Source organism: Burkholderia sp. B10 (genome assembly GCF_004368385.1).
Lineage (GTDB): Bacteria > Pseudomonadota > Gammaproteobacteria > Burkholderiales > Burkholderiaceae > Burkholderia > Burkholderia vietnamiensis.
This window is the reverse complement of record NZ_PQMX01000016.1, coordinates 55,872-104,914: the sequence shown is the minus strand read 5'-3', so window position 1 is coordinate 104,914 and position 49,043 is coordinate 55,872. Positions and strand designations below refer to the sequence as shown.

The window sequence follows — 49,043 nt, the reverse complement described above, 5'->3', positions numbered from 1 at the left end:
CGACCGGCATCGGCGGGGGGGGCGGCGGTTTCACCGGCTCGATGATGCGGGTTTCGATTGGATGCTGGATCACCTGCACGACTTTCGTCGCGAGGCCGTTGAGCAATGCGTAGATCAGCACTGCGTGCAACAGGAGAACGACTGCGATGCCGCCGAAACGGCGCACCGGATTCTGCTGCTTCTTGCCGAATTCCCGCGGACGCCCGAGCGTGGCAAGCCCGCTGTTCGAAGCAATCAGATGCTTTTCGACTTTCATGCCCACTATCCATCCCCCAAGCGAATCGCCCAGTTTCACGATGATGGCCGGCCCAGGAACCGGGTCGGTTCCGTCGCCGCCTCAACGCGAAATCTAATTTTTAATGCAATTTGCAATCCGAATCGAAAGCATCGATTTCGGATCCGAATTCATTCAATTTCAAGGAATCGTTTCAACCGCCACGGGATAGCCGCCTTATCCGGCATCCACCCCGCACCAGCGTTCAGGCAATTGTCAGCTGCGTCGACACAGGCACGTTCGCGCATGACGATCGGACCGTCGCTACACCCCGATGGCAGCGTGGCCGTGCGTCTTGGGTGCAGACGATAGCAAGGAAAAAATCTGGCCGTCAAACTTTTTTTGATGCCCGAATACAAAGTTTGGAGGACTTGCTCGAATAACGAGTCAGGAGGCTTCACGAAACATTTTTTATTGATTTTGTAATTTATTTGTATGGTTATCGCACTCATTCGGTGCTTATGACAATAATCACCAATTTAGTGCGATGCACCGAATCGACGCGGATTTAATGAAGCGTTATCGGATGCGTCTCATTGTCTCCTGCATGGATGGAAGCCTATCGACCGTTGTTATGCGGGGCTACGGATTTTCAAAACAATACTCGGACGAATCCAATTAACTTATTCGTAATTGACTACAAATCAAAATAGTGACATTCAAGATGCCTATCAAATAGGCACGATGATCTGCATGCCGAATCTATTTTATGATTCCGGGCACGACTGCGTCTACGAGAACTCGTTGGCCGACTGTCTGCGCGTACGGGCGTCTCTTACTTCACGGAGCGATGTGAACGCTCCATCAACGCGCATTCGGCGTCGCTGCTCACGTCCCAATCCTGGAACAAGCGATTACGGACAAATCCGGCGGGGGAAGCACCAAGCGGTGCTCGAGGCGATGCCGCAGAGACCGGACCGCCAGTTCGGTGCCATGACGACGATGCACAGTCGAACACGGGTTCGGCGCACGCAAACACCCGATGGGTGCGATTCACTTCCACACACTCAGGCGTTGCCGCGGCGCGACAGAAATGTGCATGCACGTACGGGCATACACGTCCCCAAGCGCGTCATCAGGATCGTGAGGTTGAGCGAGGCGATGTGAGCAATCGGATACCCGCTCGACCGTGCCGAGCGCAACGGGGATCATGCGACCATGATCGCGAGCTCATCCGCATACGCATTCAACCGATCCCCTACCTGCACCTTCAGGACATCGATGAACCGTTTGATTTTCGCGTCGACGAATTGACGGGACGAGTACACCGCATATACGTTGCGCTGCGCGGTGTGAAATTCCGGCAGGACGCGAACGAGCGATCCTTTGCGCAGATCGTCGATTGCCGAGAAGGCAGCGATCAATCCAATTCCCGCGCCCTCCCGCAGTACCGTGGACATCGCATCCATGTCATTCACACTGAAGTGCGATCCCGTTGGACGATACACCGCCTCGCCTGCTCTGCCTTGCAGATGCCATTCGTCCGGCGCGTAATCGACCGTGCTCAGAAGCACACATGTGTGACCGACGAGGTCTTCCACACACTCGGGAGCCGGATGCCGTGCCAGATAGTCGGGCGACGCCGCGAGAATGCAATGACTGGTTCCGATCTTCTGGCTCACGTACGCCGAGTCGGGCAGCGTGCGCGCGATCACGATCGCCACGTCGAGTTGCTCTTCGAGCAGATTCGGCATCCGCTGCGACAGCATGAGATCGACCGATACTTCCGGATATGCGCTCCGATAGGCAAGCACGGCTTGCGAAACGAGTTGGCGCCCCAATCCCGGCACCGCATGCACGCGTAATAGACCACGCGGCTCCAGCAGCGCATCGCGTGCTTCCGCTTCCGCCCGTTCGATGTCCGAGAGGATCGCAACACTGCGTTCGTAAAAACGTCGCCCCGCGTCGGTAACGACGAGCCGTCGCGTCGAGCGCTGTAGCAACCGCGTGTTGAGATTGTCTTCGAGGACAGATACCGCTCGAGAAATGTTGCCGACCGTCGTATCGAGGTGGTTTGCGACAGCCGTGAAACTGCCCATCTCGACCACTTTCACAAACACCGACATGGTGTGCACCTTGTCCATTAGTCACCCTCGCTTTGAATTTTTCGTCGAATCGCTGCGTTTCGGCCCGCGCGAGTCTGTGATCATAGGTTCCGCACCTGTTTCGTGCAGTCAGCGAGCAGCGTCGTGTCGTTTTTTTTGCATCCTTTCATTCATCTTTCATTTTGGCGGCGGATTTTCCCTCCAGAGACAAGATTCATTCTTGCCGGGCCATCTAAGTTGCCGCCTGCTTCACGCCTAGACTTGGTCCCGAAGTCAGGCAGTCGGAACGTAGACGTTTCAATCCTGAGCTCCGTCCGCCATGGTCGATGATCCAGACACGGCGTAGCGCAGGCTCCCTATCCGGCTCTAGACGAACCCGCATCAAATCGCAATCCTAACCATAAAGGCTAAACCATGGACATCACATACGACGCGCTTCATCTCTTCATCAATGGGGAATGGATCGGCGCGAGCGAACGCGAAACGGCGCCCGTGATCAATCCCGCCACGCAAATCCAGATCGGGCGCGTTCCACTGGCGACGGCAGCGGACCTCGATCGCGCCCTCCAGGCTGCGGTACCGGCGTTCGATGTCTGGCGCAACACCGTGCCGGCCGAACGTGCGCGCATTCTGAAGCGCGCGGCGGAACTAATGCGCGAGCGCGCCGAGCACATTGCTACCGTGATGACGCTGGAGGAAGGGAAACCGCTGGCAGAAAGCCGCGACGAAGTCCTGCGCGCCGCCGACTATTTCGAATGGTTCGCCGAAGAGGCGCGTCGCATCGACGGCCGCGTGGTGCCATCCAACCGTCCGGGCGTGCAACAGCTCGTGAAGAAACAGGCGATCGGGCCCGTCGCCGCATTCACGCCGTGGAATTTTCCGGCGATCACCCCGGCGCGCAAGCTCTCCGCCGCACTCGCCGCCGGATGCAGTGTCATCATCAAACCCGGCGAGGAAAGCCCCGCAACGGCGCTCGCGTTGGCACGCGCACTGGACGACGCCGGCTTGCCGAAGGGCGTGCTTCAAGTCGTGTTCGGCGTGCCCGACCAGGTGTCGACGCAACTGATCGCTTCCCCGGTAATCCGGAAGGTCACGTTCACGGGCTCGGTGCCGATCGGCCGTCTGCTGTCGGCGCGCGCAGCCGAAGGCGTCAAACCCATCACGCTTGAGCTGGGCGGCCACGGGCCCGTCCTCGTATTCAACGATGCCGACGTCGAAAAGGCTGCGGTCGAAGGCGCGGCGAATCGCTTTCGCGGCACCGGCCAGGTCTGCATCTCGTCGACGCGCTTCCTGATCCAACGCGAAGTCTACGACGAGTTCGTCGGTCACTTCGTACGTGCGACGAGCGCGCTCAAGGTCGGGAACGGCATGGATGCCGGCACGCAGGTCGGGCCGCTGGCGAACCCGCGCCAGCTTGCCAAGATGGAGGAACTCATCGCCGATGCGGTCGAGCGTGGCGCAACGATTCTGGCCGGCGGAAAGCGCATCGAAGGTGAAGGGTATTTCTTCGAGCCGACGGTCCTCGCAGACGTACCGAAGGACGCGCGCGTGATGCACGAAGAGCCGTTCGGCCCGATCGCGGTGCTGATGCGCTTCGATGCCCTGGCCGACGGCCTCGCCGAAGCGAACCGGTTGCCGTACGGGCTCTCTGCCTATGCGTTCACAAGCAGTGCGCGGACGGCCATCGATGTAGCGGACGGTCTCGAAGCCGGCATGATCGGCATCAACCAGTACCGCATCGTCTCGACCGAACTGCCGTTCGGCGGCATGAAGGAAAGCGGCCACGGCTCGGAAGGCGGCACCGAGGGCATCGAGTACTACCTCACACACAAGTTCATCAGCCAGGCTTGAAAGGAGATCGCCATGTCCGATACGCATTTCGATAGTCCGCGCGAAGCCGCGCGTGCGTTCACGCCGACGCTTTCGGCATTCGTCGACGACACGCTCTATCCGCGGATCTGGAGCGATCCGACGCTCTCGCCGCGCGACCGCAGCCTCGTGACTGTTGCCGCGCTGATCGCGGGGGGCCATCTCGACGAGTTGCCGGCGCACCTGCGCCGCGCGTTGACGAACGGCGTAACCCGTGAAGAGTTGTCAGCGGCAATCACTCACCTCGCGTTCTATGCCGGGTTTCCCGCCGCAATCTCCGCATCCGCCACGGCGCAGGCAACGCTCGGCGCCCATCCTCAGCCCGACGATCTCGCCGGCAATGCATCTACGACGCAGGAAGGTTTGAAATGAAAGCCATCACATTCAAGGAATTCGGCGATGCCGAGGTGCTCCAACTGGCCGAGGTCGCGGCTCCTGAGGTTCGGCCCGACGATCTACTGGTACGCGTCCATGCCGCGGGTGTGAATCGCGCCGATCTGACCCATCGGCGTGGCGGATACGGCCGGCCGAACTTCGGCGACTCGACGATCATGGGGCTCGAAATCGCCGGCGAGGTGATCGAGACAGGCCCTTCCGTGCAGGGTTACAAGGTCGGTGATCGTGTCATGGGCGTCGTGGGCGGCGGCGCCTACGCAGAACGGGCGCGCATTGACTGGAGAATGGCGATGCCCATTCCCGCAACGCTCGACTATGTGCATGCGGCCGCCATACCGGAAGTGTTCGTCACTGCGCACGAAGCGTTGTTGCATCTGGGCCGCTTGCAGCGCGGCGATGCGGTGCTGATCCACGCAGCGGCGGGCGGGGTGGGTTCCGCAGCGGTCCAGCTGGCCTATGCAACCGGCGCGACGATTTTCGCAACGGCCGAAGCCTCAAAGCTGGAACGGATCGTTCAACTGGGTGTGGACCATGCGATCGACTACAAGACGCAGGACTTTTCGGAAGTCGTCGCAAGCAGGACGGGCAAACGTGGTGTCGATGTGGCCATCGACTTCGTGGGCGCACCGTATTTTTCCCGGAACGTCGCGTCATTGGCAAACGGCGGCCGGCTGGTGCAGGTCGGCATACTCGGCGGCGGCGGTGACGTCAGCGTGAGCCTCGAACAGATCCTGTACCGTCATCTGCAAATCATCGGCACGGTGATGAAGTCGCGCGACCAGAGCGAGAAACACGCGATGGTTCGGCGGTTTCGCGAACATTGGCTGGACCGCTTTGCGGGAGGCGCGGGTCTGGAGCCGGTCGTCGACAGCGTGTTTCCGCTCGCAGACGCCGCGGCCGCCCATCGACGGATGGAGTCTGCTGTAAACGTAGGAAAGATCATCCTGACGATGAGCGAAGATAGCTGACGTAGGGCCGATTCGCGTCGCGGCCCATGTACGAAGCTGGTTGATGGCAGTCAGGCGGACGGGAGCGCGTTGCTCATGGCCGGAAATAAAACCATTCGCGACGACGGGCCGGCAGCGCCGATGGTGCATGTCGCGGCTTCCCGCACCCGAATCGAACGTCCCGCACGTACCGGAACGGTATCGCTCCCTCGCAGCTTTCCGGCACGACGCTCAGAACAACACGCTCGAGGCGGTATCCGGATCCTCCGGCGTGAAGACTACCCCACCGTCGCCGGATTCGTCGCGCATCCGGCGAGGTTCGGTCTCGTCGAGCAGAGGCACCCCGCCGCACTCATGGAATTCCGCGTGCGGAGACGCCGTCTCGATCGGCAAATCCGGCCGCCGCCGGGCCATTCTGATTTTCGAAGTCATGACATCCTCCGTACATCGGCAATCGTATCGTCGCGCGACCTCGCTCACGCGCGATCGGCGGCCTCGGGCAGCGGTTCCGCGCCCTCGCACACCTCGTCCGCAGGCTGCGGCGCATCGACCCGCTTGCGAAACAATCGGGACGTCACCCACAGCACCCACGCGCCCGGACCGCTGAGCATCACGGCCATGAACAACAGGATGTGCTGGATGCCTAGCACCGGCCCCACGCTCGCGGTCAACACGCCCGCGAGCGGATACGAGAGCCCGTTGATCAGATAGAACGGCCCGATCACTTTGCCGAGGTGCTCGCGCTCGATCGCACGTACGCGCAATGTCCGGTTGAACACGTTGTACCAAGCAGCCCCCGCCATCGCGCCGAGAAACGCGATCACATAAACCCAGACACCCTGCGCCAATCCCATGCATACGAGCCCGGTGCACATCAGCGCGAAGCCGCCTGCACCGAGCCGATAGATGCTCCAACTGCGGGTCAGCTTCGGAATCAGCAACAGGTTCAGCAGCCCGAGCACGCCCGCGCCAGTGTTCATCAAGCCGAATACACTGTCGGATGCGCGGAACACGCCCGTGACGAGATATGCGTTCGCGCTCGCCGCGATCGCAAACGCGAGGTTGATGGCGAAGTTCACCAACGCAAGCAACACAACCGGCCGGTTCGCGATCAGCAATCGCCATCCCAGAACCAGGTCGTGCCGGACCCGACCGTGAGCGGTGCCGCGCGGGCTCGCCGGAAGTTCGCGCCAGCACCACGCGGCCAGCGCGAATCCGGCCGCCGCGACGAGCAGGAGCGGGAGCTTACCCAGCCATTGCGCCAGCCCCGCCGCAAGGGCTGGACCGAGGGCCATCGCGAGCAATTCGACGTTCTGCACCAACGACTGCAAATCCGACAGCTTGCCGCCGTCCGCTAGCATCGGCACCGTCTTTTCCACCGACATCCGCACCGGCGCGATCAGCAGCGACAGGAAGACGCTGTTGACCATCAGCGCAATGATCGTGGCCGACGGCATCGCGAAGCAGGCTGCCACGGCAATCGTCAGGCAGGTCATCCGGACGCGATTTGCATACCGGAACAACCGGCGGCCGCCGAGCCGGTCCGCGAACAAGCCGGCGAACGGATAAGCGATCAACGCCGGCACCCATTCGACTGCATATGCAATGCCCGAATACGCGAGGCTTCCGGTCCGCTGATAAATGAGAAGCGGCACCGCAAACAGCACCGTCTGCTCGGCGATCAATCCAAGCATCAGTCCCGACGCGAACCAGCGCAGCGAAGCGGAGCGCGATTCACCGATCAATCGCCACCTCCATGCTCGAGGCGCTCACGTCGCGACGGAACCCTGGCCGCCGTCCTGACCGATGAACACCACACGTTTCACTCGCCTCTGATCCATCATTTCGTATCACTTATCTATATCCTTGATTTTAGATTCCTGACCGGCTTTCCGATCTGGTGCGGCCGAGCCGCGCCAGTCGCGCAACATCGTGTGATCATCAGATGACGAGCGCTGCCTTGTCTTCGCTCCCGGCCGTCCGCGCTTCATACTGGCGAATCAGGGGCAGCACGTGGTGACAGAATCGCCGCATCTCTCCACGCGTCGGCCAGCCGGACAGGATGAATTCGCTGACACCGGCCTGCTTGTATTCGAGCAGATACCGTGCGACCTCGTCGTAGCTGCCCACCACACACAGGGCCGGGCCTCCGCGATAGGCGACGGCGCCCGTCCACAGCATCGGTGACAACCAGCCACCGGACGCCTGCTCGGCAAGATCGAACGACTTTTTCACCGCCTCCGAATCGCACGTCTTCACGAATGCCTGAACCTGCTGACGATGGGCTTCATCCGAGTTCGCCATCATGGCGGCCACTTCTGCATGTGCCTCTTCCCGCGTTTCGCGAGCCAGCACGTGCATGCGGATGCCGACGCTGCGCCCGGCCTCCAGGGGCTCACGAGCAGCGACCGCGATGCCCTCCGGCGTGTCGCCGTAACGCAGCCAGCAGTCCCCCGATTCGATGGTGATGCGCTTGGCCAACGCGGACGCGCCGCTCAGATAGATTCGCGGTCGCTCGCCGTCCTTGAATGGCAGGCCGAGGCGCGCGCCGTCGAACCGGTAGTGGGTGCCTTCATGCGACACCGGCGTCTCGCCGCGCCAGAACCGATGCAGCACACCGAGATATTCGGACGTGCGCTCGTAGCGCGCGTCGTGCGCCAGATAGTCGCCGTAGTACGCCTGTTCCTCCGGAGAAATGCCGGCGACGATGTTCAGCGAGATCCGTTTGTTCGACATCCACGACAGCGTATTGACTGCCTGCGCGAATAGCGTCGGCGGCAGCAGTCCCGGGCGATAGGCCAGCATGAACGACAGTCTGCGCGTCTCGCGCGCGAGTGCGCCGATCAGCGGCAACGGCTCCGGCAGATGAAAACCGATTCCCATCAGCAGCGTATCGATCTGCATGTCCTCCGCTTCCTGCGCAAAGTCCACCAGACCGTCGAGATCGAGTTCATTCGCGAGGTCCCGCTCGGACGCCTTAGTATTGCCCGCTCCGCGCGGCGCGCACCAATGAATCTTCAGGGGTTGAAATACCCGCATCGTCGCCTCTCCCGATAGTCGAATCCGGCCTGTTGCCGTAGTGACCTTCAGCTTAGGAGTCGAGCAACGAATCGAGCAAGCCCGCACCGCGCCGACGAAGAAACTTTGACGGCACACCAATTTTTTGATCCATCGCTGACATTTACCGGCCGCAATAAGTTCTCACGAATGCGCTGCGATCCGTCGCGCTCGCCTACTCTCGTCAACACGTCGAGGCCGATATCGAAGACGTATCGCGATTCCGCACGAATATGCGCCGGCCGACATTCCCGTGTGTCATTGCTGTTGCATCCGTTCTCGCATCACCGCCCTCCGGCGCGACACGACGCGGCCGGCGACGGTCACGAATGTTCATCGAAGAAATGGAGCCACGCTGATGTTGAACCTGAGAAACAAACGCGTCGTCGTCTTCGCCGAGGGCTGCTTCGGCCCTGTGACAAGCAAGGTGGCGACCTCTTACCTGCGCTATCGCCACAGCGAATGCGTCGCCGTCGTCGACAGCCGTTGTGCCGGAAAGGACGTGGGCGAGGTACTCGGATACGGCCACGGCATCCCGGTGCTCGACTCGCTGGAATCGGCATTGCAGTTCGATCCGGACATTTTCCTGATCGGTGTGGGCCTGTTCTCCAACGCATTGCCCGATGCATGGCGCGCGCAGATAGCGCTCGCACTCGCCCGCGGGCTCGACGTCGTCAGCGGTCTGCATTTCCGGATTGCGACCGATCCTGATTTCGCCGCACTTGCGTCGGAATCCGGCGCACGGATCTGGGATACGAAAGAGCCGCCCGATACGCTCGCGACCAGTGAAGGCAAGCTCGACGCGCTCGATCGCTTCATCGTCCATACCGTCGGCACCGATTGCCGGGTTGGCAAGAAAACCACCGCCATCGAGATCGCGGAAGCTGCACGACGACGAGGCATCAACGCAGGTTTCGTCGCTACCGGCCAGAGCGGTATCTATATTAGCGGCGCCGGTGTCGCGATCGATGCCGTCCCGTCCGACTTCGTCGCGGGTGTCACCGAATCGCTCGTACTCGAATCGGCGCGTCACCACGACTGGATCGTCGTCGAGGGACAGGGATCGATTTCCCATCCCGCCTACAGCGGCGTCACGCTGGGCCTGCTTCACGGTGCCATGCCGCAGGCCCTCGTGCTGTGCCACGAGGCGGGCCTTGCACATCACAAGGGCTGGGCGCATGCGCCGCTGCGTCCGCTACCCGAACTCGTCACGCTGTATGAACAGCTTGGCTCGTTTCTGCGACCGGCGAAGGTGGTCGGCGTCAGCGTCCATACAGGTGCGCTTCCAGCCGAGCAAGCCGCGCGCGCCATCGAGGAGATCGAATGGGAAACGGGCCTGCCTGCCGTCGACGTCATCCGCTCGGGTGCTGACCGACTCGTGGACGCACTGAGCGTCCACGACCGGACCCTTCAACGCCTGGCGGCCTGACCGGCCGCCGGCTTTCGTCGTCCCGCCTGCATCGTCGCGCCATCGTCAAACACAGGAAGCGATTCAAATGACCGAACAGTCCAGCCTGCTCCATGTCGAACCCATCCACTCGCTCAAGGGTTACGCCGTCACCCCTTCGTCCAAGCCCGAGACCCAGCGCGCGATACTCGCCGCGACTCTCGCCGACGGCACGTCGATCGTCCACAACGATCTGCGCTGTGTCGAGACCAGCGCGATGAAGCAAGCATGCCGCGCACTCGGCGCGCGCATCGACGAACACGCCGGATACCTCGAGATCCGCGGTGTCGGCCGCGCGCTGCATCTGGGCCAGCGCGTCGTCGACGCGATCGGCTCGGGGCTCGTGTTTCGCACGTTCACCGCGTTGACGAGTTTCGCCGACTCGCCTGCCATCATTACCGGCGACACCATTCTGCGCACGCGGGTGATGAAGCCGTTGTTCGACGCACTCGAGGAACTCGGCGCGCGTATCGAATGCATCGGCGAGGCCGGCAAGGCGCCGGTCGTCAACTGGGGAGGCGGGTTGCGCGGCGGACGCTGCACGGTCCCTGGCAACGTAAGTTCGCAGTTCATCACCGCAATCCTGTTCGCCGCGCCGCTCGCCGACAAGCCGGTCGAAATCGCGATCGAAGGCGAATTGCTGTCGATTTCCTACATCCGCCAGACGATCGCGACGTTGCGCCATTCGGGAATCCAGGTTGACGTTACCGACGACTTCTCGCTGATCCGCGTCCAGCCGGGCAACTATCAAGCCGCGGAGTACCGGATCGGCGGGGACTACACATCGTCGTCGTACCTGATCGGCGCCGCCGCGCTGTTCCCCGGCACCTTCGTGCTGGGCAACCTCGGCAGCGAGAGCCTGCAGGGCGAGCGCGCAATCATCGATGTCGTACAGGCGCTCGGCCTCTCCGTCCATTTCGACGACACGCGCAATGAGCTGACGCTCGTCAATTCCCACTCCCAGCTCACCGGCGACTACGAATTCGACGCCAGCGATTTCCCGAACATCGTACCGACGCTCGCCGCGATCGGCGCCTACGTGAAAGGAACGTTCCGCGTGGTCGGCGGCTCGATCACGCGGCTGCACAAGTCGCCTCGCATCAAGGCGATGGTTAGCGAGCTGGGCAAGATGGGCGTCGACATCAAGGGCCTCTTCAAGGACGGCGTCTACGACGGCTTCGAGATCCGCGGCACCGGCGAGCCGTATCCGGGCGGCGTCGACCTGTCGAGCTGGGGCGACCACCGGATCTTCATGTCGCTGTTCATCGCATCGCTGCGTGCGCGCCAGCCAAACCGGCTCGAGGGTTACCGCGACGTGAACTGCTCGTTCCCCGACTTCTTCACGCAGTTCGAGCATCTCGGTGCCGCCTATCGCGAAGTCGGGACCGGCGCGTCGCACGACGACGAGCGTTCGCTACTGCAGGCGGTCTGATCCCAACGGAGAATTGTCATGCTTACCAACCAGCAACTGGCGTTCTATGCGGAACATGGTTATCTCGTGATCGAAAAACTCTTCGATACCGACGAGGTTGTTCGCTCGCTCGCCGCGATCGACACGCTGCTGTCGCCCGCCAATCCCGAGAAGCCGTATGAATTCGAACCCGAGGACGGCGCAACCGTGCGCCGGATCTGGTCGCCGACGCAAAAGCATCCCGCATTCAAGGACATGGCGACTGCCCCGCGCCTGCTCGACTGCATCGAAGGGCTGATTGGCAAGAACGTGCTGTTCCACTACAGCAAGCTCAACATGAAGGGACCGAAAGTCGGCAGTGTCGTCGAATGGCACCAGGACTTCTCCTACTATCCGCACACCAACGCCGATCTCGTCACCGCGCTGATCTTTCTCGACGATGCAAGCGAAGCGAACGGCTGCCTGCGCGTCGTACCCGGGTCGCACCGGCGCGGCCTGCTGTCACACGAGGTCGATGGATTCTTCCGCGGCAAGGTCCACGACGTCGATGAAGCTCGGGCGGTCAGCATCGAGGTGCCAGCCGGCAGCGTCCTGTTCCTGCACTGCCTGACGCTCCATGCATCGGCGCGCAACGTATCGCAGCTGCCGCGCCGCACGTTCCTGCCCGCCTATCGGGCGGCCGATGCATTCCCGATTTACTTCGGACCGCACGCCGCACACAACGAACCGGGTGTCGAACTGTTGCGTGGACAACGTTCGAAAGTCGCGCGGGTCGACCAGGGCACGCATTTGCTGCCGCTCGCCGAACGCGAATTCGGGTCCCTGTACGAGGTGCAGGAAGGTTCTCACCTGCGCAAGGCACTGACGACCATGAAAACGTCCGGCTACGCAGTGACGGCAGCCTCGGGACGCTGAACACGGGAGATCCGATGGACTGGAACGCCTTTTTGGTTCCGGCGCTGCGCGGGCTTGCTCCGTACCGGCCGGGCATCACCGAGGAAAAACTGCGAGCAGAGCGAGGCTTGCACGATATCCACAAGTTCTCGAGCAACGAGTCGCCGTTCCCGCCGCCGCCCGGAGTGCTCGCCGCGATGCAACGCGCGCTCGAGCAATCGAACCGCTATCCGGACAGCGGCGCGCTGCTCGACAAGCTTGCCCGGCACCAGCGGGTTCCGGCCGACATGCTGGCGCTCGGAAACGGCTCGATCGACGTCATCGCATCGCTGGTCCAGGCGTTCGTTCCGGCCGACCGCAACGTCGTGCTGTCCGAGTACGGCTACTGTGCGTATCCGCCGTTCGTCACCACCCAGAGCGCTGCGCTGCGCATCGCGGCAAGCGGGCCGGATTTCGGTCACGACGTCGATCGACTACTCGAACAGGTCGACTCGAACACGCGCATGCTGATCGTTGACAGTCCGACCAACCTATCCGGCCGCTCGCTCACGGCCGCGCAACTTGAGCATCTGATCGCACAGCTCCCGTCCAACGTGCTGCTCGTGCTCGACGAGGCCTACGCGGAATTCGCGGACGACGACGCGCCGCGCGATACCGGGCAGTTGCCGCTATCGCATCCGAACGTCGTCGTCACGCGCACATTCTCGAAAGCATACGGTCTCGCGGGGTTGCGCATCGGATACGCAATCGCCGCTGCGGGCCTGATCGACGCACTGTCGCGGATCCGACCGCCCTTTCCGGTCAGCCGCGTCGCGTTGGCGGGCGCCACGGCGGCGCTCGACGACGAAGCGCATCTGGCCCGTGTGGTCGAGACGACCGCGCGAGGCCGGGCACGTCTCGCTGCTGACCTGCGCACGCTCGGCGCGACGGTCGTCGACAGTTCCGCCAATTTCGTGCTCGCCGACTTCGGTCCGCACGCGGCGCATATCTACGATGCGCTGCTGTCGCACGGCTTCATCACGCGGCAGATGTCTGCCTATCGACTGCCGACGCATCTGCGCATCGCGATCGGCACGCCGGACGAGATCGACCGGCTGGTCGATCTCGTGCGTCGACTCGTCGGGGCACGGACCGGATCGGACGCCAATGGAGTACTCGCATGAACATTCTCATCATCAACAATCTCGCGCAATTCCCGGGCACCGGGCGGTGGGATTTCGACCTGGTGCGCTACGACGAATTCGTCGATCACAGGCAGCATCGGGTCAGCTATCTCGTCAACCGTCGCGGCCGCTCCGCCGTGACCGCCTCTGCCGACAGCTACCGGCTCTATGAGCTCGACCGGCTGGACGACATCGCCGCCTACCGCACGGTCATCGCCGAAATCGTCGGCGCGAGCGGCCCGATCGACCGACTCATCGTCTTTTCGGAGTCGCTTCAGGATCTGGCCGCGCAATTGCGCGCCGAGTTCGATATTCCAGGCAAGAAGCCGGATGAGAACCGGCTGGGACGCGACAAGCTATTGATGAAGCAGAAGGTTCAGGAAGCCGGGCTGCGCACGCCGCGCTACCGGTCCGTGACGTCGACGGAGGTGAGCAGCGCACTCACGTTTGCCGAACATACGGGCTACCCGCTGATCCTGAAGCCGATCGACGGCCAGTCGAGCCACGGTGTGCAGAAAATCTGCGATGCGGTGCAACTGCGCACCGCGATCGCCAACCTGCCGTCCGGCGGCGAGTGGGATCTTGAGGAGTTCGTGGCCGGTACGTTGATGCACGTCGACGGACTCGTCGATCGAAACGGTAACGTAACGCTCGTCGTACCGTCTCGCTACGTCAACACCTGCCTCGATTTCACGGCCGGCGCACCGCTCGGCGCGATCATGCTGGAGCCCGGCACCGCGCTGCACGCCTACGTATCGAAGTTCGCGACTCAATGCGTGACGGCGATCGGACTGCGCGCGTGCCCGTTCCACCTGGAACTCTTCCATACCACCGACGACGAGCTGGTTTTTCTGGAGGTCGGTGCCCGCGTCGGCGGTGCCGACGTGCCGTCGATGATTCACCGCGCGACCGGCATCAACCTGTTTCGTGAGTGGGTCAACATGAGTCTCGACCAACCGGCACAGCTGTATGCACCGACCGGCTCGGTGGGGGCGTGGCTGATGTTCCCGCGGCCGACCTGCCTGCCGCAGCGCGTGCGATCCGTCACGCGGTTCGACGGGCGGCTCGACAGTCTGTATCGGCAACTGGTGCCGAGCGACGGACAGCTGATCGAGCACGAGGATGGCTACTGCTCGCTCCAGTCCGGCCGCTTTCTGTTCGACTCGCCCTCCGGCACGCAGGTCGCGCGCGATGTCGCGCACGTGCTCGAAGCCTTCCGCATCGAAACCACCCAACCGTGAGCTCCGGATCATGAGTACGCCCGCCCTGCTTCTTTTCGCGCATCAGGCCCGCTCTTACGCAGCGCTGGTTCGCACATATACGGAGCGCCTGGGCATCGCGCTCGTCATCCTCAGTTCGCGCGCTCGCGATCCGCGCGACCTCGAACAGATTTCCGCCGTGGGCGCCGCCCGGCTCTGGCACGTCGACGACGACTATCTGAACGACGCGCACGTCGAGGAGACGATGGCGGAGGCACGGGCGGAGAGCTTCGCGATCGTCGCGACGCTCGCCACATTCGAAGGCTACCGATTACTGATGGCGCGCGCCAATCGCCTGCTGGGCGCCACGGACGCCGATCCCGACGCGCTGCGGGTCTGTATGGACAAATTGCAGTGCCGCACGCAGCTCAACGCGCTCAACCTGAGCGGAGCACGCGCTACGCTGCTCGACCACGCGACGCTCCCCGCGCTGCTTGCGAGCGATCGATCATTGTTCGTCAAACCACGTCGCGGCGCCGGTTCGTTCGCCTGCTTCCGGCTCGATGCCGGCTTGACGCTTGCTCGCCTCGACGCGCTGCGCGAGCAGATGCGTGCCGACCTCGCGTTTCGGGCGATCTTCGACGGGCAGTTCGATTTCATCGCCGAAGACTACATCGGCGGCGACGAGTATAGCTTCGAAGTCGTCGCGACCGATGCCCGCAGCTACGTCATCGGCGTACACGCGAAATACCTCGACGACGCTACCGGTACGACGCTCGAGATGGGCAACTCGCTGCCGGCACCCGCCCTGTCCGACGCGCAGCAGCGCGAAGGCGAGCAGTTCATCGAGCAATGCCTCGCCGCGCTGCGCCTCACCGACGGGTGCTACCACATCGAGACCCGCTTCGACGGGCGCGCCGGCCGATGGGACATCATCGAGATCAACGCTCGCATGGGCGGCGCCCTGATCAATCAGAGCGTCGGCGTGTTCACCGGCGGCATCTCGATGCTGGAGCTTTGGGTGCAAGCACTCTGTACCGAACGAACCGCCGCCGGCGCGTGGCACCGGCGCCTGGACGCGCTGCGCGAAAGCACGCGGCGGCGGGCGGGCACGCTCAGCGACGGCACCGTGTTCTTCAGCCGATACGGCGAACGCAATCGCACGCTCGAAGTGCTGTCGATCGACCGGCTGACGCCCGCGCCGGACATCGTCGACATGCCGGTCCGGCCTCACACCCGTCTACCCGATTCCGAACGCGGCATCTTCATCCTGAACGCGCTTTGGAAGGTGCCCGTGTCCGACATCGCGACCCAGGTGCGCGCGCTCTCGGCGATGCTCGACGCGCAGCTCGTCGTTCGCTATTCCGACTCAGCAGTTACCGATGCAGAACCCACACCCCAGGAGAAATCATGAATCGCGTCCAGCATTGCGGCATCGACCATCCGATTCCCTTCTACTCGCTCGCAGACGGCGAAGCTGTCCGTAATCGACTCGATCGCTATCTCGACAAGAAAATGGCCGAATGGGCGGCAACCGTCCCCTACGCGAGCCATCTCGAAGGCAGCAAGCTCGATAGCCAGTGGTATCGCCGTCATACCATCGAGCACGTCTGGCGCATTCGTCTCAGCCGCTCCGCGCACGCCAAGGCTCTCCACGCGATCACGAAGATCTCTCCCGAGGCCGCGCAGCTGTATGCGGAATACCAGGCCGAGGAAATGAATCACGACACGCTGTTCAGGCAAGACTGCAAGGCACTCGGCGTAACCGACGAGGAGTTGTACGCGACCGAGCCATTCCTCGCGACGAGGCTGCTGCAGGGGTTTTTCTACTTCATCGCCGAACACGAGCATCCGATCGGCGTGGTCGCGTCCAGCTACCTGGTCGAATACACGACCGCGAAGCTCACGCCCCGCCAGATCAAGTCGATGAAGGAGACGCTCGGTGAGGACAAGATCAAGGGGCAACTCGCGCACATCAATACGGACGTCGGAGACGATCACGCGGGCGAGATGTGGCGCATCCTGCGCTACCTGATTCGCGAGGAGGCGGACGTCGACAAAGTGCTGCGCTATTTCGACGACATCCAGACCATTCTCGCGCTGTATTTCCGCGAGCTCTTCGAGGCCACAGTCGGCCACCGCGCGGCAGCCTGAGCCACTTTCGACGGAGCGGACATGCATACAGTCATCATCAGCACGACCGGCGAATCGTTCGCGCTGCCGCACGACGCGTATCTGTCGGACGCGGCGGAGCTTCAACTGGGCGGACTGACCTTCGGATGCCGCGCGGGAATGTGCGGCATTTGCGTGATCGAGGTACTGGCGGGCATGGACAATCTTTCGCATCCCGAAGACAAGGAAAGCACGTTTCTCGAATGGCTCGGTCACGACCACGGCGACAAGCGTCTTGCATGCCAGTGCCGGCTGCGCGGCGACGTAACGATTCGACAGTGTTGAGGTCTTGATCGCCATGTTCGATATCGTGATGCTGTCGGGCAGTCCCACCGAGCCGTCGCGCAGTCGGCACCTCCTCCGCATTGCGTCGGAGCGGCTGACTGCGCGCGGCCACCGGGTGCAGTGCATCGACATCCGGCATCTGCCGGCTGGTGCTCTGCTTCATGCCGACTGGAACGATCCCGCCATTCAGGCGGCGCTCGAGGCCGTGCAGCACGCGGCCGCCGTCATCGTCGCGACGCCGCTCTACAAAGCGTCCTATTCCGGTTTATTCAAGGCCTTCCTCGACCTGCTGCCGCAGGCGGCTTTCGCAAACAAGCCGGTGCTGCCGTTCGCGACCGGCGGCAGTCTCGCCCATCTGCTTGCACTCGACTATGCACTCAAACCGGTGCTCACCGCGCTCGGCGCGCGGCACGTGCTCGACAACGTGTTCGCCACCGAAGCCGACATCGCGCGCGTCGACGGCGAATACCGGATCGCAGCGCCGCTCGCGCAGCGCTTGCACGGCGCGGTGGAATCGCTGATGCACGTGCTCGACGAACGTGCGGCGCTTACCCGTCTCGGCACTCTCGCGGCGAGCGAACGAACGGAGATAGCCGTCAACCCGTAGCGGCGCAGTCGACGGATTCGCACATGCGAGCCGGTGTTACCGCTTCATGCACGTGCTCGCTCATCCCGACTCGCTCGCGGTCGTCCGCGGCCAGAACCTCGCGCGCGCGATTGACCAGTTCCTCGGACAGCGTCTCGCAGACCGGGGGGGCCGCGCGCCATCGATGCCAGTACAACGGCACAGGAAGCGGCATGTCGTGTCGCACGTCGACGAGCCGGCCGTCTTCGAGAAACGGCAGCACCGTCTGCTCCGGCAGCATGCCGTATCCCAGGCCGGACTGGATCGTCTTGAGCTGCGACGCGATCGACGGCAGCAAGTTTCTTCGATAGCGGCCGACGCTCACGCCGAATGCCGCCTCGAAATACCGTTCGAGCAGCGCCGTGCGTCTGCCGACCTCGACCGCCGGAGCCAACGATGCAGCGTGGAGATTGAAGCCTTTCTCGAAATGGCGCTCGATGAAGGCCGAACTCGCGACACATCGATAGATCATTGCGCCGAGCGGTACGGCAATGCAGCCCTGGACTGGCCTCGACACCGTCGACACGCTGCCGATGATTTCACCACGCGCCAGCGCCGGAAAGGCCGGGTCCGCATCGTCGACAACGACTTCCAGTTCGAGCACGTTGCGCTCGATAATCCGGTGCGCGACCCGGCCGAACCATGCATCGATTGAATACGCATCGACGCCGACCGCGAGTTGCATGCCGCCCCGATTGCCACGACGGTCGATCTGGCTGAACGTATCGGCTTCGAGCAGACGCACCGCCGTGGTGTGCTTGAACAGAACTTCGCCCACCGGCGTCAGTGCCAGCGGCTTGCTGCGGACCAGCAGGGCCGCCGCCAATGCATCCTCCAGCGCCTTGATGCGTTGCGAGATGGCGGCCCTCGTAATATTCAGCCGTTCCGCCGCACGCTCGAAACTCCTCGTTTCGACGACGACGGCAAAAGCTTCGAGTTGTTGTCGATCTAGCACTGAAATCCCCTACCAAACTTCAAGCAAGTGATCCGTCCGCTCAACAGCGCGCGCGGGACGAAGGATTGCCCTCTCGTATCGCGCACGAAGAGGGGTTGAGTACCGCGCACTTGCCGTTTCGCCGCGATGCGGCACGACGACCCGTCATGCCGGGGATTAATCCAGCGGACTCTCCGTTTACCGAGGACGATCTCCGGCGATTCGACAAGGAGGCGGTAAGCCAACCTCAAATGGGATTAAGAATATTTATTTGATGAGTAACCTGCATAATTTCAAGTCACGGAGCCCATCTTACGTCTTTTTAAAAATCGTATTCACTGGCAGTTTTAACAGCTCGCTCGAAGGCTAATGCCAAAGCAGGTTATATCCAGAATGAAGATGTTTCAATCGCACGACAACCGATTTCCGCTTTAATTGGAAACAATGCTCAATCCACGCGCCGCCAGACGGAAATCGGCACATCGCCATTCGGTCGCGGCGTTACGCGATAACTCAATTCATTCCCTTTCAATTCGTAATTCCTTTTCTGTTCCTGTCCTACCCAATTCGGGAACGACGAGTTTTTGATGTGAAACGTCAGCGTGCCCTCTGCCGGATCGATCGTGATTGAACCGTAATGCGTGCTTGATCCCAGCACTGCATCTCGATACTCGTCGGGCGTGCCCTTGCTTTTGTCATTCGACGAAAAGCGCGGCCGTTCCGATTTGAAGATCTGCAGCGAATAATTTCCGCTCGTGTCGATCAACAGCAAGCCCTTCGGATCGGCACCATAGTCGCGGCCACGCGTCCCATCGGGATGTTGAACGTCGGCGGCGACGAGTGTCCAGGTACCTGCGAGCGACGGCGCAGCGGACGCGCCGGCCGGAATGATCGATGCGGCCAGTAGCAAGCCAGGGATACCTTGTCTGAGTATCGAACCGATGTTCATGGTCACTCCTTAGATGAAAGATTTGAAAGACACACCGCCTATATCGGCAACGGAATCCGCATCCATCCCGGTCGGGGGAGATGGTCGAGTTGATGGTAGCTGCGAAAATGTGCGATAAATACGATAATTCGAAACGGACCCATAAGAGAAACGACATCATGACCGTTCCTAATCTCGACATGGACGCGCTGCGCACACTGCTCGCTGCCGACCGGCTCGGCAGCCTCAATCGCGCCGCGGACCGGATCGGCCGCTCGCAATCCGCGGTCAGCCAGCAGATGCGCAAGCTCGAAACGCAGATCGGCCAGCCGCTATTTCGTCGCCAGGGGCGCGGCCTCGTCCCGACGGAGGCGGGTGATCTGATGTTGTCGTATGCACGCCGCATCCTGGAATTGAATGACGAGGCCGTGCAAGCGATCCGCGGCTCGGCGATCGAAGGCGCGGTTCGCTTTGGTCTGCCCGGAGACTTCGCCGAATCGTGGCTGCCCACCGCGCTCGGCCAGTTCAAACGCACACATCCTGCGGTGCGCGTGGAAATCGTGGTCGAACGCAACGGACAATTGCTCGAGCGGCTCGACGCAGGCGAACTTGACGTCGTGCTCGCGATGGGTGCCGAAAGCCGTGCCGACGCCGAGCACCTGATCACCCTGCCGATGGCGTGGATCGGGCCGGCCGGCCTCGACATCCGTCCGCCATCCGGCAAGCCGCTCGATCTTGCGCTGTACAAGTCGCCCTGCATGTTCCGCAAGGCCGGCACGAGCGCGCTGGACAACGCAGGTATCCCGTGGCGACTTGCCTATACGACAGGCAGCCTGCAAAGCCTGTGGGCGGGCGTCGCGGGCGGGCTGGGGATCACGCTGAGGACGATGGCCGGCGTCCCGCCGACGCTACGCCGGCTGGGCGAACGGGACGGCCTGCCGCCGCTGCCGTCGGTCGAGCTGTGCATCCACTCGGGCGATCTCGACGCGTCGGCGGCGCTCGTCAGTCTGAAGCGCGTCGTGGTCGACAATCTGATCGCGAATCTTGCCGATGCACGACGTGCCGCGTAGCGCGATCGCAACCCTAGCCCACAAAACCGTGCCACTTGGACCAGTAGGTCATGTCATGAAGCGGCTCAGTCGCGGCGCGGCACCAACAACCTGTCGCACCGCGACTGCAACCACCGCCCATAAGGCGCGCAGCAGCCCCGTTCCACGCTCCGCCCCAGCGACTCCCCAACAGCCTATCGCTTGTTTTCGCCGAATACAGGCTACGATTTGTATCTTGCAAATACATTCGATAGACTGTATTTACCCATTACAAGCGATCGCCTGTCATTCCGCGGAGAGCCCATGGCATTCCCTGTCCAGACCTTGCCCCAATTGCGCCCGATCCTCGTCGGCTTCCGAAAGGCAGCTGGGCTCACGCAGGCGCAACTCGCGGCCCGCCTCGGCGTCACGCAGCAGTCGTACGCGCAGCTCGAGGCCAATCCCTCGGCAGTCAGCATGGAACGGCTTTTCAAGGTGCTGAATGTGCTCGGCGTGCGCGTGACGCTCGAGCCCGGCGACGCTGCGGCGCCCGCACCTTCCGCGTCCGCGCCCGAGCCGACATCGCCGCCGTCTGGGCGGCGCTCGTCCGGCTCGTCAAACCGGTCCGCTCAGCCCGCCCCGGCGCCGGCCGCCGCGAAAGCCACGCGTGCGGCCACGCGCAAGCAGCCTGCCGCGGCCGCACCGCGCAAAGCGCGTGACGCCGGCCGCGAGGACTGGTGACGATGGTTCGCCGCCCCCGCCACGACCGCCTCGACCTATGGATGAACGGCATTCCGGTCGGTTACTGGGAAATTCGACGCGGCGTCGAACGCCTCGTCTACCTGCCAACCTGGATCGACGATCCGCAGGGCCGGCCGTTGTCCCTGTCGCTGCCATTCACGCCGGGCAACCAGCCGCATCAGGGCGCGACCGTCGCCGACTACTTCGACAACCTGCTGCCCGACAGCCAGCCGATCCGCCGCCGCATCGCGCAGCGTTATCGGCTGGCGTCCACGGCGCCGTTCGAACTGCTCGCGTCGATCGGCCGTGACTGCGTCGGCGCGCTGCAATTGCTGCCGCCCGGCGAGACGCCGCTGGACCTCGAATCGATCGACGGCACGGTGCTCGACGAAGCGGCCGTGGCCGGCGTACTGCGCGACGCGACCGCCGCACCGCTGCCGGGCCATGCCGAATCGGGCGGCGAATTGCGCCTGTCGATCGCCGGCGCGCAGGAAAAGACCGCGCTGCTGCGTCAAGGCAACCGCTGGATGCTGCCGTCGGGCAGCACGCCCACCACTCATATCTTCAAGCTGCCGCTGGGCCGCGTCGGCAACATGCAGGCCGACATGCGGACGTCGGTCGAAAATGAATGGCTGTGCTCGAAGATCGTCGCCGCTTACGGCTTGCCGGTGGCCGCCTGCGACATCGGCCGGTTCGACGATCAGAAGGCGCTGGTGGTCGAGCGCTTCGATCGCAGACCGTCCCGCAACCGCACATGGATCCTGCGGCTGCCGCAAGAGGACATGTGCCAGGCTACCGGCACGCCGTCGGGCATGAAATACGAATCCGACGGCGGTCCGGGCATCGCGGCGATCATGGGCATCCTCGCGAATTCCGCCGCCGCGCAGGACCGGATGAACTTCTTCGTCACGCAGCTGGTGTTCTGGGTACTCGCGGCCATCGACGGCCACGCGAAGAACTTCAGCATCGCGCACTTGCCGGGGAACACGTATCGCAGCACGCCGCTGTATGACGTGTTGTCCGCGCATCCGATCATCGGGACGCGCCGCAACCAGCTGTCGCCGCGGCGCGCACGGCTCGCGATGGCCGTGTGCGGGAAGAATCGTCATTACGTGATCGGCGACATCCGGCCGCGTCACTGGATCGCGCAAGGCAGCCGCGTCGGGCTGACCGAGGACGACGTGCGCGCAGCCATGGCCGACGTGGCGGCACGCACGGAAGCGGTGATCGCCGACGTCGCGTCGCACATTCCGGCGGATTTCCCGATGGATGTGGCCGACGCGATCTTCGACGGGATGCGCGCTCAGGCGCGCAAGCTGCAGGCGGCCGACTAGGCCGCCTGCACACCACGCAGCGTGCGCAGAATACGTCCGCACCCGTGGTCCGCACGATGGTCGCCGCCGTGCTCATGCAGCTGCGTGCCCGGCACGGAGCCCGTCGTACTCGATCCTGCGCTCGGCCGAGCGGCGATCGGGACCACGGCCGCTACTGCGCAACCGCACGACTGGCGCCTGATCAATGCAATGCGCAAACGGCGCGAAGCGGCATGCCGCCGCGTACTCGCGTCCGCCGCTCCCTGAAAGCACCGCCGCGGCTGCCGCCCTGCTTGCGGCGGCCGCGCCTAAGCAATCCGCCGTACCGCTCAGCCGGCGTCGCGGGCGCGCGCCAGCGCGGCGAGGTTTCCTTCGCCGAACCCGTGATGCCCCTGACGCTGCACGATCTCGAAGAAGATCTCGCCGGGCCGGCGTTTGACGAAGGTCTGGAAGAACAGGCGCGGCACGCCGTCGGCGCCGATTTCGCCATCGACCAGCACCGCGCAGCGGCGCAACGCGTCGAGATCGACGCCGTGCCCCGGCAGTCGCGCATCGACTTCGTCGTAATAGCGCGCAGGCGGCTCGACGAAGTCGACGCCGTTCGCGCGCAGCGCATCGACGCTCGCGACGATATCGTCGGTCGCGAGCGCGATGTGCTGCACGCCCTCACCGGGATGATCGGGCAGATACGCGTGCATCAGCTCGGTGCGGCGCGTGCCCTCCTCGTAGACCGGAATCCGCACCGCGCCGCAGGGCGACACCATCACGCGCGATTCCTCCGACACGTGCCAGTGCGCGTCGATCTCGTGGATTTCGCGAAAGTGGAGCAGGTCGTGGTAGAAGTCGAGCCACTCGCGCATGCGCCCCGCGCCGACCGTCTGCGTGAAGTGGTCGACCTGTTGCAGCCCGGTGCCCTCGCAGTGGAGATCGGCGTGCGCGGTCGCGATGTCGATCGGCCGGAAATCGATGTCGAAGATCGAGATGTCGCCGACGCCGCCGCGCTGACCGTCGCGCCCGCGCCAGCGATCGACGAAGTACAGGTGCGAATCGCCGATGCCCTGGATCGCCGGAATCTTCAGTTCGCCGACGCCGACCCGCTCGCCCTCGAACGCCCACGCCCCCAGCTCGATCGCACGCTCGAACGCACGCCGGGCGCTTGCCACGCGCAGCCCGATCGCGCACACGCCCATCCCGTACTCCTCCGCATAGCGAGCGGCGAATGAATCGGGCTCCGCATTGATCAGGAACTGCATCTGTCCTTGCCGGTACAGTGTGACGTTCTTGCTGACATGGCGCGCGACAGCCTTGAACCCGAGTTGCTCGAAGCGCTGCGCGAGCGCGTCCGGCACCGGCGCCGCGAACTCGACGAATTCGAGTCCGGCCATCCCGAGCGGATTGGCGGCCGGATCGGCAACGGGCGGCGTATCGCTGGACAGTGGGTGAGAATTGCCGGGCATTCCAGTCTCCGGAGGCATGCGGTCGGTGAGTACGCCCGACCTGCGCGGCGCCCGCCGGCCGATGCGACGGCCGAGGTCCGCCCGAGTCGGGCAAGGTTTCGATGGTCGAGATTTTAACCAGATCGTTCACGGCGGCACACCCCGGCCGTTCGGCCAGCCGGTGGCGCGTCTAGTGCAAACCCGCAAAGCGTCCGATAATCGCACATCGAAGAACGATAATCGCGCAAATCTCCCGATCGGCCAATTGCCGCCGTGTGGCGCGCGCCCTATTCTCGGTTCACCCAATCATCTCAATGCAGCATCGGACGCGGCGCCGCCGCGAATCACGATGCGCGATGCCAGGAGACACCGTCGTGACCCCAACTTTCGACACCCTCGACACCGCTGCCGGCGAGCGCGCCCGCAGCCAGGCCCGCAAGGCGGCGATCGGCAGCTTTGTCGGCGCCGTCGTCGACTGGTACGACTTCCTGCTGTATGGAATCGTCGCCGCGCTGGTCTTCAATTCCGCGTTCTTCCCGAAGGTCAGCCCGACGATGGGCACGCTCGCGGCGTTTGCGACCTTCGGCGTCGGCTTCCTGTTCCGTCCGCTCGGCGGCGTCGTGTTCGGCCATTACGGCGACCGGCTCGGCCGCAAGCGGATGCTGGTGCTCACCGTGATGCTGATGGGGCTGTCGACCGTCGCGATCGGCCTCCTGCCCGGCTTCGCGACGATCGGCTGGTGGGCGCCGGTGCTGCTCGTGACGATGCGCGCGATCCAGGGCTTCGCGGTCGGCGGCGAATGGGGCGGCGCGGCGCTGATGGCCGTCGAAAGCGCGCCGAAGCAGAAGAAGGCGTTCTACAGCAGCGGCGTGCAGGTCGGCTACGGCGTCGGGCTGGTGCTGGCCACGGGCATCGTGTCGATCCTGAGCCACACGCTCGGCGACGCCGCGTTCAAGTCGTGGGGCTGGCGGCTGCCGTTCCTGTTCAGCATCGTGCTGGTTCTGATCGGACTGTGGGTGCGCAAGAGCATGGACGAGTCGCAGGAGTTCGTCGAGAAGGTCGAGCACGGCAACCGCAAGCTGCGCCTGCCGGTGCTCGAAGCGCTGACGCGCCATCCGAAGGCGTTCCTGCTGATCGTCGCGCTGCGGCTGGCCGAGCTGTTCACGATGTACATCGTCACCGCGTTCGCGCTCAGCTATTCGACGTCGAACCTCGGCATGTCGCGCGACCTGTTCCTGAGCATCGGCCTGCTGGTCGGCACGGTGAGCTGCGTGACGATCCCGAGCTTCGCGTGGCTCGCCGATCGCTTCGGCCTGCGCCGCATCTATCTGACCGGCGCGCTGATCGGGCTCGCATCGGCGGTGCCGTTCTTCCTCGCGCTGGAGTCGCGCTCGGTCGCGTGGATCGTCGTGTTCTCGATCCTGCTCGCCAATGCCGCGCACGACATGGTGGTCAGCGTCCAGCAGCCGCTCTTCACCGAGTTGTTCGGCGCCGAGTACCGTTACAGCGGCGCGGGCGTCGGCTATCAGTTCGCGAGCGTCGTCGGCGGCGGCTTCACGCCGTTCATCGCGGTGGCGCTGGTCAGCTTCGCGGGCGGCGCGTGGCATCTCGTCGCCGGCTATCTCGCCGTGGGTTGCCTGATCTCGCTGGTCGTCGCCGCGCGGATGCGGGTGACCCAATGACGCCATGAGCGTCATGGCCGGCCCGGCATCGGCCGGCCATATGGGCCCGGCCATGCGCGGCGCGGCGCCCGGCCGACCTGCAGCCGCGCGTCGCGCCTGCAGCCAACGTCAAACACGGTCAAGCCCCCCACGCGCACGCCCCTTTTCCGTGCCGAACATTCCACGCCGGTCGCCGACCAATGGCATCATATGGGCCTACGTCAGTCACCGATACGCCCCCATATCATGTCGAATCTCATCGTCCACGGCGGCACCCCGCTGCGCGGGGACATCAAGCCGTCCGCGAACAAGAACGCCGTCCTTCCGATCCTGTGCGCCACCCTGTTGACCGATCAGCCGCTGCGTCTCGTCGGTGTGCCGGACATCACCGACGTGCGCAAGATCCTCGACATCTTCCGCACGCTCGGCAGCGACGTGTCGGTCGACTTCGCGACGGGCATCCTCGAGCTGCACCACCGCAACACGACGTTCGATCCGGCCGTCCACCGGTTGCCGGAGGCGATGCGCTCGTCGATCATGCTGATTCCGCCGCTGCTCGCGCGCTTCGGCGTCGCGCGGCTCGAAAACGACGTGAAGGGCTGCACGCTCGGCGTGCGCGAAATCGACCCGCACGTCGAGGTGTTCGAGCGCTTCGGCGCGCACATCGAGCGCACGCCCGATTCGCTGATCGTCCGCGCCGACGGCCCGTTGACGGCCAACGATCATTGGCTCGACTACGCATCGGTGACGACCACCGAAAACTTCGCGCTGTGCGCGACGGCGGCCAGCGGCACCTCCACGCTGATGAACGCGGCGTCGGAGCCGCACGTGCAGGAGTTCTGCCAGTTCCTCGCGATGATCGGCGTCGCGATCGACGGGCTCGGCACCTCGCGGCTGTGCGTGACGGGCGGCGGCAAGCTCGGCGGCGGCGAGTTCCGTTTCGCCGAGGACTTCCACGAGATCGCGACGTTCCTCGCGCTCGGCGCGATCACCGGCGGCGACATCACGGTGCGCAATTCGTCGCCCGAGCATTTCCCGCTGATCGACCGCACCTTCGCGAAGTTCGGCGTGACCGTCACGCACCGCGACGGCTGGTCGCGCGCGGAACGCGACGGCCCGCTGCGCGTGCGGCGTCCGTTTACGCAGAACATCCTCACGAAGGTCGAAGCCGCGCCGTGGCCGTACCTGCCGGTCGACCTGCTGCCGATCTTCATCGCGCTCGGCGTGCGCGCCGAAGGCAGCGCGATGTTCTGGAACAAGGTCTACGACGGCGCGCTCGGCTGGTCCGGCGAGCTGTCGAAGTTCGGCGCGCACGTGCTGCTGTCGGACCCGCACCGGCTCATCACGTTCGGCGGGCTGACGCTGACGCCGGCGCGCGTCGAAAGCCCGTACATCATCCGCGTCGCGATCGCGCTGCTGATGGTGGCCGCGAGCATCGAAGGCCGCTCGGAAATCATGAACGCGCTGCCGATCCGTCGTGCCCATCCGCACTTCGTCGAAAACCTGCGTTCGGTCGGCGCGAACGTCGAGTGGACGAGCAGCGAGTAACGGCATCCCGGATGCGGCGCACGCCGCATCCGATGCTTCGTGCCCATCCCGCCGCGTCGCTGCGGCGTCCTCCATCGCAAGCCGTCGACCGCATCGACCGCCTCGCCTCCCAGCCGCGCATTCGCACGATGATCGCCGGCCCGGGCGCGGCGACCGCACGCGCCCCACTCCGCCCTCGACGATGAAAAAGCCCGAACTCGACCGACGCGACTGGATTGCCGGCCTGGAAAAAGGCCTGATGATTCTGGAGGCATTCGACAGTCAGCATGCACGGATGACGCCTACCCAGGCTGCCGCGCGCACCGGCCTCACGCGTACGGCCGCGCGCCGCTACCTGCTGACGCTCGAATCGCTCGGCTACGTGTACACCGACGGCAAGCTCTACGGGCTGACGCCGCGCGTGCTGCGGGTCGGCTGGTCATACTTCGACTCGGCACGCCTGCCGCGCATGGTCCAGCCGTATCTGCAGCAACTGAGCGCGTCGCTGAACGAATCGGCGTACGTGAGCGTGCTCGACGGCTGGGAACTCGTGTTCATCGCCCGCAACGGCGTGTCGCGCGTGATGACGACCGGCTTCGTGCTCGGCGCGCGCGTGCCGGCGCCGCTGACGTCGCCGGGCGTCGTGCTGCTCGCCCATCATCCCGACCGCGAGGCCGTGCGCGCGTGGCTCGACGGCACCGAACTGGCGCCGTTCACGCCGCACACGATCACGAACAAGGCGCGCCTGCTCGAACAGGTCGACCACGCGCGCGACGCGGGCTTCGCGGTGATCGAGCAGCAATTGCAGGTGGGCGTGCGCGGCATCGCGGTGCCGCTGAAGAATCGTCACGGCGAAGTGGTCGCCGCATTGAGCACCAACATGCCGATCGCCGGCGAATCGACCGACGCGGCGGTGCGGCGCGTGCTTCCGCATCTGCAGGAAACGGCGCTCGCGATGCTCAACGTGCTGTAGCGGCGCGCCGCACCGCCCTCGCGTTCAACCGATGCGCCACCAGCGCGGCAACAGATCGCGCACCTCGCGGCGCCGGTAGCGATCGTCGATCAGATGCACGACGCCTTCGTCGCGTTCGGTGCGGATCACGCGCCCGGCCGCCTGCACGACCTTCTGCAGGCCCGGATACAGATAGATGTAGTCGTAGCCGTTGCCGAAACGCGCGTCCATCGCGCGCCGCATCTGTTCATTGACGTCGTTGATCTGCGGCAGGCCGAGCGTCGCGATGAACGCGCCGATCAGCCGCTCGCCGACCAGATCGACGCCTTCCGAGAACGCCCCGCCCAGCACCGCGAAGCCGACGCCGCGTCCGCCGGCGTCGAAGCGCGCCAGGAACGCGTCGCGCTCGCTTTCGGCCATGCCGGGCGACTGCGCCCAGACAGGCACGTCGGGATGGCGCGCCTGCATCAGCGCGACGACGCGCGCGAGATAGTCGAAGCTGCTCAGAAAGCCGAGGTAGTTGCCGGGGCGTGTCGCATATTGCGCGGCGATCAGATCGACGATCGGCTCGAGCGAGCGGTCGCGATCGCGCCAGCGCGTCGACACGTGGCTCGCCACGCGCACCGTCAACTGCTCGGCGCGAAACGGCCCTTCGACGTCGAGCCAGCCCGTGTCGGCCGGCAAGCCGAGCGTGTCGCGATAGAACCGGAACGGGCTCAACGTGCCGGAAAACAGCACGGTGGCGCGGGCGGCCTCGTAGCGCGGCGCGAGAAAACCGGCCGGTATCACGTTGCGCACGCACAGCGTCGACTGGATGCGACGGCGGCGCGCAGCCGGCACGAGCGCATCGACCGTGTCGAGTGCCGCCTGACGCGGCAGCGGCTCGCCGTGCAAGGTCGCGTCGAAGATCGACGCGCTGTCGAATGCATCGGCGAGCACGCCGAACTGGATCGCATCGAAATGGAAGCGCAACAGCGCGTCGTCGTTCGCGCGCGGCGCATCGGTCAGGTGCTCGCCGATCGTCGCCACGAGGTTCTGCACCGCGGACACGAGCCCCGCCGGAATAGCCGGGTACGCCGCATAGCGCTCGGCCTGCGCACGATTGAGCGCGCCCCACGCGCGCGCGAGCCGGTCGAACACCTTGCGCAGCGTCGGCGGCGCCGCTTCGCGCGCGGCGGCAAACGCGAACGGATCGAGCGACGCGCTGTACATCCGCCGGGCGCGGTCGAGCAGGTTGTGCGCCTCGTCGACGAGCACGCCGACGCGCCACTGGTTCTGCTGTGCGAGTGCATGCAGCATCGCGCTGCCGTCGTAGTAGTAGTTGTAGTCGCCGATCGCCATGTCGGACCAGCGCGCCAGCTCCTGCGCGAGGTAATACGGACACACGTCGTGCGCGAGCGCGGCGGCGCGCACGGTCTCGCGATCGAGCAGCCCCGCGCCGATCGCGGCGTCGCGCGCGGCCGGCAGCCGGTCGTAGAAGCCCTGCGCCAGCGGGCACGACTCGCCGTGACACGCGCGATCGGGATGCTCGCATGCCTTGTCGCGCGCGACGAGTTCGAGCACGCGCAGCGGCAGCGCCGGCGTGCCGGCACCGAGCGTCCTGGCCGCGTCGAGCGCGAGCGCGCGGCCGGGCGTCTTGGCGGTCAGGAAGAACACGTGATCGAGCTTGCCTTCGCCGCACGCCTTCAGCATCGGAAACACGGTGCCGAGCGTCTTGCCGATCCCGGTCGGCGCCTGGGCGATCAGGCAGCCTTCGTCGCGCGCCGCGCGATAGACGGACACGGCCAGCTCGCGCTGCCCGCTGCGGAACTGCCCGTGCGGGAACGTCAGCGCGCGCAGCGCCTCATCGCGGGCCGCACGATGCGCGGCCTCGCGCTCGGCCCAGCCGACGAAGCACGCGCACTGTTCGGCGAAGAATGCGGCGAGCGCCTCGGCGCTCAGCGTTTCCGTCAGCACCGTTTCGCGCTCGGACACGATGTCGAAATAGACGAGCGCGACGTCGATTTCGGCGAGGCCGCGCGTCGCGCACATCAGATGCGCATAGACCTTCGCCTGCGCCCAGTGCAGCGCGCGATGGTTGGCCGGCATCGCGTCGAGGCTGCCGCGGTAAGTCTTGATCTCCTCGAGGCGGTTCGCGACCGGGTCGTAGCCGTCCGCACGCCCGCGCACGGTCAGCGTGCCCCACGTGCCGGCGAGCGCGATTTCGGTTTCGTAGCGTGCGCCGCGCGCCGACGTGACGGCGCCGTGGCCGGCGATGCCTTCGAGCGCGGTCGGCGCGGGCGTGAAGCGCAGGTCGAGATCGCCGCGCCGCGCGGTGAACTCGCACATCGCCCGCACCGCGACGACGTAGCTCATGCGGACAGCCCCGCCGCTTCGGCGTGTTCGACGCCGGCGCCCGCCCATTCGACATCGACGACGCGCACCGGGATGCCGTGCGCCACGCAGTACGCGAGCCAGCGCGTCTGGTTGTCCTGCAGCCGGTCGCCGGGGCCCTTCACCTCGATCAGCTCGTAGCGCCGCTCGCCGGGCCAGAAGCGGACCAGATCGGGCAGCCCCGAGCGATTGCTGCGGATATCCGCGAGCAGGCGCGTGAACCACAGCCGCAAATGCTCGGGCGGCAAGCACGCGAGCGCGTCGTCGAGCAGTTCGTCGGTCAGCACGCCCCAGAACACGAACGGCGACTGCAGCCCCGTCTTGGTCGCATAGTGCCGACGGATCGTGTCCTGGTATGCGCCCGAGTCGAGCTGCGCGAAACAGGCGGCGAACGCGTCCGCGCGGCGCACCGCGAAATCGGGCGCGTGCAGGTCGGCCGGGCCGCGCTGGAACGGATGGAAGAAGGCGCCGGGCACGGCCGCGAACACGGGCTCCCAGCACAGCAGTCCGAACAGCGAATTGATCAGCGTGTTCTCGACGTAATGGACCGGCGCGCCCGGCTGCGCAAGATGGTCGCGCACCGCGTATTCGACGCCGACGGACGCGTCCGGGCGCGCCAGCACGAGCGTCTCGCGCGACACGGCCGGCGCGCTGCGCGCGCGTTCGACCGGCTGCCCCAGACGGCGCTGCAAGCGCGGCAGCATCCGCTCGACCCGCTGGCGTTCCTCGTCGCTTTCGAAGCGCTCGCGCGCGTCGAGCGCGAGCGCGAGTGCATCGGCGATGCGTTCGCAGTGTTCCAGCACGCGAATACGCCGATGCCGGCTGCCCGGCCACGCGCTGCGCGCATACGCGTCGAGCGCGGCGTCCCAGTCGGCGCGGCGCTCGCAGGTCTGGCCAAGCGTGAACAGCAGTTTCGCGCGGCGCGTCGCCAGCCACGGCTGCGCGCATTCGACCAAGTCGATCGCGTCGAGCAACGCGTCGAACGGCAGCTCGTCCGGCCAGGCGTCGAGCGCCGCGCGGCACGCGTGCAGCGCGAGATACGCATCGACGTCGGCACGCTGCTGGAACGCGCGCGACGACGGCGCGAACGGCACGCTTTCGTACTGGAACACGCCGAGATCGGCGAGCACGAATTCGGTCCAGTCCTGATGAAGATTGCCGAAGAACATCAGCCGCAGCCGTTCGCACAGCGCGCCGACCGTCACCCGCAGCACGCGATCGTCGACCTGGGCGCACCATGTCTCGAGCGGTTGCGCGACGTCGCCGTAAGCCGGGCGCAGGCGTTCGAGCCATTCCGGCTTGCGCTCGCCCGCATGCGCACCGAGCGACGGAAACATCTTCAGCAGATCGGCGCGCGTCGACAGCGCGAACAGCGCATCGAGCGTCAGCGCGGGCGCCGGATCGACCCAGCCGAGCGCGGCGAGCGGCGCGGCCGCGTCGAGCGGGCAGCCGATCTCGTCATACGCGAGCTTGCTCGCGCGGAAGTCCGAGCCGTTGCGCATCAGCATCCGCACGAGCAATGCGCGCGATGCCTGCGGCAGCCGCGCGAACTCGGCGACGAACGCGCGCTCGGCGGCGTCGAGCAGGTCGTCGTAGCGCTCGCCGAGCCACGCGAGCGCACGTTCGAAATTGGTCAGGTAGTAAAACGCCGGAGGCGGCGGCGATGCAGGCGTCACGGGGATCGATCACTGTACGTTTGTACAGGTCGGAATCATATCACCGTGACGCCGGATGCCGCAGGCGCGCGCGGGTGCGTCACATGCGCGCCGCGGCGTGCCGAGGCAATCAGAACTGGTAGTTGACCGACATGTCGAACACGCCGTTGGTCGACTGCTGCGTGATCGGGCTGCGTCTTGCGCGCCCGACCAGCTGCTCGATCGCGCCGTCCATCGTCACGAACCAGTTCTTGTTGACGAACCAGACCATCGTCACGCCGGCGCCGAACGACTTCATCCCCGCGCCCGACGAATAGGCCGGCAGCCCCGAACGCGCGGCTGCGCCCTGGTTCACGCCGAACCAGCTGTTCATGTAGCGCGAATCGGCGAACGATACGGTCGGCCCGGCGAACCAGAAGAAGTGCTCGTTGCTGCCGGGCATCGGCATGTACGCGGAGAAATCGCCGACCCAGCCGTTCGAGCCGCCGATGCTGCGCCGCACGTCGGCGCGCAGCACGAGCGGGAAGTCCTTCGAGATCACGTAGTCGGCGGCCAGCTTCATCACCGGCGCCGCGTTGATGTTGTCGAGGCCGTTCAGATGGCCGAGGTCGTCGGCCGAGCGGCGCCCGAGGTCATAGCCGACCGACATGCTCACGCGCCAGTTCGGCCCGCGCAGCACGTTCGCGCCGAGCCCCTCGCCCGTCGACAGGAAGAACAGATCGCGATAGCGGATGTCGACGTTCGGGCCGCCCATCACCCGATAGCGATCGGAGCCCTCATAGCGCGGCTGCAGCGTCATCGCGGCGCCGACGCTCACCTGCCACGTCGGGATCGTGGGGCTGAAGATCTTCCGCAGCGGAACGCCCGCCGAATATTGCCATTCGCCGAGCGGCGAAGGCGTCTGGGCCGCCGCGTCGCGCGCGCCGACCGCGGTCAGCGCAGTGAAGGCGGACAGGCCGAACACCAGCCGGCGCATGCCGGGTGACAGCAACGGGCGGGCAACGGTCATCGGGGCAATCTCCGTCGGGTATGCGTATCGAACTCGAATCAAGATGAACTCTGATCAAAGCGCGTCGCGCGCTGCCGGCCAAGGCCGCCGGCAGCGGGCCGTGCGAACGTAGCGTGCGCTTAACAGCAAATATCCTACGCGACGCGCGCAAAGTCGCAAAGCGCCCGTTGAGCCGGGGCGCTTTGCCGGGATCCGGCGCAAGCCGGGGCTGAATGGCTGAATCAGAAACGCTCGACGTGATAGTCGCCGGCGAGCGCGGCCGTGCTGCGCGTGGACATCATGCGCGAGAAGCCGTCGGCGAGCCGGCCGAGCGCGAGCTGCTTCTGGCTGGCGTCCCAGTGCGTATACGTGTCGTAAGCCGACTCGTCGAACGACACCGTGACGGCAGCCGGCCGGCCGCTTGCGCGAAAGCCGATCTGCAGCACACCGCCCGGCAGTTCCTCGATGTGATAGCGCAGCGAACGCGACTCGAAATAGCGGCCCAGCACCTGGGCGATCGCGCGCTTGTCCGGCGATTGCACGTGAATGTCCATGATGGTCCTCCTCTCAGTGAGCGCGCGGCCGGCTGCGGTGCGCCGCCCCCGCCCGGCATCCGTACCGGCGGCGGCCGCGACGGCGGGTCGCCTTGCGGCGGGCCGGCCGGCACGGGCGGGTCCACCGGATCGTCGTGCTCCGGCAGCGCTGGATCGGGATCGAGGTCGGGCGTGGGTTCCGGACGGTGCAGCAAGGATCGGCTGTTCATGTGGCTCCTGCGCGGCGGGTCGCGCGTGTCGATTGGCGCGGCGAGCGTGCGCAAACAGCGTGCCTGCTGGGCCTTGGTGGTCGTGTTTTTTGCGGCGGGCGATGCGGGCGGCGCGAGGTGGTATCGGTTGGTGAGCCGCTGCGGCGGGTTGCTGCGGAGCGCAGGGCTTGCGACGTGGGCCGTGCGCTGCGCGCGTTCGCGGCGACAAGCGATGAGCGCGCGCAGCGCGGCTTCGCGCAGAAGGTGCCGTCCCACGCAGCGCTCGTACGTTCCATTGAACTCGATAGATGCGCGGGGCGAGCTTCCTTGCGTCGAAACGCTCGCGCCACGTGCAGAAATCACCGCGTACCGTCGCCTCGCAGCGGCTTATTCGTCGGCGTTTTCCTTTCTTTGTCCCTTGGCGGATCGCGATGTATTGCCGCGTCCGCATGCGTGACGTCGCGATAAGCGACATCCCGCGCGCCGTATACAGGTACGGTCGTTGCGCCCTTCGATCCCGGAGGTTCGATCACTCGGGCTGGCGGCCGCGATGCCGTGTCAGCGGCCGCCGCTCCTTTCCGTCTCCGCATCAGCGTGTTGCGACGGCCGTGCCGGGAAGTCCATATCGACGAACCGATCGATGCAAGGCTCCCTGACAGCGCCCAACCCGCCCTCGGCGGTGCGAGCGCGATCGACGCCGCGACACCCTTCCGGCTCCGCGCGAACCACGCGCGCCGGATGTCCTGACACCGCCGCCGCGATCACGGCTGACGGCGGCACCCGGCCCAGGCTGCGCGGCCACGCTGCGCCGGGCCGGACCGACCGGAGCAGACAGATGAAACGCATGGAACGTGCATGGCACGAGGTCAGCGGCGCCGCGGGCGTCGCGGCGCTCGCGGCCGTCGAGAGCGCGCTGGTGTTCGCCATCGTCGTGATGACGGGCGTCGGACACTGACGCACTGCTCGTCGAGCCGGCCGCGGCAGCAGCCGTGGAAGATGTACAAGCGCGCTGGCAAATTTGTCGCACCGCGCGACCCGTTCGCCGGCCGCGAGTGAACCGCGCGCGGCACGCATCCTGCTCCGCGCTCATCTTGCTCTGAAAAAGGAGGCGTCCATGTATCGCGTCAACGAGATCATGTCGCGCGACGTCGTCTGCGTCGCGCCGAACGACACGATCCGCCATGCGGCCGAACTGATGCAGCGCTTCGACATCGGCGTGCTGCCCGTATGCGAAGGCGGCGAACTGGTCGCGATCGTGACCGACCGCGACCTCGCCATACGCGCGCTGTCGCATGGCCATTCGCCCGACACGCCGGTGAAGGCCGTCGCGTCGGCGCCGGTGCAATGGTGCATCGAGGACGACGGCGTCGGCGACGTCCAGCAGCGCATGGCCGACGTGCAGTTGCACCGGATGCCGGTCCTCGACGGCCAGCGCCGCGTGGTCGGCATCGTGTCGCTCGGCGACATCGCGACGCGCGCCGGCGGCCCGGCGCGCGACGAGCTGGCCAACACGCTCGAGGACGTGTCGCTGCCGCGCCGGCGGTGATGGCGGCTACCCAGGCACCCCCTATCGTTTCGACCAGGAGAACAGCGATGACAACCGACCGGGCGCCACGCGCGCATGCAGGGATCGTCGGCGATGACGGCCGCTCGACGGGCGGGCCGGGGCCGGACGTGATGGCCGCCGGCACGCTGGAAGACGATCACGTGCTGACCATCGACGGCGACGACATCGGCAAGGTCACGCACATCATGCTCGATGTGCGCGCCGGCCGGATCGCGTATGCGGTCGTGTCGTCGGGCGGCTTTCTCGGCATCGGCGACAAGCTGCTCGCGCTGCCGTGGAACGTGCTGACGCTCGATGCGGCGCGTCGCTGCTTCGTGTTGCCGGTGCCGACCGAGCGCGTGCGCGAGGCGCCGGGCTTCGACAAGGATCGCTGGCCAGCGATGGCCGATCCGGCGTGGGCCGAGGCGCTGCATGCGTACTACGGCGCGTCGCCCTACTGGCTGATCGAGGAAGGCGAAACGGCGCTCGATTCGCCGCCTTACGAGGCGTCGCCCGGCGGCCCGGAGAATGACGCGACGACCAAGCGGCAATGAGATGGAGGTGGCGGCCTAACGCGCCGCAACGGACCGTGCAAGCTCGCGCGCCGCGCGAAGGTGTTCGTTGAGGGTGGGCAGCGCATCGGCCGCGAACGCGCGAAGCTGCGCGTCGCGGCCGTCGCGACGTTCGGCTTCGTAGAGCTTCACCGCCGCCTCCTGCGCCGTCGGCCCGGCGACCGACAGATAGCCTTTGTCGAACGCCACGCCCGTTTCGGTGCGCAGCGCAGTGAGCGCCGGGTCGACCAGCATGCGCGTCTGCACGGGCACGCCTTTACGTGCGCCGAGCCGGCGCAGTTCGGCCGTCATGCGGCCGTAGTCGTCGACGATTCTGCGCGCGAACGCCTTCAATTGCGGATTCGACGAGCGCTCGAGCGCGAGCTGGCTCGCCTCCACCTCGGTCTTGCCGACGATGCCGGCCTTGTCGACGAACTCCGCATCGAAACCGGTGGGCCGTCGTGTCATGTCCGCCTCGTCGGGCGTCTCGCCCGGGCGCACGACGCCAGGGGCAACGCGCACCGAGGATGCCGGGGGCGGCTGCGGGAGCGCCGAGGTGGCGGCCAGTGCAAGCGCCGTCGGTATCGACAGCAGCAGCGGGATGCGAGGGGACGCCCTGCGGTGGCCTCTGTTGCCGTGATGGTTCGTGCTCGTCTTCATCGGCGTCTCCGTATTCGTCGGTCGATCGGCGCGCGAAAATCGCGACGGCTGCGGGCGTATGCGGCGCAGCGGCGCAGCGCGAACTCGGAACGGTTGCAGCCCCGTCACACGGCGCTCGTCCGGAACGCTGCTTCCAGAGCGCCGTCGGCGTCTCTCACGCACGTCCCTCCGCGTCATGCACGACGTGAAGCGCCGCCGCATGCTGTAGGTCGTGGCAACGCTGCTGCATCAACTCGACCACCCCGCTGCGTCGCGCTACTTCCGGCCCACCTTCAGCCGATCCTGCACACCGCTCACGCCGCTGACGTCACGCACGACGCGGATCGCCGCCGCATGCTGCGGCTCGTCCGGCACGCTGCCCGTCAACTCGGCCACGCGGCCGTGGACCTGGACATCGATGTCGTCGGACGCGAGGCCGCGCTCGGCCACGAGCGCCGCGCGGATACGCGATGCGAGCGTCGCATCGCGCAGCTGGCCGCCCACCGCCGATGCTTCGCTCGCGAGCTTGTGCCCCACGCTTTCGTCGGCCGCTGCCGCGCGCGGCGTCGCGACGCACGCGCAGGACAGCAGCCACGCGCCGATGATCTGCGCGGCCGGCCGCATCCGCATCCGCATCCGCATGCGATGCGCCGGTCGGCCGCCGGTGCCGTCGCGTTGCGTGTAGTTCGATCGCTTCATCGTCCGCTCCTCGGGATAGGCGCATGCCACCGCAATTCAGTGCTGTCCCCGGCCGGCCGCCGCTCCGTCGCCTTCGGACGACACGTCGACGATCACGCTCGCGAGCGTCGGCATATCGACCGGCTTGGGCAGATACGCGTCGAAGCCGGCCGCCATCACGCGCTTGCGGTCTTCCGCGCCGGTATGCGCGGTCACGGCCACCACGGGCATGCGTGCGTCGTCGCCCGGCAGATGACGGATGTGATCGAGCAGCCAGAAGCCGTCGCCGTCGGGCATGGCGAGATCGGACAGCACGACGCCAGGCCGCTGGCGCGACAGCGCGTTCAGCGCGTCGCGCCCAGAATGCGCCAGTGCGACCTGCGCGCCGAACGTTTCGAGCGCGGCCGCGAGACTCGCGCGCGACGTGGCGTCGTCGTCGACGACCAGCACGCGGTAGCCGTCGAGCGCGACCGCCTTCAACGCCGTGGCCGGGCGCGCCGGATCAGCGGCCGGATCGTCGGCGTCCCAGTCCACCGGCAACGTCACCGTCACGGTCGTGCCGAGGCCGGCGCCAGGGCTGCTCGCCGCCACGTCGCCGCCGTGCAGCCGCACGATATTGCGCACGATCGACAGGCCGAGCCCCAACCCGCGTTTCGGCGAGGCCGCAGCGCCTTCCGGCCGGTTGAACGTATCGAACAGATGCGGCAAACGCTCGGCGGAAATGCCGTGGCCCGTATCGGTGACCGCCATGCGCACGCGCGCGCCGGCGCGGGCCAGCGACACGGTGATGCGACCGCCCGACGGTGTGAACTTGATCGCGTTCGACAGCAAGTTGGACAGCACCTGGCGCAAGCGCTCCCCGTCCGCGGAAATGACGCAGTTCGTCAATGCGCAGTCGGTCGACAGCGCGATGCCGTTCGCGTCCGCGCTCCCGCCGAGTTCGCGCACCGCGTCGCGCACGATGCGCACCAGATCGACCGGCGCGCGCTCGAGCCGCGTACGCCCGGTCGCGAGCGACGATGCGTCGAGCAGGTCGCCGACCATCCGCGACAACGACCGCGCGCTGCGATCGATCGCATCGATCGCCTGCTGCGCGAATGCCTGACCGTCGACGCTGCGCAACACCTCGACCCAGCCGTAGATCACGTTCAGCGGCGTGCGTAGTTCGTGCGATACGGTGGACAGCAATTCGTCCTTCAGCCGGTTCGACTGGTCCGCCTGCACGCGTGCGCCGCGCAACGCCCGCAGGTGGCCGCGCTCGTCGCGCCGCCGTTGGTCGGCCTCGCGCAGCGTGATCGACAGGCCCGTGCAGTGGCCGCCGGCATCGACGATCGGTGCGGCCGCGAAGCTCGCGCGGAAACGGCCGCCGTCGCCGCGCACGCACAGCACGTCGAACGGGCCGACGGCCGCGCGCGGGTGCTCGAACGACGCCGGAAGCGGCTGCAGCCGGAGCCAGCGCGGTGCGATCAACGTCGTGACGTCGCGACCGATTGCCGCCGTCGCATCGACGCCGAAGATCCGACGCGCGGCCCGGTTCCAGCTGACGATCCGCCGTCCCGCGTCGACGCCGACGATGGCGTCGGGCGACGCGTCGACCACGCTGTGCAACAACGCCAAGTCGTCGGAAGGCGCATGCTCGAGCGGCGCGGCTGCGGGCTCGCGACGCGTCGGGCTGGGCGCTTCGTCGTCGCTGTCGGCGCCGCGCAAGCGGTCGTTCGCAAACAGCGGCTTGACGGCCACGACCAGTGCGCACTCGACGAAACTGATCGCGACGAACGCGACGGCCTGGGCCAGCAATTCGGAAGGCGCCGCCGGGCGCCACCACAGCGCGCCGATCACGGCGAGACTGACGGCGGTCGCAGCGAGCCCGCCGGCCAGCGAAGTCAGCCAGGCGGCGGCCGCGACGCCGGCATAGAACGGCAGCGGTGCGAAGGGCTCATGCACGCCGACGACGCGAATCGCCCACGCCTGCAGCGCGGACGCCACCCCGACAGCAAGCAGCACCCACGCGCCCTGCCGAAAGAGCTCACGGGTTAAGGTCCTCATCTTTACCTTGCATCGCGCCGGCGACCGTCATTTCGCGGCTGCCGCCCCGGCGGAGGACTAGCCGCAAAGCATGCCGGGCGAGCCTCGACGGCGCAGCAACCAGCGTACCTGCGCGGGATCTCGGGCGTAGGCCGCGGACCGCCCCGCATGTCGCAGCGGCGCATGTCGGATGGCCCGCCGCGGTGCGCGCAGGCATTCCCGGCCCTACAAATGTCTGACGAATTTGCATTCGTCGGCTGTAAAAAAGCAACGATCCCGATCGACGTAATGCGATCGGATATTTCTAGAGGCCACACGCCGCGCATTGAAATTTTCTATATCGCGGCACTGCGACGGCCATTCCGTTGTCGATGTAGATATTGCAACCGACGGAATGCGCGACGCCGATTTTCAAAACGGCGCGCGCTCTGACAGTCATGGTTGAATTCAATGTCCATCCAAAGCAACGCGGCGATGCATCGCGGCTGTCCGGCCGCTCGACTGCCGTACGCGTATTGCAGGACCGCATCGAGCGGATCGCCCCGACCGGCGCCAGCGTGATGATCGCGGGCGAAAGCGGGGTCGGCAAGGATATCGTCGCGCGGTGTCTGCACGCACTCAGCGCGCACCGGGACGGACCGTTCGTGCCGGTCAACTGCGGCGCCATTCCGGCCGACATCGCCGACGCGCAGTTGTTCGGCCACGAGAAAGGGAGTTTCACCGGCGCGGTCGCGCGGCGCGAGGGCTTCTTCGAAGCGGCGTGCGGCGGCACGTTGCTGCTCGACGAAATTGCGGAAATGCCTGCGGCGCTGCAGGTGAAGCTGCTGCGCGCGCTCGAGTCGAACACGATCATGCGGGTCGGCGGCAGCGAGCCGATCGCACTGAACGTGCGCGTGCTGTCGTCGACGCGTCACAATCCGGCGGAAGCCGTGCGCACCGGCCGCTTGCGCGAGGATCTGTTCTACCGCCTCGCCGCCTTCGCGCTGTATGTGCCGCCGCTGCGGCAGCGCAGCGGCGACGCCGAGGCGATCGCGCATGAATTCGTCGCGGCGCTGAACGCGCGCAACCGCGCGCACAAGCAGCTGACCGATGCGGCGATCGCGGCGCTGCGCGCGTATTCGTGGCCCGGCAACGTGCGCGAACTGCACAACATGATCGAGCGCGCGTACATCCTCGCGGACGACGGGATCGATCTCGCGCTGCCGAAGCTGGCGATGCCGCCCGAGCACACGTCGAACGACCGCATCGCGCTGCCGATCGGTGCGACGCTGCACCATGCGCAGCAGCGCTTCATCGCCGCAACGCTGCATCACTTCGACGGCAACAAGCCGCGCGCCGCGAAGGCGCTCGGCATCAGTCTGAAAACGCTCTACAACCGGCTGGCGCTGATGCGCGACGACGGCCACGCGTGAGCGCGGCCGCGCGCGGCGGGCCGCACCGCGTACCGGAGGAAGGTCAGGCGATCTTGAACTGCCCGACCGTCGTGGCGAGCGCGTTCGCCTGCGTCTGCAGCGCGGTGGCGGCCGCGGTCGACTGCTCGACGAGCGCCGCGTTCTGCTGGACCATTTCGTCGAGCTGCGTGACCGCGCGGTTCACTTCCTGGATCCCGCGCGTCTGCTCGTTGGCCGCATGGGTGATCTCCGAGATGATGGTCGTCACGTTGGCGACGTTCGCGACGATCTCGCGCATCGTGTCGCCGGCCTGCCGCACCTGTCCCGACCCGGCCGACACGCTCGCGACCGTCGATTCGACCAGCACCTTCACTTCACGCGCGGCCTGCGCGCTGCGTTGCGCGAGGCTGCGCACTTCCTGCGCGACCACGGCGAAGCCGCGGCCCTGCTCGCCCGCACGCGCGGCTTCGACGGCCGCGTTCAACGCGAGGATGTTGGTCTGGAACGCGATGCCGTCGATCACGCCGATGATGTCGCCGATCCGCCCCGAGGCTTCCTCGATCTTGCCCATCGTCGCGACGACGTCCGACACCACGACGCCGCCGTGCGACGCGATCCGCGACGCCGATGCCGCGCGTTCGTCCGCCTGCGTGGCCGCAGCCGCCGACTGGCCGACCGTCGCGGTGATTTCCTCCATCGACGCGGCGGTTTCCTCGAGGCTCGCCGCGGCGGATTCGGTGCGCGACGACAGGTCCTGATTGCCCGCGGCGATTTCGTTCGCGGCCGTGCGCACCGATTCGCTCGCGTCGCGGATCTGTCGCATCACGTCGTTGAGCTTGTCCACGAAGCTGTTGAACGAGCGCGCGATGTCGGACACCTCGTCGCGCCCCTCGGCCGGCAGGCGCTGCGTCAGGTCGCCGGTGCCGGAACCGATCGAGGCCATTGCCTGACGGACCTGCGAGAGCCGGCGAAACGCGGTCGTCGTGATCGCACCGATGATCACCGACGCGATGCCGACGATCACCACCAGCGTAATCAGCGACGCGGTCAGCAGCGATCGCATGCCGGCCGTCGCTTCCGCTTTGTCGAGCAGCACGAGCGCATACCAGTCGGTGCCGGGCACCGCCTGCGCGCGCACCAGCTTCGCGTCGTCGCCGACATGCACTTCGACCGGCGCGGTGGCGGTCGCGATCGACGCGGCGCTCATGCCGCCGAGTTCGGACGACACGTCGGCGACCGGCTTCAGCGTGAGCTTCGTGTCCGGATGCGCGACGACGTGGCCGCTGCTGTCGACCAGCATCCCGAAGCTCGCGGGCGTCGGGTGGATCGACTTCACGTTGGCGATCACGCTGTCCATGCCGACGTCGGCGCCGACGACGCCCTTCAGCACGCCGTCACGCAGGATCGGCACCGCGAACGAGACCACCAGCTTGCCGGTGCCCGCGTCGACGTAAGGCGGCGTGACGACGGGCTTGCCGGCCTGCGCGGCCTGCTTGTACCACGGCCGCACGGTCGGATCGTAGTCGGACGGAATGCCGGTCGGGTCGGCGAAGTGGTACACCTTGTCCGCATAGCCGGCGTACACGTTAGTGAAGCCGCCGGCTGCGGCCATCTGCTTGAACACCGGCAGCGGATCGGGCGACAGCGCCGCATCCTGCAGCGACGCGATCATCCGGCTTTTGGTCGCGACCCAGTCGCCGATGCCGACCACGTGGCCGCTCGCGACGGATGTCAGGTTGCGATCGATCGCATCGTCGTTGTACGAGCGCGCGATGAAGTAGTTGATGAGCGTGGTGGCGACGAGTGCAAATACGACGATTGCGACGCACGCGGCAAGAATGCGGGTGCGGATGGACGAGAGCATGGCAGCAACGACTCAGTAAGGAAGCGCGAACGCGCAGTGGACCAGTTCACCTGGTATACGGCAATTGCGCGGTTTACTTGAGGTTGTCGTGATGATTCGCAAACGTGTGGCGAATCGCGCGAGCGCTCGCCCATGCGCGAGCGGGCCGCCGGCATCCGGCGGCGCATCGGCGTCACGGATGCCGGCTGCTGCTCCTGTCCGACTCGTTGCGTCGCGTGCCGGACGACGCGTCGCGCTCGAGTTCGTCCTGCCTGCGCATGCGTTCGCGCAGATGGCGGATCGCGAACACGTGGATGTAATCGTGCACGCGCGCATCGGAGGACAGCGCGCGCACTTCGTCGTCGAGCATCGTGCGCAGCTGGTCGGCGTCGATCGCGCGCTGCGCGGCGGCGGCCTTCAGCGAATCAAGCAAATTGTCGGGTGACATCGACGGCTCCTGGCGGGTCGAGGAACGAAGATCAAGGGCACTACCTGAAGATTAACGACTGGACGCGCGCCCGGCGTGCGATGCACCGATGCGGGTTTGCGCGCGATCAACGGCACCTTGCGTGCCGCCGCGTCGACCGTTCGAAGGATCGATACGCGCGCAGATTCGCGGCTCAACTGGCCGCGAGCAACCGGAAGCATGACCACGTCCCCCCGAGGACGAGATATCGTGCGATCGCGCCGACGACGAACCGTCGCGATGACAGCGATACATAGAGCAAGTTAGACGGGCCGAAATGCCGCGTCAAGCAACGCGTGCAGACCGCCATTCGTCAGTTCGAAGGGGCAAGACAGGCCGCACGACGAGGCCGCACGACGCGTGCCCGTCACGGCCGCGGGATGCAGGTTCGAGCGGTATCGCGGCCGTGCATCGGCCGCACTTGTCAGTGGATTCCGATAGCCGGCGCGCATCGGCCTACAGCGACTTCAGCACGCACCGATTGGCAACGTCGTGCAGGCGGAAGATACTGACGTCATGAACCAAGCGTTCATACCGTTCATCGCGCAGCCGGCCATCGAGCCGGCACGCGGGGTCCGGCGCAGGAGACCAACCATGACATATCGCACGATCCGGGCCCGCGACGCACTGCGGCGCCCGCGCGCGCTGCCCGGCCCCGCGGGGTCGGCCGGGAATCGTCCGTACGAGGATCTCGACGCGCTGCTCGCGCTCGCCCGTGAAGCGGGCTTGCTCGTCACGCTCGATGCGCAGATCGGCCGCGAAAAGTACCAGAGCATTGCCGGTTCGGTGCGCGCGTTGCAGCGCTTTGCGGCGGCGCTGTGCGTGCGGACCGCCGCGCCCGCGCCGATCGTCACGATGCCGCGCCGCAAGCCGCGCCCCGGCTGGCCGCATCTGCGCGATCGCCGGCCGGGCTCGCGTGCGCACCTGCATGCGATGCATCGGTGCATGCGTGCATGCCGGCGTACGCGCCGCGCGCGCGATCAGCGAACGCTACGTGCCGCATGAGCGACTGAGCGCCGACGTCGGCGGCGTCGCATGACCGAGCCGCGGCCGCAGATGCATCGCTCCACGTCGCACCATCATCCGCCGTTGCACACCGCGACATCGAACCAGACCATACCTGCGAGAAAAGCCGTTGGCACGCGGCCAGGAAAGCGGACGGGGTGAACTCCACCCCGTCCGTTATCCAAGGCAGCCGCAGGCTGCCTACCCTCGTGCCAGAGAGTCCCTGACGGGATCGCGCGCTACGCGCTGCATGGCCGCACCCCGGAAAGCGGACGAATCGAACCGGCCCCAGATGCTCGCCGGATCGTGCGCGCCGCATCCGACGCGTCGAATCGCGGCGTGACGAGCGCACGACACGACGCACGCCGCGTGCGCAACTATTCCGAATATCTTACAGAAAGCACGCGTCGTTTCTACCGCAGGTCGACGAAAGCATCGCCCTTGCACGCGGCGCGGCCAATCCTTTACGCCGCGCCTCGCACCAGCAACACCGGCACCTGCGCGACATGAGCAATGCGCCGCGCGACGCTGCCGATCAGCCACGCCGCGATGCCGCGGCGGCCATGCGTACCGACGACGAGCAGCTCCGCGCGCCAGTGCACGGCATCCCGCATCAGCGCGTGCGCGACGTCGTCGCTGGTCGGGCGCGTTTCGACGATGCCGCGCTTGGTCGGATTTCCCGCGGCATGCAACAGCGGGCCGACCCGCGCGAGTGCGTCCTCGCCTTCCGCGCGATACGCGTCCTCGAGCGCGCGCACCGGCACGATGTCCGTCAGACGAATCGCGCGGTCGACGACATAGGCTGCGTACAGCAACGTCGTCGGCGCCGCGAAGCCGAGCCCGACGCGTACCGCGTGCAGCGACGGCTCGCTGCCGTCGACCGCGAACATCAGCCGCTGCAGCGGCCCGTCCGACGGCCGCGCATAGCCGGCCGGCACGATCAGCAGCGCGCACTGCGCGCGCGCCGTGAGCGTATCGGACACCGCGCCTTCGAACAGCCTCAGCAGGCCGTGGTGCGGGTTCGCGCCGACCACGAGCACATCGGCCTGCCATGCCGACGTGTCGCTCGCGAGCGCATCGGCCACCGTACCGCCGGTGACCGACGTATCGACGATCGCCTGCTCGACGGCCACGCCGCTGTCTTCGAACAACGCGGCAATGCGCGCGAGCGTCGCCTGCGCTTCACGCGTCATCTCTTCGCGCGCCGATGTCAGCAGCGCGTCGACGCGCGGGATGTCGGGCAGCACGAGGCGCGGATTGTCGATCGCGCAGATGATGCGCAACTGCATGCCGGGACGCAGCAGCGTGCGCGTGTAGCGGGCGGCCGACAGCGCCTCGGGCGTCGGATCGACGGCCAATGCGATTCTGGCGAGCGTCGGAATGGATGGGGTGGATGGCATGGCGGCGGTCTCCTCGCGGGCACGTCGTCGGGAGCGACGACGGATGCTTCGCGCGGCGGCGGTGCACGTCGGCCGGACGGCCGGCGCGGTCGCACGAATCGACGGCTGCGCACGCGAAGCGCGGACAAGCGATTTCGACAGCATATGACGTCCGGCCCGCGCACGCATGATCGTGATCAATGCGGCCGCGGGCCGTCGCCGGTGCGCACCGGTCCGCTTACGGCTTCGTCGGCGCGGATGCGCTCGCGCGGTTCGCGTAGAACATCGCATACGCGATGCCGAGCGGCACGCCCCTCACCGGGCCGATCGCGAGCGCGGCCGGAATCCGCACTATCGGCGCGCAGCGCCCGTCACTTCACTTGCACGCCAGCACGACCACGCCGCCGATACCGCCGGCATTCGGCACCGAGCCCGCGTAGCCGACGGCGACCAGCGGCTGCGTCGCATCGTGGCCGACGACGACCGACTGAATCGACAGCTGCCCCGTTTTCGACGTCCCGTTCAACGGTGCTTGTGCGTACGTCAGCGTGTACGCGGTGTTTGCGACGTTGAGCGACAGGCGCAGGTTGTCGAGCGTGCGTGCGCCGAGATCCAGCGTAGCCGTAGTCGCGCCGAGCGTGCCGGACGCGCCGCCGTTGTCGCTCGCGACCGTATCCGCGAGCAGTTGCGTGCAGGCGAGCGTACCGCTCGTCGCCGTCAACGCCAGCGGCGTACCGACGGCGTAATGAACGCCTTGCGTGCTGGTATAGGTGTTGCCGTCGGTGTCCATCGCCTGGTTCCACCGGCCGATCGCAACGTCGGTGCCGCTGCTCTGGATCTCGGTCACGGCGCCGTGATCGAGACCGAGACAGTCGGTCGCCGCAGCGGACGACGCGAGCGTGGTGAACGCGCCGCTTGCCTGCTGAACCAGACTCGACGCCGGCGCATTCGGCGCGGTGAAGTTGCGGTTGTTCGCATATGCGGGCGGCAGCGTGGGCACGGTCACGACGGCGAACTGCCCGTTATTCGCCGCGATTTGCGACGCGGAACCCGTGTACGTAAACTTGCCGGCCGGCCGACACGCCGCCTGGGCAGCTGGTGGCACAGGTTGCGGCGCTACGGGCGCCGGAGACGACGCCGCACCGGCAACGCCGGCGCTCATCGGATTCACGCCGTCGCCGCCACACGCAGACAGTGCCGCCGAGACGAGTGCAGTTGCCAACAGGGCCGGCAAACGAATGGATGTTTTCATGGTATTGGCCTCATGTATTCCCGTAGTTGTCGGGACTTTTTTGGTAAAGATGGGTTGCGGACTGCCGCATTGATCGACTGGTATTTGTGCTTCGTTTAGTCCGCTGAAACGTCGCACCACCGCCGTATCGTTACGCGGTCGAAACCGGTCCGGGTGGCGGCCTTCGGTGATCGCATTATCGATTTCGTATCGCGTGCCGCCGATAAACCGACCGCGCGTGATCGCTGCGTAGCGAACGAGCCGGTGTAGCGATCATCAACGGTGCCGGGAGGTTCGCATCGATCGCACCGGCTGCGTAGCGGTACATCGGGCTACGGCGGGCGGCCGATCGGTCACCGTGTGCTCCAGGCGCGGCTACACGGTGCGGTGGACGAGCGAGTGCTCGAATCGCAAGTCGCCGAAATAGTGGCGATCTGTCAATGCGCGCCCGGCCGATGCGCTGTTGCGACGCCAGGCGGGATTCCCGTATCTGGGCGCGTGCCGATTTGAATCGATCATTCTGGAATTGTCTCGGGATTACGCAGATTCGGGAGTTCGCCATCGTGTTTCGTTGATGGTTTTTCCGCGTGCGTCGCAATGTTTCATCGGCCCAGCGCATCCGCAATTGATATGGTGTTATTCACGGTGCGTGAGCGTAACAGAAAGCAGGCAAACCACAGTGTCAGAGATGATCAAACAGCTTCGGCGATCAACGTTTGTCGCTGCGACTTGCCGGGAAATACTTCTGATAAGAAATAATCGACGTTCTTGCTTGCCGGGTAAAACGCAATCCGAATATGAAGAATCGCGCCCGAAGTCACCGACATACGTGCGACGAAAGACGAAGCGAGCGCCGCCGCCTCACTTCGACAACGTCGCCCGCACCGTGTATTCGCCGGCGAGCGCGGCGCCATGGTGGTCCGGCTGCACGAAATACCGCGACGCATCCGCATCCGCCGGTAGCGGTTCGACCGGATAGCCGTGCTTTTCCCACGCATCGAGGCCACCCTTCAGCGCGCGGACGTTGTGGATCATCTTCTTGCGCTGCATCTTCGCGATCAGCCGCTTCGCGGTCGCCTCGTTCGGGCACACGCAATAGACGACGATCGGCCGCTTCAGCAATTCCGGATCGAGCAGATCCGGCGAATCGAGATCGACCGGCACCGCGCCGGCGATCCGGTACGGCTCGCGCTCGCGAATCGCGCGCGGGCGCGCGTCGAAGATCAGCGGCGGCTCGTTCGACGTCATCATCTCGACGAGTTGCGGCGGCGAGATGCGCACCTGCGCGAGGTAGCGGCGGAACTGCACGCGCCGCACCCAGCGGTACAGCAGGAACGTGATGAAGATCGCGAGAAACGCATCGAGGATCGTGCCGCCGCTCGCGCGCACCCACAGCACGAACTGGACGATCTGGTCGTGTACCGCTGCACCGCCGATGAGCCAGAACGCGGCCCACAACGACGCGCCGGCAAGATCCCAGAACAGAAACACGCCGATGCCGATCGCCGTCGTGCCGAGCAGCGGCGCCGAAACCAGCCCGAGGCCCGGCAGGAACTTCGACAGCACGAGCAGCGGCGCGCCGTAGCGTTCGAATACGTTACGCGCGAACCGCAGCGTCGTGTCGAGCGACAGCGAGAAACGCACGAGCCCGTTCAGCAGGCGCCGGCCGCGCGTGCGGCCCATGAAGAACCACAGCGAATCGGCGAGCATCGTTGCACCGATCGCCGCCGCGAACATGCTCGCCCACGACGCCTGCCCCATCGCCGCCATGGTGCCGCCGAGGATGAGCATCGGCACGGCCGGAACCGGCACGCCGAGCTGCGTGATCAGTACGCTCGCAAACACGGCCCACGGGCCGAGTGACGAGGGAATCGCAACGGGAAAGTGCCACACGGCGGCGCTCCTGGAAGACATGCGGACCGTGCGACGGGGCGGCCGTCGATACGGCAGGCAGCGATCGCCGCGGCACGTCCGCGGCCGATCCTGCACCACCGAGCATTCTAAACGGGTTTGCCGAGCGCCGCCGGGAACGTACCGGGCGCCGTCAGGCGTCGCGGCGCTGCGCGAGCGCCGCGACGTGTTCCGCGTACTGCGGGAACGCGGCGGCCAGCGCGGTCGCGTCCGCCAGCTCGAACTCGGAGAACTCGAACCCCGGCGCGACCGTGCAGCCGACCAGCGCGACGTGCTCCGGCGCGGCGCACCGCGCACCGAACCAGCGCCCGGCCGG

42 protein-coding genes and 1 pseudogene (1 of these 43 only partly in view) are annotated in these 49,043 nt (G+C 66.0%); 22 read left to right on the top strand and 21 right to left on the bottom strand.

The genetic code is table 11. From position 1 onward, the window contains the following. Both C3Y15_RS11255 and C3Y15_RS11250 read right to left on the bottom strand, forming a co-directional pair. Window positions 1–256, bottom strand: a pseudogene (locus C3Y15_RS11255) (energy transducer TonB); the annotation flags it as partial. A gap of 1,166 nt (window positions 257–1,422) precedes the next feature. Beyond that, complete coding sequence (locus C3Y15_RS11250; RefSeq protein ID WP_011882227.1) at window positions 1,423–2,358, bottom strand: LysR family transcriptional regulator; 936 nt, start codon at window positions 2,356–2,358, stop codon at window positions 1,423–1,425. 375 nt (window positions 2,359–2,733) lie between these two features. Between C3Y15_RS11250 and C3Y15_RS11245 the strand changes: the two genes are divergently transcribed. Genes C3Y15_RS11245 through C3Y15_RS11235 form a run of 3 tightly spaced genes read left to right on the top strand, consistent with a single transcriptional unit; the run spans window position 2,734 to window position 5,552 of the window. Then, complete coding sequence (locus C3Y15_RS11245) at window positions 2,734–4,170, top strand: NAD-dependent succinate-semialdehyde dehydrogenase (protein WP_069240211.1); 1,437 nt, start codon at window positions 2,734–2,736, stop codon at window positions 4,168–4,170. A 12-nt stretch (window positions 4,171–4,182) separates the two neighbouring features. After that, the gene (locus C3Y15_RS11240) at window positions 4,183–4,560 is read left to right on the top strand and encodes a carboxymuconolactone decarboxylase family protein (RefSeq protein ID WP_011882225.1); all 378 of its coding nucleotides are present in this window, start codon (window positions 4,183–4,185) and stop codon (window positions 4,558–4,560) included. After that, window positions 4,557–5,552, top strand: a complete 996-nt coding sequence (locus tag C3Y15_RS11235) for an NAD(P)H-quinone oxidoreductase (protein ID WP_059474890.1) — start codon at window positions 4,557–4,559, stop codon at window positions 5,550–5,552. The genes C3Y15_RS11240 and C3Y15_RS11235 overlap by 4 nt, the downstream gene beginning before the upstream one ends. Before the next feature lie 210 nt (window positions 5,553–5,762). Here the strand turns inward: C3Y15_RS11235 and C3Y15_RS11230 are convergent, their stop codons facing one another. The 3 genes from C3Y15_RS11230 to C3Y15_RS11220 form a co-directional block, all read right to left on the bottom strand. Then, complete coding sequence (locus tag C3Y15_RS11230) at window positions 5,763–5,963, bottom strand: hypothetical protein (protein ID WP_043292230.1); 201 nt, start codon at window positions 5,961–5,963, stop codon at window positions 5,763–5,765. 44 nt (window positions 5,964–6,007) lie between these two features. Beyond that, complete coding sequence (locus tag C3Y15_RS11225; RefSeq protein WP_224020179.1) at window positions 6,008–7,225, bottom strand: MFS transporter; 1,218 nt, start codon at window positions 7,223–7,225, stop codon at window positions 6,008–6,010. Between the two features lie 247 nt (window positions 7,226–7,472). Beyond that, window positions 7,473–8,570 carry an LLM class flavin-dependent oxidoreductase gene (locus C3Y15_RS11220; protein WP_011882222.1) on the bottom strand — a complete coding sequence of 366 codons (1,098 nt, stop codon included), beginning with the start codon at window positions 8,568–8,570 and terminating at the stop codon, window positions 7,473–7,475. Window positions 8,571–8,946: 376 nt separating this feature from the next. Between C3Y15_RS11220 and C3Y15_RS11215 the strand changes: the two genes are divergently transcribed. From C3Y15_RS11215 to ssuE, 9 genes are all read left to right on the top strand, one after another. Beyond that, window positions 8,947–10,017 carry a DUF1611 domain-containing protein gene (locus tag C3Y15_RS11215; protein WP_011882220.1) on the top strand — a complete coding sequence of 357 codons (1,071 nt, stop codon included), beginning with the start codon at window positions 8,947–8,949 and terminating at the stop codon, window positions 10,015–10,017. A gap of 67 nt (window positions 10,018–10,084) precedes the next feature. Next, entirely contained in the window at window positions 10,085–11,467 is a 1,383-nt protein-coding gene (aroA, locus tag C3Y15_RS11210) for a 3-phosphoshikimate 1-carboxyvinyltransferase (RefSeq protein WP_011882219.1), read from the top strand. Between the two features lie 18 nt (window positions 11,468–11,485). After that, window positions 11,486–12,361: a phytanoyl-CoA dioxygenase family protein gene (locus tag C3Y15_RS11205; protein ID WP_011882218.1), complete on the top strand. Its 876-nt coding sequence runs from the start codon at window positions 11,486–11,488 to the stop codon at window positions 12,359–12,361. A 14-nt stretch (window positions 12,362–12,375) separates the two neighbouring features. Further along, window positions 12,376–13,503: a histidinol-phosphate transaminase gene (hisC, locus tag C3Y15_RS11200; RefSeq protein ID WP_034193541.1), complete on the top strand. Its 1,128-nt coding sequence runs from the start codon at window positions 12,376–12,378 to the stop codon at window positions 13,501–13,503. After that, window positions 13,500–14,744, top strand: coding sequence for an ATP-grasp domain-containing protein (locus C3Y15_RS11195; RefSeq protein WP_059474891.1), 1,245 nt, complete (start codon window positions 13,500–13,502; stop codon window positions 14,742–14,744). Before hisC ends, C3Y15_RS11195 begins: the two co-directional genes overlap by 4 nt. A 10-nt stretch (window positions 14,745–14,754) precedes the next feature. Then, window positions 14,755–16,116 carry an ATP-grasp domain-containing protein gene (locus C3Y15_RS11190; RefSeq protein WP_059894984.1) on the top strand — a complete coding sequence of 454 codons (1,362 nt, stop codon included), beginning with the start codon at window positions 14,755–14,757 and terminating at the stop codon, window positions 16,114–16,116. Then, window positions 16,113–16,856, top strand: coding sequence for an iron-containing redox enzyme family protein (locus C3Y15_RS11185; protein ID WP_011882214.1), 744 nt, complete (start codon window positions 16,113–16,115; stop codon window positions 16,854–16,856). Before C3Y15_RS11190 ends, C3Y15_RS11185 begins: the two co-directional genes overlap by 4 nt. Window positions 16,857–16,877: 21 nt before the next feature. Beyond that, window positions 16,878–17,159, top strand: coding sequence for a 2Fe-2S iron-sulfur cluster-binding protein (locus C3Y15_RS11180; RefSeq protein WP_011882213.1), 282 nt, complete (start codon window positions 16,878–16,880; stop codon window positions 17,157–17,159). A gap of 13 nt (window positions 17,160–17,172) precedes the next feature. Further along, window positions 17,173–17,766 (top strand): NADPH-dependent FMN reductase, encoded by a 594-nt coding sequence (ssuE, locus tag C3Y15_RS11175; protein WP_011882212.1) that lies wholly within the window; start codon window positions 17,173–17,175, stop codon window positions 17,764–17,766. Here ssuE and C3Y15_RS11170 read toward each other — a convergent pair. Then, the gene (locus C3Y15_RS11170) at window positions 17,756–18,739 is read right to left on the bottom strand and encodes an HTH-type transcriptional regulator ArgP (protein WP_014724891.1); all 984 of its coding nucleotides are present in this window, start codon (window positions 18,737–18,739) and stop codon (window positions 17,756–17,758) included. The genes ssuE and C3Y15_RS11170 overlap by 11 nt on opposite strands. Before the next feature lie 427 nt (window positions 18,740–19,166). Continuing rightward, window positions 19,167–19,667: a lipocalin-like domain-containing protein gene (locus C3Y15_RS11165; RefSeq protein WP_034193539.1), complete on the bottom strand. Its 501-nt coding sequence runs from the start codon at window positions 19,665–19,667 to the stop codon at window positions 19,167–19,169. A 158-nt stretch (window positions 19,668–19,825) separates the two neighbouring features. Here C3Y15_RS11165 and C3Y15_RS11160 point away from each other — a divergent pair, with 158 nt between their 5' ends. The 3 genes from C3Y15_RS11160 (at window position 19,826) to C3Y15_RS11150 (ending at window position 22,749) form a co-directional block, all read left to right on the top strand. Beyond that, a complete protein-coding gene (locus C3Y15_RS11160; RefSeq protein ID WP_014724893.1) occupies window positions 19,826–20,716 on the top strand; it encodes a LysR substrate-binding domain-containing protein in 891 nt (296 codons plus the stop codon). A 282-nt stretch (window positions 20,717–20,998) separates the two neighbouring features. After that, on the top strand, window positions 20,999–21,415 hold the full coding sequence (locus C3Y15_RS11155; protein ID WP_046426541.1) for a helix-turn-helix transcriptional regulator: 417 nt from the start codon (window positions 20,999–21,001) through the stop codon (window positions 21,413–21,415). A gap of 2 nt (window positions 21,416–21,417) precedes the next feature. After that, window positions 21,418–22,749, top strand: a complete 1,332-nt coding sequence (locus tag C3Y15_RS11150; protein ID WP_069240210.1) for a type II toxin-antitoxin system HipA family toxin — start codon at window positions 21,418–21,420, stop codon at window positions 22,747–22,749. 308 nt (window positions 22,750–23,057) lie between these two features. On the opposite strand, the gene C3Y15_RS11145 is transcribed toward C3Y15_RS11150, so the two are convergent. Next, entirely contained in the window at window positions 23,058–24,185 is a 1,128-nt protein-coding gene (locus tag C3Y15_RS11145) for a VOC family protein (RefSeq protein WP_011882206.1), read from the bottom strand. Between the two features lie 353 nt (window positions 24,186–24,538). Here C3Y15_RS11145 and shiA point away from each other — a divergent pair, with 353 nt between their 5' ends. The 3 genes from shiA (at window position 24,539) to C3Y15_RS11125 (ending at window position 28,325) form a co-directional block, all read left to right on the top strand. Next, window positions 24,539–25,846 (top strand): shikimate transporter, encoded by a 1,308-nt coding sequence (gene shiA, locus C3Y15_RS11135; protein WP_011882205.1) that lies wholly within the window; start codon window positions 24,539–24,541, stop codon window positions 25,844–25,846. A 225-nt stretch (window positions 25,847–26,071) separates the two neighbouring features. After that, complete coding sequence (locus C3Y15_RS11130) at window positions 26,072–27,373, top strand: UDP-N-acetylglucosamine 1-carboxyvinyltransferase (RefSeq protein ID WP_059474895.1); 1,302 nt, start codon at window positions 26,072–26,074, stop codon at window positions 27,371–27,373. Between the two features lie 181 nt (window positions 27,374–27,554). Continuing rightward, entirely contained in the window at window positions 27,555–28,325 is a 771-nt protein-coding gene (locus C3Y15_RS11125) for an IclR family transcriptional regulator C-terminal domain-containing protein (protein ID WP_011882203.1), read from the top strand. 24 nt (window positions 28,326–28,349) lie between these two features. On the opposite strand, the gene C3Y15_RS11120 is transcribed toward C3Y15_RS11125, so the two are convergent. The 4 genes from C3Y15_RS11120 to C3Y15_RS11105 form a co-directional block, all read right to left on the bottom strand. Then, window positions 28,350–30,659, bottom strand: coding sequence for an ATP-dependent DNA helicase (locus tag C3Y15_RS11120; protein ID WP_059474896.1), 2,310 nt, complete (start codon window positions 30,657–30,659; stop codon window positions 28,350–28,352). Next, window positions 30,656–32,353, bottom strand: coding sequence for a VRR-NUC domain-containing protein (locus tag C3Y15_RS11115; protein ID WP_124259679.1), 1,698 nt, complete (start codon window positions 32,351–32,353; stop codon window positions 30,656–30,658). The genes C3Y15_RS11120 and C3Y15_RS11115 overlap by 4 nt, the downstream gene beginning before the upstream one ends. A gap of 109 nt (window positions 32,354–32,462) precedes the next feature. Further along, entirely contained in the window at window positions 32,463–33,341 is an 879-nt protein-coding gene (locus C3Y15_RS11110) for a MipA/OmpV family protein (protein ID WP_045578020.1), read from the bottom strand. Between the two features lie 221 nt (window positions 33,342–33,562). Beyond that, window positions 33,563–33,874 carry a hypothetical protein gene (locus C3Y15_RS11105; protein WP_011882199.1) on the bottom strand — a complete coding sequence of 104 codons (312 nt, stop codon included), beginning with the start codon at window positions 33,872–33,874 and terminating at the stop codon, window positions 33,563–33,565. 1,302 nt (window positions 33,875–35,176) lie between these two features. On the opposite strand from C3Y15_RS11105, the gene C3Y15_RS11100 reads away from it, so the two are divergent. Together C3Y15_RS11100 and C3Y15_RS11095 are read left to right on the top strand one after the other, a co-directional pair. Beyond that, window positions 35,177–35,608, top strand: a complete 432-nt coding sequence (locus C3Y15_RS11100; RefSeq protein WP_011882196.1) for a CBS domain-containing protein — start codon at window positions 35,177–35,179, stop codon at window positions 35,606–35,608. A gap of 47 nt (window positions 35,609–35,655) precedes the next feature. Next, on the top strand, window positions 35,656–36,162 hold the full coding sequence (locus tag C3Y15_RS11095; RefSeq protein ID WP_069240206.1) for a PRC-barrel domain-containing protein: 507 nt from the start codon (window positions 35,656–35,658) through the stop codon (window positions 36,160–36,162). Window positions 36,163–36,177: 15 nt separating this feature from the next. On the opposite strand, the gene C3Y15_RS11090 is transcribed toward C3Y15_RS11095, so the two are convergent. The 3 genes from C3Y15_RS11090 to C3Y15_RS11080 all read right to left on the bottom strand — a co-directional run bounded on the left by C3Y15_RS11090 (window position 36,178) and on the right by C3Y15_RS11080 (window position 39,522). After that, entirely contained in the window at window positions 36,178–36,819 is a 642-nt protein-coding gene (locus C3Y15_RS11090) for a DUF4142 domain-containing protein (RefSeq protein WP_059696220.1), read from the bottom strand. Window positions 36,820–37,074: 255 nt separating this feature from the next. Then, a complete protein-coding gene (locus tag C3Y15_RS11085) occupies window positions 37,075–37,497 on the bottom strand; it encodes a BON domain-containing protein (RefSeq protein ID WP_059567809.1) in 423 nt (140 codons plus the stop codon). A 36-nt stretch (window positions 37,498–37,533) separates the two neighbouring features. Beyond that, window positions 37,534–39,522 (bottom strand): PAS domain-containing hybrid sensor histidine kinase/response regulator, encoded by a 1,989-nt coding sequence (locus C3Y15_RS11080; RefSeq protein WP_069240205.1) that lies wholly within the window; start codon window positions 39,520–39,522, stop codon window positions 37,534–37,536. Window positions 39,523–39,938: 416 nt separating this feature from the next. Here C3Y15_RS11080 and C3Y15_RS11075 point away from each other — a divergent pair, with 416 nt between their 5' ends. Next, complete coding sequence (locus C3Y15_RS11075) at window positions 39,939–40,913, top strand: sigma-54 dependent transcriptional regulator (protein ID WP_059990799.1); 975 nt, start codon at window positions 39,939–39,941, stop codon at window positions 40,911–40,913. Window positions 40,914–40,956: 43 nt separating this feature from the next. Here C3Y15_RS11075 and C3Y15_RS11070 read toward each other — a convergent pair whose 3' ends face one another. Further along, window positions 40,957–42,756, bottom strand: coding sequence for a methyl-accepting chemotaxis protein (locus tag C3Y15_RS11070; RefSeq protein WP_014724910.1), 1,800 nt, complete (start codon window positions 42,754–42,756; stop codon window positions 40,957–40,959). A gap of 172 nt (window positions 42,757–42,928) precedes the next feature. Next, the gene (locus C3Y15_RS11065; protein ID WP_011882189.1) at window positions 42,929–43,183 is read right to left on the bottom strand and encodes a DUF3562 domain-containing protein; all 255 of its coding nucleotides are present in this window, start codon (window positions 43,181–43,183) and stop codon (window positions 42,929–42,931) included. Between the two features lie 612 nt (window positions 43,184–43,795). Here C3Y15_RS11065 and C3Y15_RS11060 point away from each other — a divergent pair. Then, window positions 43,796–44,206 (top strand): hypothetical protein, encoded by a 411-nt coding sequence (locus C3Y15_RS11060; protein ID WP_011882187.1) that lies wholly within the window; start codon window positions 43,796–43,798, stop codon window positions 44,204–44,206. 464 nt (window positions 44,207–44,670) lie between these two features. Here C3Y15_RS11060 and C3Y15_RS11055 read toward each other — a convergent pair whose 3' ends face one another. From C3Y15_RS11055 to C3Y15_RS11040, 4 genes are all read right to left on the bottom strand, one after another. Beyond that, window positions 44,671–45,606, bottom strand: a complete 936-nt coding sequence (locus tag C3Y15_RS11055) for a universal stress protein (protein WP_011882186.1) — start codon at window positions 45,604–45,606, stop codon at window positions 44,671–44,673. A gap of 355 nt (window positions 45,607–45,961) precedes the next feature. Continuing rightward, on the bottom strand, window positions 45,962–46,591 hold the full coding sequence (locus tag C3Y15_RS11050) for a hypothetical protein (RefSeq protein WP_014724914.1): 630 nt from the start codon (window positions 46,589–46,591) through the stop codon (window positions 45,962–45,964). A 1,086-nt stretch (window positions 46,592–47,677) separates the two neighbouring features. After that, entirely contained in the window at window positions 47,678–48,709 is a 1,032-nt protein-coding gene (locus tag C3Y15_RS11045; protein WP_014724915.1) for a DedA family protein/thiosulfate sulfurtransferase GlpE, read from the bottom strand. A 151-nt stretch (window positions 48,710–48,860) separates the two neighbouring features. Next, window positions 48,861–49,043: the end of a cupin domain-containing protein gene (locus C3Y15_RS11040; protein WP_014724916.1), read on the bottom strand. It continues 324 nt past the right edge of the window; 183 of the gene's 507 nt are visible here — the last part of the coding sequence; its start codon lies beyond the right edge, outside the window; the stop codon is at window positions 48,861–48,863.

Bases quoted from the DNA above. Each gene is read 5' to 3' on its own strand.
- C3Y15_RS11250 (WP_011882227.1), bottom strand. From the start codon at position 2,358: ATGGACAAGGTGCACACCATGTCGGTGTTTGTGAAAGTGGTCGAGATG.
- C3Y15_RS11245 (WP_069240211.1), top strand. From the start codon at position 2,734: ATGGACATCACATACGACGCGCTTCATCTCTTCATCAATGGGGAATGG.
- C3Y15_RS11240 (WP_011882225.1), top strand. From the start codon at position 4,183: ATGTCCGATACGCATTTCGATAGTCCGCGCGAAGCCGCGCGTGCGTTC.
- C3Y15_RS11235 (WP_059474890.1), top strand. From the start codon at position 4,557: ATGAAAGCCATCACATTCAAGGAATTCGGCGATGCCGAGGTGCTCCAA.
- C3Y15_RS11230 (WP_043292230.1), bottom strand. From the start codon at position 5,963: ATGACTTCGAAAATCAGAATGGCCCGGCGGCGGCCGGATTTGCCGATC.
- C3Y15_RS11225 (WP_224020179.1), bottom strand. From the start codon at position 7,225: ATGCTTGGATTGATCGCCGAGCAGACGGTGCTGTTTGCGGTGCCGCTT.
- C3Y15_RS11220 (WP_011882222.1), bottom strand. From the start codon at position 8,570: ATGCGGGTATTTCAACCCCTGAAGATTCATTGGTGCGCGCCGCGCGGA.
- C3Y15_RS11215 (WP_011882220.1), top strand. From the start codon at position 8,947: ATGTTGAACCTGAGAAACAAACGCGTCGTCGTCTTCGCCGAGGGCTGC.
- aroA (WP_011882219.1), top strand. From the start codon at position 10,085: ATGACCGAACAGTCCAGCCTGCTCCATGTCGAACCCATCCACTCGCTC.
- C3Y15_RS11205 (WP_011882218.1), top strand. From the start codon at position 11,486: ATGCTTACCAACCAGCAACTGGCGTTCTATGCGGAACATGGTTATCTC.
- hisC (WP_034193541.1), top strand. From the start codon at position 12,376: ATGGACTGGAACGCCTTTTTGGTTCCGGCGCTGCGCGGGCTTGCTCCG.
- C3Y15_RS11195 (WP_059474891.1), top strand. From the start codon at position 13,500: ATGAACATTCTCATCATCAACAATCTCGCGCAATTCCCGGGCACCGGG.
- C3Y15_RS11190 (WP_059894984.1), top strand. From the start codon at position 14,755: ATGAGTACGCCCGCCCTGCTTCTTTTCGCGCATCAGGCCCGCTCTTAC.
- C3Y15_RS11185 (WP_011882214.1), top strand. From the start codon at position 16,113: ATGAATCGCGTCCAGCATTGCGGCATCGACCATCCGATTCCCTTCTAC.
- C3Y15_RS11180 (WP_011882213.1), top strand. From the start codon at position 16,878: ATGCATACAGTCATCATCAGCACGACCGGCGAATCGTTCGCGCTGCCG.
- ssuE (WP_011882212.1), top strand. From the start codon at position 17,173: ATGTTCGATATCGTGATGCTGTCGGGCAGTCCCACCGAGCCGTCGCGC.
- C3Y15_RS11165 (WP_034193539.1), bottom strand. From the start codon at position 19,667: ATGAACATCGGTTCGATACTCAGACAAGGTATCCCTGGCTTGCTACTG.
- C3Y15_RS11160 (WP_014724893.1), top strand. From the start codon at position 19,826: ATGACCGTTCCTAATCTCGACATGGACGCGCTGCGCACACTGCTCGCT.
- C3Y15_RS11155 (WP_046426541.1), top strand. From the start codon at position 20,999: ATGGCATTCCCTGTCCAGACCTTGCCCCAATTGCGCCCGATCCTCGTC.
- C3Y15_RS11150 (WP_069240210.1), top strand. From the start codon at position 21,418: ATGGTTCGCCGCCCCCGCCACGACCGCCTCGACCTATGGATGAACGGC.
- C3Y15_RS11145 (WP_011882206.1), bottom strand. From the start codon at position 24,185: ATGCCCGGCAATTCTCACCCACTGTCCAGCGATACGCCGCCCGTTGCC.
- C3Y15_RS11130 (WP_059474895.1), top strand. From the start codon at position 26,072: ATGTCGAATCTCATCGTCCACGGCGGCACCCCGCTGCGCGGGGACATC.
- C3Y15_RS11125 (WP_011882203.1), top strand. From the start codon at position 27,555: ATGAAAAAGCCCGAACTCGACCGACGCGACTGGATTGCCGGCCTGGAA.
- C3Y15_RS11120 (WP_059474896.1), bottom strand. From the start codon at position 30,659: ATGAGCTACGTCGTCGCGGTGCGGGCGATGTGCGAGTTCACCGCGCGG.
- C3Y15_RS11110 (WP_045578020.1), bottom strand. From the start codon at position 33,341: ATGACCGTTGCCCGCCCGTTGCTGTCACCCGGCATGCGCCGGCTGGTG.
- C3Y15_RS11105 (WP_011882199.1), bottom strand. From the start codon at position 33,874: ATGGACATTCACGTGCAATCGCCGGACAAGCGCGCGATCGCCCAGGTG.
- C3Y15_RS11100 (WP_011882196.1), top strand. From the start codon at position 35,177: ATGTATCGCGTCAACGAGATCATGTCGCGCGACGTCGTCTGCGTCGCG.
- C3Y15_RS11095 (WP_069240206.1), top strand. From the start codon at position 35,656: ATGACAACCGACCGGGCGCCACGCGCGCATGCAGGGATCGTCGGCGAT.
- C3Y15_RS11090 (WP_059696220.1), bottom strand. From the start codon at position 36,819: ATGAAGACGAGCACGAACCATCACGGCAACAGAGGCCACCGCAGGGCG.
- C3Y15_RS11085 (WP_059567809.1), bottom strand. From the start codon at position 37,497: ATGAAGCGATCGAACTACACGCAACGCGACGGCACCGGCGGCCGACCG.
- C3Y15_RS11080 (WP_069240205.1), bottom strand. From the start codon at position 39,522: ATGAGGACCTTAACCCGTGAGCTCTTTCGGCAGGGCGCGTGGGTGCTG.
- C3Y15_RS11075 (WP_059990799.1), top strand. From the start codon at position 39,939: ATGGTTGAATTCAATGTCCATCCAAAGCAACGCGGCGATGCATCGCGG.
- C3Y15_RS11070 (WP_014724910.1), bottom strand. From the start codon at position 42,756: ATGCTCTCGTCCATCCGCACCCGCATTCTTGCCGCGTGCGTCGCAATC.
- C3Y15_RS11065 (WP_011882189.1), bottom strand. From the start codon at position 43,183: ATGTCACCCGACAATTTGCTTGATTCGCTGAAGGCCGCCGCCGCGCAG.
- C3Y15_RS11060 (WP_011882187.1), top strand. From the start codon at position 43,796: ATGACATATCGCACGATCCGGGCCCGCGACGCACTGCGGCGCCCGCGC.
- C3Y15_RS11055 (WP_011882186.1), bottom strand. From the start codon at position 45,606: ATGCCATCCACCCCATCCATTCCGACGCTCGCCAGAATCGCATTGGCC.